This is a genomic window from Hamadaea sp. NPDC050747, assembly GCF_040654195.1.
In the GTDB taxonomy this organism is placed as follows: Bacteria; Actinomycetota; Actinomycetes; order Mycobacteriales; family Micromonosporaceae; genus Hamadaea.
The window spans coordinates 109,299-163,681 of sequence record NZ_JBFAHM010000016.1 but is presented as its reverse complement, the minus strand read 5'-3'; the positions used below and the strand labels follow the sequence as shown (position 1 = coordinate 163,681).

The 54,383-nt window shown below is 70.0% G+C and carries 55 protein-coding genes (2 of these 55 cut by a window edge); 24 read left to right on the top strand and 31 right to left on the bottom strand.

From position 1 onward, the window contains the following. Positions 1-89, bottom strand: the start of a protein-coding gene (locus AB0H43_RS33370) for an NIPSNAP family protein (RefSeq protein WP_360006001.1). 256 nt of this gene lie to the left of the window's left edge; only the first 89 of its 345 coding nucleotides appear in the window; it begins with the start codon at positions 87-89; the stop codon falls past the left edge of the window. A 10-nt stretch (positions 90-99) separates the two neighbouring features. Then, positions 100-534 (bottom strand): DUF4180 domain-containing protein, encoded by a 435-nt coding sequence (locus AB0H43_RS33365; protein WP_360006000.1) that lies wholly within the window; start codon positions 532-534, stop codon positions 100-102. 58 nt (positions 535-592) lie between these two features. Here AB0H43_RS33365 and AB0H43_RS33360 point away from each other — a divergent pair, with 58 nt between their 5' ends. Further along, the gene (locus AB0H43_RS33360; RefSeq protein WP_360005998.1) at positions 593-1,252 is read left to right on the top strand and encodes a GNAT family N-acetyltransferase; all 660 of its coding nucleotides are present in this window, start codon (positions 593-595) and stop codon (positions 1,250-1,252) included. Positions 1,253-1,423: 171 nt separating this feature from the next. Here the strand turns inward: AB0H43_RS33360 and AB0H43_RS33355 are convergent, their stop codons facing one another. Together AB0H43_RS33355 and AB0H43_RS33350 are read right to left on the bottom strand one after the other, a co-directional pair. After that, on the bottom strand, positions 1,424-1,732 hold the full coding sequence (locus AB0H43_RS33355; protein ID WP_360005996.1) for an STAS domain-containing protein: 309 nt from the start codon (positions 1,730-1,732) through the stop codon (positions 1,424-1,426). A 51-nt stretch (positions 1,733-1,783) separates the two neighbouring features. Beyond that, the gene (locus AB0H43_RS33350; RefSeq protein ID WP_360005994.1) at positions 1,784-3,349 is read right to left on the bottom strand and encodes a SpoIIE family protein phosphatase; all 1,566 of its coding nucleotides are present in this window, start codon (positions 3,347-3,349) and stop codon (positions 1,784-1,786) included. 136 nt (positions 3,350-3,485) lie between these two features. Between AB0H43_RS33350 and AB0H43_RS33345 the strand changes: the two genes are divergently transcribed. The 3 genes from AB0H43_RS33345 to AB0H43_RS33335 are packed head-to-tail and all read left to right on the top strand — an operon-like array spanning position 3,486 to position 8,903. Beyond that, positions 3,486-7,871: a HAMP domain-containing protein gene (locus AB0H43_RS33345; protein WP_360005992.1), complete on the top strand. Its 4,386-nt coding sequence runs from the start codon at positions 3,486-3,488 to the stop codon at positions 7,869-7,871. Further along, on the top strand, positions 7,868-8,413 hold the full coding sequence (locus AB0H43_RS33340) for a response regulator (RefSeq protein ID WP_360005990.1): 546 nt from the start codon (positions 7,868-7,870) through the stop codon (positions 8,411-8,413). The genes AB0H43_RS33345 and AB0H43_RS33340 overlap by 4 nt, the downstream gene beginning before the upstream one ends. Positions 8,414-8,453: 40 nt before the next feature. Beyond that, positions 8,454-8,903, top strand: coding sequence for a low affinity iron permease family protein (locus AB0H43_RS33335; RefSeq protein WP_360005988.1), 450 nt, complete (start codon positions 8,454-8,456; stop codon positions 8,901-8,903). An 18-nt stretch (positions 8,904-8,921) separates the two neighbouring features. On the opposite strand, the gene AB0H43_RS33330 is transcribed toward AB0H43_RS33335, so the two are convergent. Further along, on the bottom strand, positions 8,922-9,554 hold the full coding sequence (locus tag AB0H43_RS33330; RefSeq protein WP_360005986.1) for an FMN reductase: 633 nt from the start codon (positions 9,552-9,554) through the stop codon (positions 8,922-8,924). Next, positions 9,551-10,681, bottom strand: coding sequence for an LLM class flavin-dependent oxidoreductase (locus AB0H43_RS33325; RefSeq protein ID WP_360006046.1), 1,131 nt, complete (start codon positions 10,679-10,681; stop codon positions 9,551-9,553). Before AB0H43_RS33325 ends, AB0H43_RS33330 begins: the two co-directional genes overlap by 4 nt. Positions 10,682-10,887: 206 nt before the next feature. Between AB0H43_RS33325 and AB0H43_RS33320 the strand changes: the two genes are divergently transcribed. Further along, a complete protein-coding gene (locus AB0H43_RS33320) occupies positions 10,888-11,718 on the top strand; it encodes an alpha/beta hydrolase (RefSeq protein WP_360005985.1) in 831 nt (276 codons plus the stop codon). Beyond that, positions 11,711-12,277: a WHG domain-containing protein gene (locus AB0H43_RS33315; RefSeq protein WP_360005983.1), complete on the top strand. Its 567-nt coding sequence runs from the start codon at positions 11,711-11,713 to the stop codon at positions 12,275-12,277. Before AB0H43_RS33320 ends, AB0H43_RS33315 begins: the two co-directional genes overlap by 8 nt. Before the next feature lie 9 nt (positions 12,278-12,286). Here the strand turns inward: AB0H43_RS33315 and AB0H43_RS33310 are convergent, their stop codons facing one another. Further along, positions 12,287-12,847, bottom strand: a complete 561-nt coding sequence (locus AB0H43_RS33310; RefSeq protein ID WP_360005981.1) for a CGNR zinc finger domain-containing protein — start codon at positions 12,845-12,847, stop codon at positions 12,287-12,289. A 62-nt stretch (positions 12,848-12,909) separates the two neighbouring features. Between AB0H43_RS33310 and AB0H43_RS33305 the strand changes: the two genes are divergently transcribed. Genes AB0H43_RS33305 through AB0H43_RS33295 form a run of 3 tightly spaced genes read left to right on the top strand, consistent with a single transcriptional unit; the run spans position 12,910 to position 15,195 of the window. Beyond that, a complete protein-coding gene (locus AB0H43_RS33305) occupies positions 12,910-13,647 on the top strand; it encodes a metallophosphoesterase (RefSeq protein ID WP_360005979.1) in 738 nt (245 codons plus the stop codon). Beyond that, positions 13,647-14,222 carry a LysE family translocator gene (locus AB0H43_RS33300; protein ID WP_360005977.1) on the top strand — a complete coding sequence of 192 codons (576 nt, stop codon included), beginning with the start codon at positions 13,647-13,649 and terminating at the stop codon, positions 14,220-14,222. The genes AB0H43_RS33305 and AB0H43_RS33300 overlap by 1 nt, the downstream gene beginning before the upstream one ends. Positions 14,223-14,274: 52 nt before the next feature. After that, positions 14,275-15,195 (top strand): phosphatase PAP2 family protein, encoded by a 921-nt coding sequence (locus tag AB0H43_RS33295; protein WP_360005975.1) that lies wholly within the window; start codon positions 14,275-14,277, stop codon positions 15,193-15,195. Between the two features lie 75 nt (positions 15,196-15,270). Here AB0H43_RS33295 and AB0H43_RS33290 read toward each other — a convergent pair whose 3' ends face one another. Continuing rightward, positions 15,271-16,710: an MFS transporter gene (locus AB0H43_RS33290; protein ID WP_360005973.1), complete on the bottom strand. Its 1,440-nt coding sequence runs from the start codon at positions 16,708-16,710 to the stop codon at positions 15,271-15,273. A gap of 126 nt (positions 16,711-16,836) precedes the next feature. On the opposite strand from AB0H43_RS33290, the gene AB0H43_RS33285 reads away from it, so the two are divergent. After that, positions 16,837-17,376: a helix-turn-helix domain-containing protein gene (locus AB0H43_RS33285; protein ID WP_360005971.1), complete on the top strand. Its 540-nt coding sequence runs from the start codon at positions 16,837-16,839 to the stop codon at positions 17,374-17,376. Here AB0H43_RS33285 and AB0H43_RS33280 read toward each other — a convergent pair. Next, positions 17,362-18,447, bottom strand: coding sequence for an ATP-dependent DNA ligase (locus AB0H43_RS33280; RefSeq protein ID WP_360005969.1), 1,086 nt, complete (start codon positions 18,445-18,447; stop codon positions 17,362-17,364). The two genes, AB0H43_RS33285 and AB0H43_RS33280, sit on opposite strands and share 15 nt — an antisense overlap. Before the next feature lie 75 nt (positions 18,448-18,522). Here AB0H43_RS33280 and AB0H43_RS33275 point away from each other — a divergent pair, with 75 nt between their 5' ends. Beyond that, a complete protein-coding gene (locus tag AB0H43_RS33275; RefSeq protein ID WP_360005967.1) occupies positions 18,523-19,095 on the top strand; it encodes a LemA family protein in 573 nt (190 codons plus the stop codon). Then, the gene (locus AB0H43_RS33270) at positions 19,095-20,447 is read left to right on the top strand and encodes a hypothetical protein (protein WP_360005965.1); all 1,353 of its coding nucleotides are present in this window, start codon (positions 19,095-19,097) and stop codon (positions 20,445-20,447) included. Before AB0H43_RS33275 ends, AB0H43_RS33270 begins: the two co-directional genes overlap by 1 nt. An 85-nt stretch (positions 20,448-20,532) precedes the next feature. Here AB0H43_RS33270 and AB0H43_RS33265 read toward each other — a convergent pair whose 3' ends face one another. Together AB0H43_RS33265 and AB0H43_RS33260 are read right to left on the bottom strand one after the other, a co-directional pair. Then, positions 20,533-22,848 carry a UvrD-helicase domain-containing protein gene (locus AB0H43_RS33265; RefSeq protein ID WP_360006044.1) on the bottom strand — a complete coding sequence of 772 codons (2,316 nt, stop codon included), beginning with the start codon at positions 22,846-22,848 and terminating at the stop codon, positions 20,533-20,535. A gap of 231 nt (positions 22,849-23,079) precedes the next feature. Next, positions 23,080-23,694, bottom strand: coding sequence for a TetR family transcriptional regulator (locus tag AB0H43_RS33260; RefSeq protein WP_360005963.1), 615 nt, complete (start codon positions 23,692-23,694; stop codon positions 23,080-23,082). 95 nt (positions 23,695-23,789) lie between these two features. Between AB0H43_RS33260 and AB0H43_RS33255 the strand changes: the two genes are divergently transcribed. Continuing rightward, a complete protein-coding gene (locus tag AB0H43_RS33255) occupies positions 23,790-25,067 on the top strand; it encodes an NAD(P)/FAD-dependent oxidoreductase (protein ID WP_360005962.1) in 1,278 nt (425 codons plus the stop codon). Positions 25,068-25,118: 51 nt separating this feature from the next. Here AB0H43_RS33255 and AB0H43_RS33250 read toward each other — a convergent pair whose 3' ends face one another. After that, the gene (locus tag AB0H43_RS33250; protein WP_360006042.1) at positions 25,119-27,131 is read right to left on the bottom strand and encodes a M4 family metallopeptidase; all 2,013 of its coding nucleotides are present in this window, start codon (positions 27,129-27,131) and stop codon (positions 25,119-25,121) included. Positions 27,132-27,504: 373 nt separating this feature from the next. On the opposite strand from AB0H43_RS33250, the gene AB0H43_RS33245 reads away from it, so the two are divergent. Both AB0H43_RS33245 and AB0H43_RS33240 read left to right on the top strand, forming a co-directional pair. Then, entirely contained in the window at positions 27,505-27,774 is a 270-nt protein-coding gene (locus AB0H43_RS33245; protein ID WP_360005960.1) for a PspC domain-containing protein, read from the top strand. 149 nt (positions 27,775-27,923) lie between these two features. After that, positions 27,924-28,856 (top strand): zinc metalloprotease, encoded by a 933-nt coding sequence (locus AB0H43_RS33240; protein WP_360005958.1) that lies wholly within the window; start codon positions 27,924-27,926, stop codon positions 28,854-28,856. A gap of 63 nt (positions 28,857-28,919) precedes the next feature. On the opposite strand, the gene AB0H43_RS33235 is transcribed toward AB0H43_RS33240, so the two are convergent. Continuing rightward, positions 28,920-29,492 carry a hypothetical protein gene (locus AB0H43_RS33235; protein ID WP_360005956.1) on the bottom strand — a complete coding sequence of 191 codons (573 nt, stop codon included), beginning with the start codon at positions 29,490-29,492 and terminating at the stop codon, positions 28,920-28,922. Positions 29,493-29,497: 5 nt separating this feature from the next. Next, the gene (locus AB0H43_RS33230) at positions 29,498-30,103 is read right to left on the bottom strand and encodes a DUF4396 domain-containing protein (protein WP_360005954.1); all 606 of its coding nucleotides are present in this window, start codon (positions 30,101-30,103) and stop codon (positions 29,498-29,500) included. 80 nt (positions 30,104-30,183) lie between these two features. Between AB0H43_RS33230 and AB0H43_RS33225 the strand changes: the two genes are divergently transcribed. Continuing rightward, on the top strand, positions 30,184-30,792 hold the full coding sequence (locus AB0H43_RS33225) for a class I SAM-dependent methyltransferase (protein WP_360005952.1): 609 nt from the start codon (positions 30,184-30,186) through the stop codon (positions 30,790-30,792). Here the strand turns inward: AB0H43_RS33225 and AB0H43_RS33220 are convergent, their stop codons facing one another. The 5 genes from AB0H43_RS33220 to AB0H43_RS33200 all read right to left on the bottom strand — a co-directional run bounded on the left by AB0H43_RS33220 (position 30,793) and on the right by AB0H43_RS33200 (position 35,289). Next, entirely contained in the window at positions 30,793-31,821 is a 1,029-nt protein-coding gene (locus AB0H43_RS33220) for a suppressor of fused domain protein (protein ID WP_360005951.1), read from the bottom strand. Positions 31,822-31,915: 94 nt separating this feature from the next. After that, positions 31,916-32,659: a DUF3152 domain-containing protein gene (locus AB0H43_RS33215; protein WP_360005949.1), complete on the bottom strand. Its 744-nt coding sequence runs from the start codon at positions 32,657-32,659 to the stop codon at positions 31,916-31,918. A 61-nt stretch (positions 32,660-32,720) separates the two neighbouring features. Further along, complete coding sequence (locus AB0H43_RS33210; RefSeq protein ID WP_360005947.1) at positions 32,721-33,524, bottom strand: DUF4097 family beta strand repeat-containing protein; 804 nt, start codon at positions 33,522-33,524, stop codon at positions 32,721-32,723. Continuing rightward, on the bottom strand, positions 33,521-34,168 hold the full coding sequence (locus AB0H43_RS33205; protein ID WP_360005945.1) for a response regulator transcription factor: 648 nt from the start codon (positions 34,166-34,168) through the stop codon (positions 33,521-33,523). The genes AB0H43_RS33210 and AB0H43_RS33205 overlap by 4 nt, the downstream gene beginning before the upstream one ends. Then, positions 34,156-35,289 carry a sensor histidine kinase gene (locus AB0H43_RS33200; RefSeq protein ID WP_360005944.1) on the bottom strand — a complete coding sequence of 378 codons (1,134 nt, stop codon included), beginning with the start codon at positions 35,287-35,289 and terminating at the stop codon, positions 34,156-34,158. Before AB0H43_RS33200 ends, AB0H43_RS33205 begins: the two co-directional genes overlap by 13 nt. Positions 35,290-35,412: 123 nt before the next feature. Between AB0H43_RS33200 and AB0H43_RS33195 the strand changes: the two genes are divergently transcribed. The 3 genes from AB0H43_RS33195 to AB0H43_RS33185 all read left to right on the top strand — a co-directional run bounded on the left by AB0H43_RS33195 (position 35,413) and on the right by AB0H43_RS33185 (position 38,209). Continuing rightward, positions 35,413-35,862: a GNAT family N-acetyltransferase gene (locus AB0H43_RS33195; protein ID WP_360005942.1), complete on the top strand. Its 450-nt coding sequence runs from the start codon at positions 35,413-35,415 to the stop codon at positions 35,860-35,862. A gap of 45 nt (positions 35,863-35,907) precedes the next feature. Continuing rightward, a complete protein-coding gene (locus tag AB0H43_RS33190; RefSeq protein WP_360005940.1) occupies positions 35,908-36,591 on the top strand; it encodes a DUF998 domain-containing protein in 684 nt (227 codons plus the stop codon). 124 nt (positions 36,592-36,715) lie between these two features. Continuing rightward, on the top strand, positions 36,716-38,209 hold the full coding sequence (locus AB0H43_RS33185; protein ID WP_360005938.1) for a hypothetical protein: 1,494 nt from the start codon (positions 36,716-36,718) through the stop codon (positions 38,207-38,209). 70 nt (positions 38,210-38,279) lie between these two features. On the opposite strand, the gene AB0H43_RS33180 is transcribed toward AB0H43_RS33185, so the two are convergent. The 4 genes from AB0H43_RS33180 to AB0H43_RS33165 all read right to left on the bottom strand — a co-directional run bounded on the left by AB0H43_RS33180 (position 38,280) and on the right by AB0H43_RS33165 (position 43,662). After that, positions 38,280-39,245, bottom strand: coding sequence for a serine hydrolase domain-containing protein (locus AB0H43_RS33180; protein WP_360005936.1), 966 nt, complete (start codon positions 39,243-39,245; stop codon positions 38,280-38,282). Continuing rightward, positions 39,245-41,764, bottom strand: a complete 2,520-nt coding sequence (locus AB0H43_RS33175) for a DUF4132 domain-containing protein (protein WP_360005934.1) — start codon at positions 41,762-41,764, stop codon at positions 39,245-39,247. Before AB0H43_RS33175 ends, AB0H43_RS33180 begins: the two co-directional genes overlap by 1 nt. After that, positions 41,764-42,156 (bottom strand): hypothetical protein, encoded by a 393-nt coding sequence (locus tag AB0H43_RS33170; RefSeq protein ID WP_360005932.1) that lies wholly within the window; start codon positions 42,154-42,156, stop codon positions 41,764-41,766. Before AB0H43_RS33170 ends, AB0H43_RS33175 begins: the two co-directional genes overlap by 1 nt. Positions 42,157-42,237: 81 nt before the next feature. Beyond that, entirely contained in the window at positions 42,238-43,662 is a 1,425-nt protein-coding gene (locus tag AB0H43_RS33165; RefSeq protein ID WP_360005930.1) for a glycosyl hydrolase family 18 protein, read from the bottom strand. 91 nt (positions 43,663-43,753) lie between these two features. Between AB0H43_RS33165 and AB0H43_RS33160 the strand changes: the two genes are divergently transcribed. Beyond that, entirely contained in the window at positions 43,754-44,392 is a 639-nt protein-coding gene (locus tag AB0H43_RS33160) for a class I SAM-dependent methyltransferase (RefSeq protein WP_360005928.1), read from the top strand. Here AB0H43_RS33160 and AB0H43_RS33155 read toward each other — a convergent pair. Beyond that, positions 44,389-44,910, bottom strand: coding sequence for a MarR family transcriptional regulator (locus tag AB0H43_RS33155; protein WP_360005926.1), 522 nt, complete (start codon positions 44,908-44,910; stop codon positions 44,389-44,391). The two genes, AB0H43_RS33160 and AB0H43_RS33155, sit on opposite strands and share 4 nt — an antisense overlap. Positions 44,911-45,004: 94 nt before the next feature. On the opposite strand from AB0H43_RS33155, the gene AB0H43_RS33150 reads away from it, so the two are divergent. Together AB0H43_RS33150 and AB0H43_RS33145 are read left to right on the top strand one after the other, a co-directional pair. Then, positions 45,005-45,856, top strand: coding sequence for an NAD-dependent epimerase/dehydratase family protein (locus AB0H43_RS33150; RefSeq protein ID WP_360005924.1), 852 nt, complete (start codon positions 45,005-45,007; stop codon positions 45,854-45,856). 67 nt (positions 45,857-45,923) lie between these two features. Beyond that, positions 45,924-46,271 carry an ATP-binding cassette domain-containing protein gene (locus AB0H43_RS33145; RefSeq protein ID WP_360005922.1) on the top strand — a complete coding sequence of 116 codons (348 nt, stop codon included), beginning with the start codon at positions 45,924-45,926 and terminating at the stop codon, positions 46,269-46,271. An 89-nt stretch (positions 46,272-46,360) separates the two neighbouring features. On the opposite strand, the gene AB0H43_RS33140 is transcribed toward AB0H43_RS33145, so the two are convergent. From AB0H43_RS33140 to AB0H43_RS33130, 3 genes are all read right to left on the bottom strand, one after another. After that, positions 46,361-47,410 carry a LacI family DNA-binding transcriptional regulator gene (locus AB0H43_RS33140; RefSeq protein WP_360005921.1) on the bottom strand — a complete coding sequence of 350 codons (1,050 nt, stop codon included), beginning with the start codon at positions 47,408-47,410 and terminating at the stop codon, positions 46,361-46,363. A gap of 74 nt (positions 47,411-47,484) precedes the next feature. After that, positions 47,485-48,597, bottom strand: coding sequence for an arabinogalactan endo-1,4-beta-galactosidase (locus AB0H43_RS33135; protein WP_360005919.1), 1,113 nt, complete (start codon positions 48,595-48,597; stop codon positions 47,485-47,487). 261 nt (positions 48,598-48,858) lie between these two features. Next, entirely contained in the window at positions 48,859-50,115 is a 1,257-nt protein-coding gene (locus AB0H43_RS33130; RefSeq protein WP_360005917.1) for an MFS transporter, read from the bottom strand. Positions 50,116-50,195: 80 nt separating this feature from the next. Here AB0H43_RS33130 and AB0H43_RS33125 point away from each other — a divergent pair, with 80 nt between their 5' ends. Beyond that, positions 50,196-50,741 (top strand): hypothetical protein, encoded by a 546-nt coding sequence (locus AB0H43_RS33125; RefSeq protein WP_360005915.1) that lies wholly within the window; start codon positions 50,196-50,198, stop codon positions 50,739-50,741. A gap of 100 nt (positions 50,742-50,841) precedes the next feature. On the opposite strand, the gene AB0H43_RS33120 is transcribed toward AB0H43_RS33125, so the two are convergent. The 3 genes from AB0H43_RS33120 to AB0H43_RS33110 form a co-directional block, all read right to left on the bottom strand. Then, complete coding sequence (locus AB0H43_RS33120; RefSeq protein ID WP_360005913.1) at positions 50,842-51,285, bottom strand: SRPBCC domain-containing protein; 444 nt, start codon at positions 51,283-51,285, stop codon at positions 50,842-50,844. Positions 51,286-51,372: 87 nt separating this feature from the next. Continuing rightward, positions 51,373-51,702, bottom strand: a complete 330-nt coding sequence (locus AB0H43_RS33115) for a metalloregulator ArsR/SmtB family transcription factor (RefSeq protein WP_360005911.1) — start codon at positions 51,700-51,702, stop codon at positions 51,373-51,375. After that, positions 51,689-52,123: an SRPBCC family protein gene (locus AB0H43_RS33110; RefSeq protein ID WP_360005909.1), complete on the bottom strand. Its 435-nt coding sequence runs from the start codon at positions 52,121-52,123 to the stop codon at positions 51,689-51,691. Before AB0H43_RS33110 ends, AB0H43_RS33115 begins: the two co-directional genes overlap by 14 nt. Positions 52,124-52,360: 237 nt before the next feature. On the opposite strand from AB0H43_RS33110, the gene AB0H43_RS33105 reads away from it, so the two are divergent. Next, on the top strand, positions 52,361-53,602 hold the full coding sequence (locus AB0H43_RS33105) for a glycosyltransferase (RefSeq protein ID WP_360005907.1): 1,242 nt from the start codon (positions 52,361-52,363) through the stop codon (positions 53,600-53,602). A 1-nt stretch (position 53,603) separates the two neighbouring features. Here the strand turns inward: AB0H43_RS33105 and AB0H43_RS33100 are convergent, their stop codons facing one another. Continuing rightward, positions 53,604-54,383: the final stretch of an ABC transporter ATP-binding protein gene (locus AB0H43_RS33100; protein ID WP_360005905.1), read on the bottom strand. 1,005 nt of this gene lie beyond the right edge of the window; the window shows 780 of its 1,785 coding nt (coding positions 1,006-1,785); the start codon falls outside the window, past its right edge; the stop codon is at positions 53,604-53,606.

Sequence of the window (54,383 nt, the reverse complement as noted above, 5' to 3'; positions counted from 1 at the left end):
AACGGGGCCGACTCCTCCCGCATCACGCGGACGAACTCGTCCCGCGTACCGGGCTTGAGGCGGTAGGTGCGGATCTCCAGCACGGGCATGCCGGGGAGCCTACCCGCGGTCGGCGCTGTCCTCCGGGCCGTCGGCCGGGCGCGCGGCGAGGCCGTTGGCCGGGCGCGCGCCGTGTGCCCCGGCGGCCAGGCGCGTCTGAAGGTCGGCCAAGGTCGGCACGAACCAGAGCTGGCGACCGCGGTTGGTCTCGACGACGAAGTCCCGCAGCGCGGTGCTGCGCTCGACGTGCTCGGTGATGTCGCCGACGACCGCGAGGCGGATGTGGTAGTTCACGAACTTCTGGGCGATCGCGCCCGCGATCCCGGTCCGCAGCGAGAAGAACTCGGCCGGAAGCCGATCGGCCGGAAGAACCACCAGCTCAGCGCCCGTCCCGAAGGCGTCACCGATGAGGTCGGTCACATCGGCCTCCCCGGTGAAGGGCGGCCCCTCGGGCGAAACGATCATAGTTGGTACGCCGTGCAGGTCGGTGGTCACGACGACCGATCCTAAAGCACTACGCCGGGCGTGATCGGGGAATATCGGTGAGGTGATGATGAACGGCACGAGTGGGCTGGAGAAGTTCCTCACCGAGTGGCTGGGCGGCTGGCCCGGCACCCCGGGACTGACGGTCGTCGGCAGCGCGCTGCGTACGCAGCCCAGCTGGGACGGGTCCGTCCGCGAGGTGGTCGGCGTGCGTACGCCCGACGGCGGGGTGCTTTCCGTTCCGCCCGAGCTGGCCGAAGCCGTGCGGTCCGGCGTACGCGACTGGGCCGAAGTGGACGGCCGCCTCCCGGCGGCGCTCGGGCGGCCCGCCGCTCGCGTGTTCGCGGGGGTGTTCCGGTGGTCCACCGAGCCGGCCGGCTTGCCGGATGCCGGCGAATGGGTGCCGATCACCGACCCGCGAGTCCCGCCGTGGCTGCACCCGTTCGGCGGGGACGCCTTGATCGCGTTCGCCGAGGACGGCACGTACGCCGCCGGCGTCGGGATCAAGCGGCACAACGCGGCCGGCATGGAGATCTCGGTCGGCACCGAGGAGGCGTACCGGGGGCAGGGGCTGGCCGCGCGCCTGGTCGCGCAGGCGGCGCGCTGGATTCTGGCCGCCGGGGCCGTCCCGATCTACCTGCACGACCCCGCGAACATCGCCTCCGACCGGACGGCACTCCGAGCCGGCTTCCCCGACGAGGGCTGGAAGATCATCGGCGTCTTCGGCTGACTTCTCCCCTTCGGCTGACTTCGCCGCGGGACGGTCGACCGAAGTCGATCACCCGTTGACGGAGTCGATCAGGGCTCCCCGGACACGACACGCCGGTCGATCACGACCGAAAGTTCATGATCGCGCAAAAAGGCGGCACCGGCGCGGAAAGGGCTCCGGCGCGGACAGGGGTTACCAGGTGGTGAGGTGCTCGTACAGGCCAAGCGTTCGCAGGATCCGTTCGACCAGCGCGTTGGGGTTCGTCAGCCGATAAGCCACCCCGGCGGCGTCCGCCCGTTCCCGCCCGCGTAACAGCGCGCGTATCCCGAAGGAGTCGAGGAAGTCCAACGGGCCGAGGTCGACTTCGAGCCGGCTGCAGCCGTTGTGTTCGATCGCCTCGCTCAGCCAGGTCTCGACTTCGCTGGAGTTCGACATGTCGATCTCCCCGGACAGGGTGACGACACAGTCGTCGCCCACCACGCGCGCGGTGTGCGTCGCCAACCACGCACCTCCCGATCAAGGCCACCCGATTCCCACTGACACTTGAGTGTGTCAGCCGTCGTTGCGGATCGCTACGACCGTGATGTCGTCGCGTACGGGTTCGGCGGAGAAATTGAGCGCCATCGTCGCCAGCCCGTCGGCGATGACGTCGGCTGGATTGCCGGCGAGCTGCGCGGCGGCGTCCAGCATACGGTGCAGGCCGAAGAATTCGCGGCCGTTGCGGCGTTCGGTGACGCCGTCGGTGAAGAAGACCAGCGCGTCGCCCGGGTGCAGGGTGAGCCGTTCCGGTGGGCAGTGGACGCGGGCCACCACGCCGAGCGCGGTTCCCCATTTTCCGGCCGGCGTGACCGCGCCGTCCGCGCGTACCAGGATGGGCTGGTCGTGCCCGGCGAGGTAGACCGTGACCGCGCGATCGCCGTGGGCGTCCCCGGCGGGGGCGATCTCCGCCAGCGCGAGGGTGCAGTGGCGGTCCGAGCGGGCGTGCATGGTGGTGTTGAGCCCGGCGAGCGCCTCGCTGACGGGCTTGCCGTCGGCGATCAGCGCCCGCAGCACCTCACGGACGATGCCGGTCGCGCTGGCCGCCTGGATGCCCTTGCCTGCCACGTCGCAGACGAGCGCGAGGCAGCCGCCGCCGGGCAGCGGGATGACGTCGTACATGTCGCCGCCGACCTCGGCGTAGTGCCCGGTGGGCAGGTAGCGGGCGCCGATGTCCACGCCGGGCAGGTCGGGAAGGTCGCCGGGCAGCAGGGCTTCCTGGAGGATCCGGGCGACCTGGCTGCGTTCGTCGTGCACGTGCGCGTTGTCCAGCGCGGTGGCCGCGCGCCGGGCGACCTCTTCGGCGATGGTGACGGTCTCGGCGTCGGGCGTGGTGGCGTGCCCGACGGTCAGCGCGCCGAGCAGGCGGCCGTGGGCGAGCAGCGGCACGACCAGGCAGGCCGGCGGGTCGGACAGCGCCGTCGTGGTGCCGCTCTCGACCGCCTCCATCAGCTCGTCCGAGGTCAGCCGCTTGCCGAGGTCGTGGTGGGGCGACAGCATGTTCGAGGCGGCCGCCTCCTCGATGTGCGCGACCGAGGCGACCTGCGGACGCCCGCCGGAGATGGTCAGCAACGCGCACCAGTCACCCAGCCGGGGGACGATCAGCCGGGGGATCAGCGCCTCGGTGAGCGCGGTGTCGATCGAGTGGGCGAGCAGGTCGCCGACCTCGACCAGGTAGGTGAGCCACTCGCGGCGGCGCAGGTCGTTCTCCCGCAGGCGCTCGTGCTCCAGCACCATGCCCAGCCGCTGCGCGGCCAGGCGGCACAGGGTCCGCGTCTCCGCCGGCTCGTTGTGCGCGATCAGGATGTCGCCGGTCCAGGGCGGAGTCAGTTCCAGTGGTACGCGGAGAGCAGCGCCCGGCTCTCCGGGCGGCCGCCCGGCCGCCGCTAACGTGACGGCGCCACGCCCGTCCGCCCGGTCGACCTCCACGCTCACCCCGGAGGTGGCGAGCCGGGGCAGCAGGAGCCGGAGGAGCTGCTGCGCGAAGTGGCGGGCGCTGCGGCCCGACCCCTCCGGGCGCTGAACCGCCAGCAGATCTTCGACCGATCGCAGCGCGTCCGACTGCGTTTCCACACCTGGCACGGTTGTAGTGTCGCGTGAATGAGCAGCGTCGGCCAGCCAAGGACTTGGCTCGGCGCCGACAAATGCACGAGGATTGACATTGGGGGCATCGGTTGCGATGCATCCGCCGGGTTGGACACCGGGGAGGGACGAAGCCATGACCGTGCAGGAAGAGGCGTCGGTCGTCGCAGGATTCGACGACGAGGCCGCCTGGGCGCAGTTCGCCGCCGCCCTTCGTGAGCTGCAGCAGGGCGGTTTCGAGGCCCGGCTGCCCCGGCTGCCCGGCAAGGCGGGTGAGGCGGCCGACGCCTTCAACGACGTCGCCGGTCTGCTCGTTCGGCAGAATAGGGAGCTTCTTCGCATCTCGCGTGTTGTCGGACGTGAAGGACGAGTCACCGAGCGCCTCGACGAGGAGACCTTCGAGGGCGACTGGGCCGAGGGCATCACGGCGATCAACAACCTGATCGACGACCTCGGTCGGCCGACCGCCGAGATCGCGCGCGTGATCGTGGCCGTCGCCGAGGGCGACCTCTCGCAGAACATGGCCCTTGACATCGACGGGCGTCCGCTGCGAGGCGAGTTCGCGACCATCGGCCGCACGGTGAACAAGATGGTGAGCCAGCTGTCCAGCTTCGCCGCCGAGGTCACCCGGGTCGCCCGGGAGGTCGGGACCGAGGGCAAGCTGGGCGGCCAGGCCGACGTCCGGGGGGTCTCGGGCACCTGGCGCGACCTGACCGACAACGTGAACCTCATGGCGTCCAACCTGACCAACCAGGTGCGGTCGATCTCCTCCGTGACCACGGCGATCGCCCAGGGCGACCTCTCGCAGAAGATCACGATCGCGGCCGGCGGCGAGGTCGCCGACCTGGCCGACACGATCAACTCGCTGATCATCACGCTGCGGGTCTTCGCCGAGCAGGTGACCCGGGTGGCCCGGGAGGTCGGCACCGAGGGCATTCTCGGCGGTCAGGCCGAGGTGCCCAACGTCGCGGGGACGTGGAAGGACCTTACCGACGCCGTGAACAACATGGCGTCCAACCTGACCGCGCAGGTGCGCAACATCTCCCAGGTCTCGACGGCGGTGGCGCAGGGCGACCTGTCGCAGAAGATCACGGTGGTGGCCCAGGGCGAGATCCTGGAGCTGAAGAACACCGTGAACACGATGGTGGATCAATTGTCGAGTTTCGCCGACGAGGTGACCCGCGTTGCTCGTGAGGTGGGTTCGGAGGGCAAGCTCGGTGGCCAAGCCCAGGTACGCGGCGTGTCTGGGACGTGGCGGGACCTGACGGAGAACGTGAACGAGCTGGCGGGGAACCTGACCGCGCAGGTGCGGAACATCGCGCAGGTGACGACGGCGGTGGCGCAGGGCGACCTGTCGCAGAAGATCACGGTCGATGCGCGCGGCGAGATCCTGGAGCTGAAGAACACCGTGAACACGATGGTGGATCAGCTGTCGAGTTTCGCCGACGAGGTGACCCGGGTGGCCCGTGAGGTGGGTTCGGAGGGCAAGCTCGGCGGTCAGGCGCAGGTACGGGGGGTTTCCGGGACGTGGCGGGACCTGACGGAGAACGTGAACCAGCTCGCCGGGAACCTGACCGCCCAGGTGCGGAACATCGCGCAGGTGACGACCGCGGTGGCGCAGGGCGACCTGTCGCAGAAGATCACAGTGGACGCCCGAGGTGAGATCCTCGAGCTCAAGAGCACGGTGAACACGATGGTGGATCAGCTGTCGAGCTTCGCCGACGAGGTCACCCGCGTTGCCCGTGAGGTGGGTTCGGAGGGCAAGCTCGGCGGCCAAGCCCAGGTACGCGGAGTCGCCGGCACCTGGCGCGACCTGACCGACAACGTGAACTTCATGGCGTCCAACCTGACCGCTCAGGTCCGCAACATCGCGCAGGTGACGACCGCCGTCGCCAAGGGTGACCTGTCGCAGAAGATCACCGTCGTCGCCCAGGGCGAGATCCTGGAGCTCAAGGACACGGTGAACACGATGGTGGATCAGCTGTCGAGTTTCGCCGACGAGGTGACCCGGGTGGCCCGTGAGGTGGGTTCGGAGGGCAAGCTCGGCGGTCAGGCGCAGGTACGCGGCGTGTCCGGGACGTGGCGGGACCTGACGGAGAACGTGAACCAGCTTGCGGGGAACCTCACCGCGCAGGTGCGGAACATCGCGCAGGTGACCACCGCAGTCGCGAACGGCGACCTGAAGCAGAAGATCACGGTGGACGCCCGAGGCGAGATCCTCGAACTCAAGAGCACCGTGAACACGATGGTGGATCAGCTGTCGAGCTTCGCCGACGAGGTGACGCGAGTCGCCCGGGAGGTCGGCACCGAGGGCAAGCTCGGCGGCCAGGCCCAGGTGCTCGGCGTCTCCGGGACGTGGAAGGACCTGACGGAGAACGTCAACCAGCTCGCCTCGACGCTGACCACGCAGCTGCGCGCGATCGCCCAGGTGTCCACGGCGGTGACGACGGGCGACCTGACCCAGCGGATCGCCGTCCAGGCGCAGGGCGAGGTCGCCGAGCTGAAGGACAACATCAACCAGATGATCATCACGCTCGGCGAGACCACCAAGGAGAACGCCGAGCAGGGCTGGCTCGACTCCAACCTCGCCCGCACCAGCGGGCTGCTCCAGGGGCAGCGGGACCTGACCGAGGTCTGCCGGATGCTGATGCGTGAGGTCACGCCGCTCGTCGAAGCCCAGCTGGGGGCGTTCTTCCTCTTCGAGCCGGACGGCGCTCCGCCGCTGCGCCGGGCGTCGGCGTACGGGTTGGGGCCGAACAGTGAGGACCTCACGTTCGACCTCGGCGAGGGCCTCATCGGGCAGTCCGCCGCCGATCTGCGGACGATCCGGGTCACGAGCGCGTCGGGTGCGGACGGTCAGGCGATCGCCTCCGGCACCGCCTCCATCCCCGTACGCGATCTCGTCATCGTCCCGGTGCTGTTCGAGGGCTCGCTGCTCGGAGTGATCGAGTTCGGCAGCGCGACCTCGTTCTCCGCGTTGCATCTGGAGTTCCTGGAGCGGCTGGTCGCCACCATCGGCGTCGCCCTCAACACGATCCGGGCCAACCGGCGTACGGAGGAGCTGCTGGACCAGTCGCAGCGGCTGGCGCACGAGCTGCGCGAGCAGTCGGCCGAACTGCAGCGGACCAACGCCGAGCTGGAGGAGAAGGCGGCTCAGCTATCCGAGCAGAACCGCAACATCGAGATCAAGAACCGGGAGATCGAGCTCGCCCGGCTCGGCCTGGAGGAGAAAGCCCAGCAGCTGGCGGCCGCCTCGCAGTACAAGTCGGAGTTCCTGGCGAACATGAGCCACGAGCTGCGTACGCCGCTGAACTCGTTGTTGCTGCTGGCCCGGTTGCTGGCGGACAACTCCGAGGACAACCTGACCGACAAGCAGATCGAGTTCGCCCGCACCATCCACAACGCCGGGTCGGACCTGATGGCGTTGATCGACGACATCCTCGACCTGTCCAAGATCGAGGCCGGCCGGATGGACGTCGACTTCGGCGAGGTCGCGTTCTCCGAGGTCTGCGCCTACGTCGAGCAGGCGTTCCGGCCGCAGACCGAGGAGAAGGCGCTTCAGCTCGAGGTCGAGGTCGCCCCGGAGCTGCCGCCGAGCATGGTGACCGACGCCCAGCGGCTGCAGCAGATCCTGCGCAATCTCATGTCGAACGCGGTCAAGTTCACCGACAGCGGCATCGTCCGGCTGGAGATCGGGCTGGCCGACGACACCGAGTACGAGGAGCCGACGCTGGCCGCCGCGCCCTCGGTGGTCGCCTTCCGGGTCACCGACACCGGCATCGGCATCGCGTCGGACAAGGTCGCCGTCATCTTCGACGAGTTCAAACAGGCCGACGGCACGACGAGCCGGCGCTACGGGGGCACCGGCCTGGGGCTGTCGATCAGCCGGGAACTGGCCCGGTTGCTCGGCGGGGTGATCACCGTGTCGTCCACGCCGGGCGAGGGATCGGTGTTCACGTTGCTGCTGCCCGGCTCGTTCGTCACGGACCGGGTGGAGCGGGTGGCGGTGGCCCCGTCCCGGCCGGTGATCACGATGCCGTCGCGGCCGGTGATCACGCCGTTGCCCGAGCCGCTGCCGTCCAGCCGGTTCCTCCTGAAGCGACCGTCCGGTGGCGAGCGCGGCACGGTCCGGCTCGACGGCACGACGGTGCTCATCGTGGACGACGACGTGCGTAACGTGTTCGCCCTGACCAGTGCCCTGGAGCTGCACGGCATGCGGGTCCTGTACGCCGACAACGGCTCCGACGGCGTACGCCTGCTGGCCGGGCACCCCGAGATCGACATCGTCCTGATGGACGCGATGATGCCGGGGCAGGACGGCTACGAGACGACCCGGATCATCCGGCGTAACCCGAGACTCGCCGATCTGCCCGTGGTCTTCCTGACCGCCAAGGCGATGCCGGGGGACCGGGAGGCGGCCGTGGCGGCGGGCGCGAGCGATTACATCACCAAGCCGGTCGACCTCGATGAGCTGCTCGAGCTCATGGGCACCTGGGTCGGCCCGCGGAAGGAGAGCGAATGAGCCGGACGACTGCGCGGCCGCCGGGCGATCAGCCGGCGAAGGTGCTGCTCGTCGACGACCGCAACGACAACCTGATCGCCTTGCAGGCCATCCTGCAGGGCATGCCGCTGATCACCGTCGCGGTGGACAGCGGCGAGGCGGCGCTCAAGCAGCTGCTCCTGGACGACTTCGCCTTGATTCTGCTGGACGCGCACATGCCGGGCATGGACGGGTTCGAGACCGCGACGCATGTGAAGAGTCGTGATCGGACTCGCCAGATCCCGATCATCTTCCTCACCGCCGCCGACCGTGACGCCCGGCTGGCCCTGCGGGGGTACGCGGCCGGCGCGGTCGACTACCTGACGAAGCCGTTCGATCCGTGGATCCTTCGGGCGAAGGTGTCGGTGTTCGTCGAGATGTGGGCGAAGAACGTGCAGCTGCAGCAGCAGGCCGAGCGGATGGACCAGCTGGAGGCGGCGGCTCGCAAGGCGTTGTCGGCGTTGCGGGACGGCGACTCGGAGAGCGCGGCGGAGGCGCTGGAGGCGATCGATCCGTTGGCGTAGCCGGGTTTGCCCGGCTCGGCGATCGGGGTAGAGCACGGTCATGTCCGTCGAGAGCCGGAAGTCCGATCAGCACGACGATCAGCATGATCACGAACCGACCATGCCGAGCGATGTCACGTCCTATGTGAGCCCGTTCGACCGGTTCGCGACCGCTGCCGAGAAGTTCGTGTCCCGAGCCTGGTTCTTCGCCATCTGTGTGCTGCTCGTGGTCATCTGGGCGCCTTCGTACTTCCTCTTCCAGAACGTCGACACCTGGCAGCTGGTGATCAACACGGCGACCACGATCATCACCTTCCTTCTGGTCGCGCTGCTCCAGAACACGCAGTCCCGGGAGAACAACGCGGTCCAGCACAAGCTGAACGCCATCGCCGACGGCCTCGCCGACCTGATGACCCACATGGCCTCGGACGACCCGACCGTGCGGCCGTTGAAGAAGGACGTGATCGAGCTGCGCGACGCGGTCGGCCTGGAGCAGAAGGAGAGTTCCTGAGCGCGGTGGCCGTCGCGGTCACTCCGGCGGGTTGCCCAGCAGCTCCTCGAAGGTCGTGGTGAGGGCGAACGGATCGGCCGCCTTCGTCGGCTCGTGCCGTTCGATCAGCTCGGCGAGTTCGGCCGCCGCCCGGCGGATGCGGTCGGCGAGCGCGCCGCTCGCCTGGGCGTCGCCGGGCGCACCCGCCCAGTCCTCCGGGGCGGCGTACACCGACGTGGGGACGGATTGCGCCCGCAGGTAGCTGAACATCGGGCGGACCGCGTGCTCCAGGGCCAGCGAGTGCCGGGCCGAGCCGCCGGTGGCGGCGAGCAGCACCGGCCGCCCGATGAGCGCGGAGTCGTCGAGCACGTCGAAGAACGACTTGAACAGCCCGCTGTATGAGGCGTTGAAGATCGGCGTCACAACGATCAGGCCGTCGGCGTTGCTCACCGTGTCGATCGCCTGACGCAGTCCGGCGGCGGGGAATCCGGTCAGCAGGTTGTTCATGACGTCGTGGGCGTGGTCGCGGACCTCCACGAAGGTCGTCTCCACAGTGACGCCCAGTCGTTCCAGCTCGCCGCGCGTGGCGGCGGCGAGCCGGTCGGCCAGCAGCCGGGTCGACGAGGGCTGGCTCAGCCCCGCCGACACGACCGCGAGGGTGCGCTGCTTCACAGGGCGTCCTTTCCCGCCGGTACCGCCTCAGCGTCTTCCACAATGGATTCCTTGGCGGCCGCCGCGGCCAGCAGGGAGGCGTGCGTCGGGGCGTCCGGCACCCCGGGCTTGCGGATCGCGGCGAACTCCTTGCGCAGCACCGGGACGACCTCCTCGCCGAGGATGTCGAGCTGCTCCAGGACGGTCTTCAGCGGCAGGCCGGCGTGGTCCATCAGGAACAGCTGGCGCTGGTAGTCGCCGACGTACTCACGGAAGCTCAGCGTCCGGTCGATGACCTGCTGCGGGCTGCCGACGGTCAGCGGCGTCTCGGCGGTGAACTCCTCCAGCGACGGGCCGTGCCCGTAGACGGGCGCGTTGTCGAAGTAGGGCCGGAACTCCTTGACCGCGTCCTGCGAGTTCTTCCGCATGAAGACCTGCCCGCCGAGGCCGACGATGGCCTGGTCGGCCGAGCCGTGGCCGTAGTGCTCGAAGCGCTGCCGATAGAGGCCGACCATCCGCTGCGTGTGCTCCTTCGGCCAGAAGATGTGGTTGGCGAAGAACCCGTCCCCGTAGTACGCGGCCTGCTCGGCGATCTCGGGGCTGCGGATCGAGCCGTGCCACACGAACGGCGGCACCCCGTCCAGCGGAGCCGGCGTCGCGGTGAACGACTGCAACGGCGTACGGAACTTGCCCTTCCAGTCGACGACCTCCTCCCGCCACAGCCGGTGCAGCAGGGAGTAGTTCTCGACGGCGAGCGCGATGCCGTTGCGGATGTCCTGGCCGAACCACGGGTAGACCGGGCCGGTGTTGCCGCGGCCGAGCATCAGGTCGACGCGGCCGTCCGCGAGATGCTGGAGCATCGCGTAGTCCTCGGCGATCTTCACCGGGTCGTTGGTGGTGATCAGCGTCGTCGCGGTCGAGAGCAGCAGCCGGGAGGTCCTGGCCGCGATCCAGCCGAGCATCGTGGTCGGCGACGACGGGACGAACGGCGGGTTGTGGTGCTCCCCGGTGGCGAAGACGTCGAGCCCGACCTCCTCGGCCTTGAGCGCGATGGTCGTCATCGCCTTGATGCGCTCGTGTTCGGTCGGCGTCCTCCCGGTGGTCGGATCCGGCGTCACATCACCGACGGTGAAGATCCCGAACTGCATCCCCATGGCCTTCTCCTCAGTCGTAGCGGTCACGCTGAAGCCAACAGTAATTGACGGTTCAACTATTCCATCCCATGGGGGTAGGCGGGACTTCCGTCATGGTCTCCAACCTACGGCACGGTGGGACTTGCGCTCCGCGGTTAAAGGCATTAACCTTTTAGCTATAGGGGCTAACGAGCCCCGGAAGTTCCCAAGGGGAGGGTCTGATGACCGAGTTTCTGGCGGTAGATGGCGGCACGATCGCGTACGACGTGGTGGGTGAGGGGCCGTTGGTGGTCCTCGGCCACGGGCTGGGCGACAACCGCGAGGCTTTCCGGTTCCTCGTCCCGATTCTGGTCGACGCCGGTTACCGGGTGGTCAACGCCGACCTGCGTGGCCACGGCGAGTCGAGCACCGGCTGGGCCTCCTACACGCGGACCGACTCCGCTCAGGATTTCCTCGCGCTGCTGCGCCACCTCGGTGAGCCGGCGATCTTCATCGGGCACTCGTTCGCCGGTGGGGTGGCCAACATCATCGCCGCCGACGCGCCGGAGCTCGTCCGGGCGATCGTCGAGATCGACCCCGGGACGCGCAAGCCGGTGATGAAGTTCGGCGACGTCAACGGGCGCTTCGTCAAGGGCATCTCGCTGATCCTGCTCTCGATGATGTTCAAGAGCACCGGGCTGTGGAAGTCGTACCAGCGGCACGCGTACCCGGGCACGAGCGGGCCTGCCTTCGAGGCGCAGCTGGCGAAGCTGGAGAGCAACCTGCGCGAGCCCGGTCGCATGACGGCCGCGGCCAAGATGGCCTTCGCGTCCGGTGCCGACGCCGGGGCGAAGCTGCCGCACGTCCAGTGTCCGGCGCTGGTCGTCATGGGAACTCTGGACCCCGACTTCCCGAGCCCGGCGGCCGAGGCCCAGGGCATCGTCGCCGAGATGCCGGCCGGACTGGGCTCGGTGGCGCTGATCGAGGGCGCCGGCCACTACCCGCACACCCAGATGCCTCAGCAGGTCGCCGACGTGATCCTGGCCTTCCTCGGCAAGTACGCCGATGCCTAGGGTGGGCCTCACGCCCGGCGCGATCGTGGACCTGGCGCTGGGCGTGCTCGACGACGACGGGCTGACCGGGCTCACCCTGACCGCGGTCGCGAAACGGGCCGGCGTCGCGGTCCCCGCCCTCTACAAGCACATTCGGAACCTGGACGAGCTGGTCGGGCTGCTCCGCGTACGCATCATCGGCGACCTGACCGAGCGGCTGGCCGCCGACTGCGTCGGCCGGTCGGGGCCGGACGCGTTGCGCGCGCTGGCCGGCACCTTCCGGGCGTACGCGATCGCCAATCCGCATCGGTACGCCCTGACGGTGCAGGCCGCCCCGCCGAATACCCGGGAGTCCGAAGCGGCCGTCCGGATGCTGGCGGTGTTCCTCGCCGTCCTGCGTGGTTTCGAGCTGGAGGGTTCGGCCGCCATCCACGCCGCCCGGGCGCTGCGGGCGGCCTGCCACGGATTCGCCTCGATCCAGGTCGCGGGCGGTTTCGGGCTGGCCGAGAACGTGGATGAGAGCTATGAGCTGCTGGTCCGCATGGTCATCGAGGGCCTGCCGCTGGCCCGGGGACACTGAGTCGCAGACTCAGGCCGCGTGCGTACGCGAGTAGTGGCGGGCGGCCCGTGCCCGGTTGCTGCACGAGGGCTTGCAGAACTCCTGCCGCCCGTGGCCCTTCACGAAGTAGCGCACACAGCGAGGCGCGGTGCACGCCCGCAGATCGGCCGCGGCCGGGCTGGTCAGGAACTCGATGGTGGCGCGGGCGAGCGTGGCGAGCACGGCGTCGTCCGGCGACACCCCGGCGACGGTGTGCATTGTGGACGAAGGCGGCCACGCGAGGACCGGCGTCACCGGGGCCAGCGCCGCAGAGCGGTTGATCACCGCCACGGCGTCGTCCAGCGGCATCAGGCGATTCGCGTCCGCCCGGCTCGGCGGCCCCGGCTCGACCGCACGGGCGAACAGCGCCCGGGTCGCGGCGCGTACTTCGACGACCCGGACGAGCAGCGCATCCGAGGCCGCGACATCGACGCAACCGACGTCGGCGAGGAAGAGGCGCAGTCCGTCGACCGAGGTCAGGGTGTCGAGGACGCCACCGTCGCCGTCGTGCCGGATCGTGCTCGCGAGGTCGAGCGCCAGCGAGTTGACCATGCGTCGTAGCCTACGCTAGCGTGCCTAACGGCAAAAGGAAGTTTTACCGTTAGGGAGATCTCATGCTGCTGCTCGCTCAGATCAGCGACCTCCACCTCGACGGCACCGAGCGGGCCACCGCACGGGCCGCGAAGACCGTGGCATACCTGCGGAATCTGCCGCAGCCGGTGGACGCCCTGCTCGTCACCGGCGACATTGCCGACACCGCGGCCCCGGCCGAGTACGCCGAAGCCGCCGAGCTGCTCGCGGACTTCCCGGCGCCGGTTCTCTGGTGCCCGGGCAATCACGACGCGCGACCGGCGTACCGGGAGTTCCTGCTCGGCGAGCCGCCGTCGGCCGGGCCGATCAACGAAGTGCACAAGATCAAGGACGCCGTCGTGCTCATGTGCGACTCCAGCGTGCCGGGCAGCGACGACGGCCTTCTCGACGACGAGACGACCGCGTGGATCGAGACCACGCTCGCCCAGCACGGCGACGCTCCGGCCTTCCTCGCCTTCCACCACCCGCCCGCCACGATGCACCACCCGTTGCCGGACGCATACCGGCTCCAGCGAGCGAGCGAGCTGGCCGAGCTGCTCTCGGCGTACCCCTCCGTCGTAGCCCTGATCACCGGGCACGCGCACACCGCCGCGGCCGCGACGTTCGCGGGCCGGCCGGTGCTCGTCGGCCCGGCGGTGACGTGGACGCTGCGGCTGCCCTGGGAGGGCGACGCGCTCGCGGACCTCGACGCGCCCCCGGGGCTGGCCTATCACGTGCTGAGCGACGACGGGCTGACCACGCACTACCGCGTCGTCGTCTGATGGTCGCGGGGTTCCTGCTCGCGATCCTGCCGCTGATCGCGACGCCCGGTGCGAGTCTCGCGCTGCTGATGGCGCGAGGTCCGCGCCGGGCCGGGCCGGTCGTCGCGGGCACGGTCACCGGCATCTACACGCACGCGCTGCTCGCGGTGCTGGGCCTGTCCGCGGTGGTCCTGCAGTCGAGCCAAGCCTTCCTTCTGGTACGCGTGGCGGGGGCGGTCTATCTCGTCGGTCTCGGGCTGTGGACCTGGCGGGCGCCGCGACCGCCGGCCGAGCCGTCGTCACCGGAGCGCCCGGCGTTCCGGCAGGCGCTTCTGGGCAACGTGCTCAACCCGAAGGCGGCCTCGATCTATCTGACCCTGGTGCCGCAGTTCGTCGACCCGCGGCACGCGCTCGCCCCGCAGATCCTGGTGCTCGCGACCGCGCACGCGCTGTTGATCACCGCCTGGCTCGGCGGCTGGACGGCGATTCTGGCCCGGGCCGGCCGAGCGATCCGATCCGGTCGCTGGGCGTCGGCCATCCGACGAAGCGCCGCCGCCGTGCTGGTCTACCTGGGCGTACGCACCCTGGCCGCGTGAGGGCGGTCACGCGTGCCCCCACGGGCTTGATCCACGGGTGCATGATCTGTTCATGTCCCGGCTCATGGAACGCCCCAGCGTCGTTCACCGGGCCGCCCCCGCCGACCCCCGGCCCCACCCGATCCGGGAACTGATCCTGGTGACGGTGCTGTTCCTGGCGTACAAGGCGGGGCGGCTGATCGCGAGCGGCCACGTCGACGAGGCGTACGCCAACGCGGGGCGAATCTGGAACGCCGAACGCTGGCTGCGACTGCCGTCCGAAGTGTCCATCCAAGCCGCGATGCTGCACAGTCCGGCCTTCGTCCAGGCGGTGAACACCTACTACGCCTGGGTGCACTTCCCGGCGACGGCCGCGTTCCTGCTCTGGACCTACCTGCGGCGACCGGCGTACTACCTGTGGATCCGGCGGGTGCTGACCGGGCTGACCGCGGCGGCCCTCGCCGTCCACGTCCTGTTCCCGCTCGCGCCGCCGAGACTCGTGGGCGCCTTCGGCATGATCGACACGGCCGCGCGCTACGGGCCGTCGGTCTACTCCGAGCCCGACACCGACACCCTGGCCAACCAGTACGCCGCGATGCCCTCCCTGCACATCGGCTGGGCCGTGGTCATCGCCCTGGGCCTGATCGTGATGACCCGGTCGCGGTGGCGGTGGCTGTGGCTCGCCCACCCGGTCATCACCACGTTCGTCGTGGTGGGCACCGCCAACCACTACTGGCTGGACGGGATCGTCGTCTGCGCCTTCCTGGCGCTGATGCTGCTCATCATCCGCCGCCCGGGCACCGCACCGGCGTCTCCGCCCGCCGCGCCCTTGGTCGCCGCTGCGATCGCCGCACCGGCGGCGCCAACGCCTTCGGCGCCCGCGCCTTTGGCGCCCGCTCCGCCCGCGCCTTTGGCGCCCGCCCCGGGCGCGCCCTTGGCGCTGGATCAGGGTTCCGGGTCGAATCTTGACCCAAGATTCGACCGAGAACCCTGATCCAGCGCTTACGCGGGCGGCGGCAGCGCGAGCGGCGGCGCCAACGCAGGGGCGGCAGCGCTCGCAGGAAAGCGGTCAGCGCTTGCGGAAGGTGGTGGCGACGAGCAGGGCCACCACCGCGAATCCGGTCGCGACGCCGAACGCCGTGGTCATGCCGTGCATCGTGGCGTCGACCGTCGCCGAGCCGCCCGAGGCGGCGTTCCGGTAGGCCGTGCCGAAGACCGTGACGAGCACGGCGATGCCGAGCGAGGCGCCGGTCTGCTGCATCGTCTGCATCGCGCCGCCGGCCGCCCCCGCGTCCTGCGGCGGCACGTTCGCCATGATCGTCGGCGTCAGCGGGACGAAGCCGAAGCCCATGCCCAGGCCCATGAGGAGCATCGGCCCGAACACCCCCGGGAAGTACGCCGTGTCCGGTGTGAGCCGGGTGAACCAGAGCAACGCCAGGATCATCAGCGGGATGCCGGTGAGCGCCATCCGCCGCATCCCGACCCGGGGCAGCAGCCGGGGGACCAACCGGGTCAGGACGAACATCGCTCCGGCCATCGGCAGGAACGCCAACCCCGTACGCAGGGCGTCGAATCCGCGTAGGTCCTGCAGGAATTGCGTCAGGAAGAAGAACGTCGACATGCCCGCGGCCGGGCCGAGCAGGAAGACCGCGTACGCCGAGGCGCGGTTCCGGTCGCGGAACAGGCGCAGCGGCAGCATCGGCTGACGGGTGCGCGCCTCGATGGCGAGGAATCCCGCCACCAGCAGTACGCCGCCGCCGAGCAGCGCTGCCGTCCAGCGATCGGACCAGCCTTCTTCAGCGGCCCGGGTGAATCCGCCGACCAGCGCGGCGACGCCGGCCGTCGCGGTCACCGCGCCCGGGATGTCGAGCCGGGCCGGGTGCCGCTCGGGTTCCCGGACGAACCGGGGCGCTAGCAGAACGGCGGCGAGACCGAACGGAACGTTGATGAAGAGCACCCAGCGCCAGGAGACGGCCTGGGTCAGGATGCCGCCGACGATCAGCCCGATCGCGAATCCGGCGCTCGCCATGCCGGAGAGCAGGGACAGCGCGCGCAGGCGGGCCCGGGTCTCGGTGAACGTGGTGGTGATGAGCGCGACAGTGCTGGGCCCGGCGAGTGCCGCGCCGACGCCCTGGGCCAGCCGGGCGACGATCAGCCAGGCCGCCGAGGTGGCGAACCCGCCGAGCAGGGAGGCGACGGTGAACAGCGCGACGCCGATGACGAAGATCCGGCGGCGGCCGTAGATGTCGCCGATCCGGCCGCCGAGCAGGAGCAGGCCGCCGAAGGTCAGCGAGTACGCGGTCATCACCCAGGACAGGCCGGCCGGGCTGAACCCGAGGTCGGCCTGGATGCGCGGCAGCGCGACGTTCATGACGGTCGCGTCCACGATCAGCATCAGCTGGCAGGTGAGCACGATCGCGAGGGCGAGGCCGGCCCGCTGCGGCGGGGCCTCGCGAGCCGGCGCGTCCGTCGGCGGCAGCGCACGGGTGGGCAGGGTCTGCTGTGACATGAGGGACTCCTCGGAGAACGCAATAAACGGAGACTATCTCCGGTTACGTCCGTGAGTTAGCATATGGAGGAGTCCTCCGGTTCGCAAGTCTATCCGGAGAATCTCTCCGGATAAAGGGAGTGAGCCTTGCGGGCCGATGCGCGGCGTAATCAGGAGCGGCTGATGGCGGCCGCCCGTGACGCGTTCACCGAGCACGGGGAGAAGGCTTCGCTGGACGACATCGTCAAGCGGGCCGGCGTCGGGCCGGGCACCCTCTACCGGCACTTCCCCAATCGCGAGGCGTTGCTCGGAGCGGTCTACCAGGAGGGCGTCGAAGGGCTGGCGGCCCAGGCCAACGAGTTCGCGGCGACGCTGCCCCCGATGGAGGCGCTCATCGCCTTCCTCCGGGTCCAGGTGGACTATGCCAAGAGCAAGCGCGGCCTGGGTGTGGCGGTCAAGGCGACGCTGGACAGCGAGGGCGAGGTCCTGACCTTCTGCCGCGACACGCTGCGCGGTGCGCTCGGCGACCTGCTCCGGGCGGCTCAGGAGACCGGCGAGGTCCGCGAGGACGTCGACCCGGCGCTGCTGCTGCGGCTGACCCACAGCGTCGCGATGGGCAGCGAGAACGCGCCCGACCTGGCCGAACCGATGTTGCGGGTGGTCGTGGACGGGCTACGTGCCCGGTAGCCCCAGCACGTCGGCGAGGTCGAACTTCACCGGCTCGTCGAGCTGGGCGTACGTGCAGGACCGGGGTTCGCGGTCGGGCCGCCAGCGCACGAACTGGGCCGTATGCCGGAAGCGCGGCCCTTCCATGTGGTCGTATCGCACCTCCACCACACGCTCGGGTCGCAGTGGGGTGAACGACAGGTCCTTGCCGGCGTTCCAGCGGCTGAACTCCGAGCCCCGGGGCGTACGCGCGCCTTCGGGCACGAGCTTGGCCCAGTTCCACGGATGCTCGTCGAAGGTGGTCACGAGCGGCTGCAGTTCCTCGAAGAGCGCGATGCGCCGGGCCATCGGGAAGGCGCCGATCACTCCGACGCTCGCCAGGTCGCCGTCGTCGTTGTAGAGCCCCAGGAGTAGCGAGCCGATGCGATCCGGGCCGCTGGCGTGCAGCCGGTAGCCGGCCACGACGCAGTCGGCGGTGCGCTCGTGCTTGATCTTGAACATCGTCCGCTTGTCCGGCTCGTACGCGCCGCTGAGCGGTTTGGCGATGAGCCCGTCGAGCCCGGCTCCCTCGAACTGGTGGAACCACTCCTCGGCCAGTACGCGGTCCGTCGTCGCCGGCGTCAGGTGGATCGGCGGCTGCGCGCCTGACAACGCCTGCTCCAGCAGGCCCCGCCGCTGTTCGAAGGGCAGCCGCGTGCAGTCCTGGTCGCCCAGCGCCAGCAGGTCGAAGGCGACGAACGACGCCGGGGTCTGCCCGGCGAGCAGCCTGACCCGGCTGGCCGCCGGATGCAGCCGGAGTTGCAGCGCCTCGAAGTCCAGGCGATCGCCGGAGACGAGGATGATCTCGCCGTCGACCACGCACCGCGGCGGCAGGCTTTCCCGGAACGCCTCGACCAGTTCTGGGAAGTAGCGCGTCATCGGCCGTTCGTTGCGGCTGCCGATCTCGACCTCGTCGCCGTCGCGGAACACGATCGACCGGAAACCGTCCCACTTCGGCTCGTAACTCATCGCCGCGGCCGAATCCAGGGCGTCAATGCCCTTCACGGGCTTGGCCAGCATCGGCGCGACCGGAGGCATCACCGGCAACTGCATACCCCGCATTCTGCCCCGAACGGCGCGTCCGCGAGGACGAACGGACCCTTGCGGGGACTGTCTACAACAGGCTTCATGAAAGCCATGTCCCCCGGTGTGATCATCGGCGTCGTCGCCGCGCTGCTCGTCGTCCTGCTCGTCGTCTGGTTCGTCTCGGCGTTCAACCGGCTCGTCCGGCTGCGCAACCAGGTCCGCGCCTCCTGGGCGCAGACCGACGTGCAGCTCAAGCGCCGGCACGACCTCATCCCGAACCTCGTCGAGACGGTCCGCGGCTACGCCGATCACGAGCGCGGCACGTTGGAGGCGGTCGCGCAGGCTCGGACGGCCGCGATGGCGGCGCAGGGGGTGGCCGGGGCATCGGCGGCCGAGGGCGCGCTGACCGCGGCGCTGGGCCGAGTCTTCGCGGTGGCGGAGGCTTATCCGCAGCTTAAGGCGGATCAGAACTTCCTGGCGCTGCAGCGGGAACTTTCCTCCACAGAGGACAAGATCGCCTACGCCCGGCAGTTCTACAATACCGCCGTGCAATCGCTGAACAACGCCGTCGAGTCGCTGCCGACCAACCTCGTCGCCGGCGCCACCGGGTTCCGGACAGCCGAATTCTTCGAGGCCGCGGGGGCGGAGCGGGGTCCGGTCCAGGTCCGGTTCTGATGAACGTCCACCTCCTCGACGCCGGGTTCGCGGCGGCGGCGACCGCTGCCTGGTACGGCGCGTTCGCGCTGGCCCGGCTGATCACGCGGCCGCGTGGCGTCCACGCCGCACCGTCCACACCAGACCTCGGCACCGAACCCCCGGCGGTCGTCAGCCTCCTCGCCGCCGGGTGGGAGATCACCGAGGACGCGGGCGAGGCCACGCTCGTCGACCTCGCGGCCCGCGGCCACCTCGAGCTGCGCCAGCCCGGCGACGATCCACTTCAGACAACCATTCATGTACGCGAAGAGCCGGACACCGGATTACTGCCGTTCGAGCGGCAGATCCTCGATCGCGTCAAGCAGCTCGCGCACGGGGGCGTCCTGCCGGTGTCCGCGTTGACCTTCCGCGACCAGGGTCAGGCCCAGTCGTGGGACAAGCGGCTGCGGGGCGCGATCGTCGCGGAGGCGCGCCGCCTCGGGCTGTCCCAGCGGCGTTTCCCGCCCGCCCTCGTGACCGGGCTGATGGTGCTGGCGGCCGGAGCGTCCGTGGTGATCGCCTGGGCGGTCTTCCATTGGCTGTCCTTGCAACCCGCCGAGGGCGGGGGAGACAACACCGGTGGTGCGGTCGGGGCGGCGATCGCGGCCTTCCTGATCTCGCTCGGCGTCTTCAGCTCGGCCGCCGCCGCCGACCAGGGCGAACGGGACACCCCGGCCGGTCGTGAGGTGGCCGCCCGGTGGCTCGGCGTACGCGGATGGCTGCGCGGTCATGAGGCCTTCGCGGATCTGCCGCCGTCGGCGGTGGCGGTGTGGGATCGGTATCTGTCCTACGGGGCGGCGCTCGGCGTGAACCGGGTCGTCACCGGCGTCCTGCACCTCGGCCTCGGCGACCGCAAACGCGTCTGGTCCTCGTTCGGCGGCGAATGGCATCGCGTCCGCGTCCGCTATCCACGGCTGTGGCCCCGGTACGGCAAGCCCACCGCCCGGCTCGTCCGGCAGGGCGTCGTCACGCTCGGGATCGGCGTACTGCTGATCTGGGCGCGGGACCGCGTCGACGTGCCCTATGCGGACGACGTCCTCGTGGCGGTGGGGATACCGCTGGCGCTGCTGGGTGCGTACAAGCTGATTCGCACGATGCTGGACCTGGCGATCACCCGGACCTTCGACGCGCAGGTCTTGTGGGTGGAGCGATGGACCGGGACCGTCCTGGGCAAGGACGACCCCGACCGGTCCTACCTGGCTGTGGACGACGGCTCGGGGGACCGGACGGTGGCCTGGGCGCGGCCGTCGGGGCTGGGCGGGCGGCCCGGCGACACGGTACGCGTCACCGTCCGCCCGTGGAGCCGCCGCGTCGTCGCCCTCACCGTGCTGTGAGCTCGCCCTCGCGCGTGATCATTGCGCCAGCCATGCTGCTTCACGCGACGAAATGTCCGTTGATACAGCATGGCTGACGCGATGATCACTGCAGTTCGGCCGGGAGGGCGCCGGGCGCGAGTACGCCGAGGCGGTTCGTCGACCGGGTGAGCGCGACGTAGAGGTCGCTGAGCCCGCGCGGCGACTCGGCGACGAGGCCGCCGGGGTCGGCGACGATCACGGTGTCGAACTCCAGGCCCTTGGCCTGCCGGACGGAGAGCACGACAACGTCGGCGTCCAAATCGGACTTATCGCCGACGGCCACGCCCCGCACCGCTTCGGCGATCGCGTGACCCCAGGTGGACAGGCGCGTCGCCGGGACGAGGACGCCGACGCGCCCGCCGTCGACCAGCTTGGCCTCGGTCTCGACCGCGCGGGTCAGCTCGCCGACGAGGGCATCGTCGTCCACAGTGGTCAGCCATGGCTGCTCGCCGCTGTCGCGCACCGAACGCGGCACCGGCATGGTGGGGTCGATGGCCGCGAGCACCCGGCTGGCCAGCGTCATGATCTCCGACGGCGTCCGGTAGTTCACCGTCAGCTCGGTCAGCCGCCAGCGGTCGGCGACGTACGCGCCCAGCACGTCCTGCCAGGAGGTCGCGCCACCGATGACGCCGGTCTGCGCGACGTCCCCGACGACCGTCATGGACCGGCTCGGGCAGCGGCGCATGAGCAGCCGCCACGCCATCGGCGACAACTCCTGGGCCTCGTCCACGATGATGTGCCCGTACGCCCAGCGCCGATCCGCCGCGGCGCGCTCGGCCGCCGTACGCCGATCGATCTCCTCCTGGCGTTCGCCGAGGCGGGACGCGTTGAGCAGGTCGGCCGCGGTCAGCAGTTCCGGATCGATCTCGTCCTCGAGGTCGATGGAGCGGGAGCCGTGCAGGATCTGCAGCGCGCCCGCGGCGTATGCGTCGAGCTGCCGGCGGGTCCGTTCGGCGAGCGCGCGGGCGTCCCGGTCGTCCTCGCCCAGCAGTTCGGCCGCCTCGTCCAGCAGCGGCACGTCGGCCGGCGTCCAGGCGTCGCCCTGCGACCGGTAGAGCTTGGCCCGGTCCTCGACGGGGAGACTCGTGGCGGCCGTCGCCAGCCGCTCCGCTGAGCCGAGCAGGTCCGCGACCAGCCGCTGCGGGCTCAGGATCGGCCAGCACCAGTCCAACGCCGCCTGTACGCCGGGCTCCTCGCGCAACTCGCGGCGGAACTCCGCCAGATCGGCCTCCTCCAGCAGCAGCGGATCGCCGGGCGCGTCGTTGCCGCCGAGCGGGTCGTCGGCGTACGGGTCGGTGCCGATGTCCTCGGCGAGCTGCATGGACAGCGCGTGGATGACCTCGGTGTCGAAGGTGTCCCGGGCCAGGTTGTGCGGCTTGCCGGTCGCCCGGGCGGCCGCCCGCGCGTCCTCGGCCACCGCCCGATCGAGCCGCAGCACGGTCCGGCGCAGCGAATCCTGGTCGATCACGATCTCCAGGTAGTCGTCCGGCACTCGCTGCCGATCGCGGACCGCCTGGGTCAGCACCTCGGCCAGCTGCGGCCGGCCCTTGATCTCGGCGACGGCGTCGGTCTCCTCGTGCCCGGCGTGGACGCCGGGGAACAGGTCGGCCTGCGTACGCAGGAGGACCCCCGTCTCCGCCAGCGACGGCAGCACGTGGGCGATGTAGCGCAGGAACGTCGCGTTCGGGCCGACGACGAGCACGCCCCGGCTCGACAGCTCCCGTCGGTGCGTGTAGAGCAGGTACGCCGCCCGGTGCAACGCGACGGCGGTCTTACCGGTGCCGGGACCGCCCTGGACGACGAGGACGCCGTTGAGATCGGCCCGGATGATGCGGTCCTGCTCGGCCTGGATCGTCTCGACGATGTCCCGCATCCGGCCCGTACGCTTCGCGCCCAGTGCGGCCAGCAGCACCGCCTCGCCGGTCAGCGACTCGTGCGGGTGCTGGTCGCCGTGGGCCGCCTCGGTCAGGTCGAGCACTTCGTCGTCGACGGCGATGACGTCCCGGTCGTGCGTCCGGATGTGCCGGCGACGGCGTACGCCGTCCGGCGCGGCCGCGGTGGCCAGGTAGAAGGGCCGGGCCGCCGGGGCGCGCCAGTCCAGCAGCAGCGGCTCGAAGTCGTTCTCCTCGTCGAAGATCCCGATGCGGCCGATGTGCCGGGTGGTGCCGGCCGGGTCGGCGTCGTCCGGTGCGGCCAGGTCCAGCCGGCCGAAGACCAGTCCACTCTCGACGGCGGCGTACTGGGCCTGCTGCTCGGTGTGCATTCCGACGACGCTTTCGCGCTGCGAGCGCTCCTGTTGCGTGCCGCCGGTCTGCCGCAACGCCGCCGCCAGCCGCTCATCGGCCTGTTCGCGCAGCTCGTCGAGGTGGCCGTAAAGCATCGTGACGACCGCCTGCTCCTCGGCGACCGGGTCCGTCTCCGGGGTGATCTGAGTCGCAGTGGCGGCCTTTTCGGGCGATGGGCTTGACAAGTGGCGCTCCCGTGGCTCTAATGGCATAGGCGGCGTTGACGGATGCCTTGCTTTGCTGTGCCGTGACGCACGGCCTCAAGGTGTAGAGCCTAGCGATCCGCTGGCCTGCTCAGCAACTCATCACTCAAGATGCTCGACTCATCACTCAAGATGCTCGACGATGCGTCGCAGTTGCTCCGTGTAAGCGGCCAGGAATTCGGGCGTGCCGGCGTCCAGGCCGGTCAGCTGCCGGGCGATCTGCGGCAGGAGGATCGGCGCCATCGTCGCCGAGAAGAGCACGAGTAACACATACGCCGGGTCGAGGTCGGCCGCGAGCTCCCCGTCGCGTTGCCGTCGCCGGACATCGTCGACGATCGCCTGGAAGTAGGGATCCGGCCCGGATCCGTCGTCGGCTCCGGTCTCGCCTCCGCTGGTCAGCCCTTGCCAGGCGAGCAGCCGAGCCCAGGCGCGGTTGTCCAGGTTCATCCGCACGAAATTGCCGACCACCTCGTGGATCGGCATGTCGGGCTGGTTGCCGGGGCCCGACTGCTCCGGCCAGCGACCGACGACCGCCCGATAGAGGCCCTCCTTGCCCTCGAAGTAGTACGAGATGAGCTGCTGGTTCACCCCGGCTCGGCTCGCGATGGCGCTGATCCGGGCGCCGGCGTACCCGTGTTCGCCGAACTCCACGAGGGCGGCGTCGAGGATGCGCTCCCGGGTGCGCTCGGGGTCGCGCTTGCGCTCTTCGGCGCGAGGTGATCGGCGTGGCTGGCTCATGGGGGGAGGGTAACCGATGTGACTGTGTCATATGACTGTCTGATCTAATCAAACAAACACTTGAAACTGCCATGCGTTCGGTCAATACTGGCCGCATGAACAAGACGGTCATGATCATCGGCGGCGGCATCGGCGGATTGGCTCTGGCGCACGGCCTGCGTCGAGCGGGCATCCCGGTCGCGGTCTACGAGCGGTCCCGCACGCGTACCGAATGGCTGCAGGGCTACCGCATCCACATCAACCCCCACGGCTCCCGGGCGCTGCACGACTGCCTGGAGCCGCCCGCCTGGCAGGCCTTCCTCGACACCGTCTCGACCGGCGACGGCGGTTTCGGCTTCACCACGGAGCGGTTCCAAAACCTGCTGCACATCTCGCACGACGACATCGCGGTTTCGCCCGACCCGGCAGAGCAGCACTACGGCGTCAGCCGCATCTCACTGCGCCAGGTGCTGCTGTCCGGGCTCGACGACGTCCTGCACCTCGGCAAGACCTTCACCCACTACGAGACCACGGCGGACGGGCGGGTCACGGCGTACTTCGAAGACGGCTCCAGCGCGACCGCGGACCTGCTCGTCGGGGCCGACGGCGCCAATTCACGCGTACGCAAGCAGTTGCTGCCGCACGCCGACCGGATCGACACCGGCGTGACCGCCGTCGCGGGCAAGCATCGGCTCACCGAGGCCGCGCTGGCCCGGCTGCCGCAGCAGCTGACCAGGGACGCCAATCTGGTCATCCCGGCCGGCCGGGGGAACCTCTTCACCGCCGTCTGGCGGCACGATCGCCGGACCGTCGCGCCCGACGTGAGCCTGCCCGAGGGTTTCCTGCTCGACAACACCGCCGACTACACCTTCTGGGCGTACGCCGACGCCTCGGCGCAATTTCCGTCCGATATGGAGGATTACACCGGCGAGGCGCTGACGAAGCTGATCCTCGACCGGACCCGAGACTGGTCGCCTGAGCTTCGGGAGCTGATCGGCGGCTCCGACCCGGAGACGGTGAACGTCGTCCGCATCCGGTCGGCGACGCCGGTGGACCCGTGGCCGACCGGTCCGGTGACGTTGCTGGGCGACGCGATCCACAACATGACGCCGATGGCGGGCATCGGGGCGAACACCGCGCTGCGGGACGCCGATCTGTTGCGGCGTCGGCTCATCGCCGCTCAGCGGGGACGGGTGACGCAGCACGACGCGGTCGCGGAGTACGAGCGCCAGATGCGCGATTACGGCTTCGCCGCGGTCAAGCAGTCGCTGCGCAACGCCCGGCAGGCCGCCAGTGCCCATCGGTTGGGGCGCACGATGTTCCGGACCGTGCTGCGGGCGGTGAGCGCGGTACCGCCCTGGAAACGGCGATTCGCCCGCTCGTTCGGCAGCTGAGCCGGACATGAGGATGGCCCGGCCGAACCCGGCCGGGCCATCCTCACCTGGTCAGGACAGGGTGATCGCCGTGTCGTCGATGACGAACGACGTCTGCAGCGAGGAGTCCTCGGTGCCGGTGAACTTCAGGGTCGCGGTCCCGCCGGCGTACGCCGAGATGTTGACGGTGCGCAGGACGTAACCGGCCGCCTTGTTGAGGTTGGAGTAGGTCGCCACGCTGGCGCCGTTGACGGTGACCGTGAGCTTGTCGTACTGCGTCGACGTGGTCGTCTCGGCCGTGTCGATGTGCAGGTAGAAGGTCAGCGTCGCCGTGCAGCCGGCCGGAATCGAGACGGCCTGCTGCAACGTGTCGGTGTGCGTGGTGCCATAACCGTCCAGCCAGGCCTTGTAGGTGCCGGAGTGCGACGGCTGGCTGGTGCTGCTGTCGATGACGCCCGAGGTGGCCGTCCAGTTCGCCGAGCCGGACTCGAAGCCGGGGTTGAGCAGCTTCTGGCCCGAGCAGGTGCCGCCGGTCGGGGTCGGCGACGGGCTGCCGGTGGCGGTCGGGGACGGCGACGGGGTGCCGCCGGTGCAGGTCGGGTCGGCCGACTGGGCCGGCACGCTCACCGCGTCCCACGCGGCCTTGGTCTTGTTGAACAGACCGCAGGTCGCGTCGAGCGCCTTGGCCGCCGTCAGCGTCCAGGTGCGGTACTTCAGGTACGAGCTGGTGGACGTCTTCATCAGCATCGCGTTGTACATGATCTTCGTGGCGGTCTGGATGCCGACGCCGACCAGGCCGGACGAGCCGTTGCAGGTGCTGCTCGTGGGCTGGCCGTTGGTCGGGTTCGTGCCCTCGGCGAGCAGGTAGAACCAGTGGTTGCCGGGGCCGGCCGCCGCGTGCACCTCCTCGCCCGGGATGCTGCTGGAGTAGCAGTTGTCGTCACCGGCGAGCGACGGGTTGTACATGTATCGGATCGGGCCGCTGCCGACGAGGTTGATCTCCTCGCCGACCTGGTAGTCCCGCGGGTCGTTCGGGTTGTTGGCGTACGCCTCGGTGGCCGCGCCGAAGACGTCGGCGACGAACTCCTGGGTGTTGCCGTTGGAGATGCCACCGGGGGTGGTGTCGTCGATGCCGTGACCCAGCTCGTGGCCCACGACGTCCGCCGAGCTGATCCAGTTTCCGGCGGTGTTCTTGCCGATCTGGACCTGGGTGCCGTCGTAGTACGCGTTCTGGTCGTTGAGGCCGACGCGGATCGGCCAGGCGCCGCCCGAGCCGTTGAAGCCGTTGCGGCCCAGCCAGCTGCTCAGCATGGCCTTCTCCTGCTGCGCGACGTAGAGCGCGTCGACGCAGCCGGTCTCCTTGTTGGTGCCGACGCCATTGCCCCAGACATCGTCCGAGCCGCTGAACGTCGTGTTGGTCGACGCGTCCTGGCACTTCAGAGTGGTCATGGAGGGATCGGTCATCGAGTAGGTGCTGCCGGACAGCGTGGTGTTGATCGTCACCGAGCCGTTGATCCAGCCGGTGCCGGAGCCGTTCATGACCCGCTCGCGGGTCTTCAGCACGGCGCCGGTGAGCGCGTCCACGTCGACGGTGAGGCGGCTGACGCCCTCGGCACTCGTGCCGCGGACGGTCGACTCGTACGCCAGGCGCGGCGCGCCGTCGAGCGCGTAGACCACCAGGTCCGTGGACTCGACGCCGGAGACCGTCTTGAGCTGGCCCTTGGCCACCTTCTCCGCCTGCGCCTTGGTCAGCTTCGGGGTCGTGGACAGGCCGTTGATGGCCTGCTCCTGAGCCACCGAGGTGGCGGTGACCTGGCCGTTGGCGTCGGTCACGATGACGAAGTCGCCGCCGAGGACGCGCAGGTCGCGGTAAGTCCGCTCGTAGGGCACGAACTGAAGGCCGGCCGAGGAGACGACCGACCGCTGAACGAACTTGTCCTCGCTGCCCGCGTGCAGGAAGGCCGGCTTGCCGGCCACGAGGCTCGCCGCCGAGTTGGCGGCCAGTGCGGAGGCGGCGGCCGGGGTTACGGGCGCCGGGGTTGCGGGCGGGCTGACGGCGGTTGCCGCGGTTGCCGCGACCACCATGCCTCCGACCGCGATCGCCGCGCTTATGGCGAGGCGTTGGGTGTTCTTCACGGATTCCCTCTCGAAAGCGTCGGGGTGGGGGTAGACATCCGTTCGGCCGATGTCCTGTCCACCGATCGCCAACAAATGGCAGATTCCTATCAATGAATCTGATGCGGCGTCAAGAGGGTGGTCAGTAACTTTCGATCAATCGCCGACCGACATCGGCGTACCGCTGGGCCGACGTCGAGCAGATGACAGGATTGTCATCTGGCGGATGTCCTCCGGGCCAACCCTGATGTCGCGAATCGGGGCCTGACCAGGGGCGAGCCCCGATGTCCGCCGCGCCGCCGGGCGAGATGCTGGTGATACCACGAAGACAAGGGGGATCACCATGGAGACCGTCCACGCGTCCATGCGCCAGGAGGGACTCGTTCGCCCACGCCAGGGTCGCCTGCTCGGCGGCGTCTGTGCCGGCCTCGGCCGCCGTTTCGGCCTCGACCCGTGGCCCGCGCGGCTGCTGTTCGTCCTGATCCTGCTCGTCATCCCGGGCAGCCAGATCCTGATCTACCCGATCCTGTGGATCCTGATGCCGTCGGAGCAGACCGCGACGGTCACCGTCACTCCGGCCGGCCCGGTCCCGCCGGCGGCCCCGACCGTCTGAGTGGGTTCCCGGCCCGTTCCCAGCCAGCCGCAATAGACACTTAACAGTGTCTGATATTTCAATGTGTCAACTTTCGTCTTACGCTCCTCCTCATCGATGGACGTGGCTCCGCTCACCCCGCGGAGCCACAGGGGAGGAAGAGGTAAGGCATGCACATCCGGCGAATGATCAGTGCGGCCGGGCTCACCGCGATGGCCGCCGCGGCCGTGCTGACCGGCGCGCCCGCGGCCCTCGTGGCGGCCGCACCCGGCGCCAGCTGCTACGACCCGGCGGCTGCCGGCACCGCCGACGCGCGGTCCCGCAACGGTTCCGCGGCTCGCCACGACCCGAACGACCTGACCGCGGCCCAGGTGGCCGAGCGCGAGAAGGACTTCGCCGCCCGCGTGTCGGCCCGCCGCGCGACGGCCGACGCCGGCCTCCAGGCCGTCATCACGATCCCCGTGGTGTTCCACGTGATCAGCGAAGACGGCACCCAGGCCAACGGCAACATCCCGGACAGCTGGATCACCAACCAGATCGCCGTCCTCAACGCCGCGTACGCCGCGAACACGTCGTTCCAGTTCTCGCTGCAGTCGATCGACCGCCGGACCAACGCGTCCTGGTACCCGATCGTGTACGGATCGTCCACCGAGAGCGCGATGAAGGCCGCGCTGCGGACCGGCGGCGACGGTACGCTCAACATCTACACCGGAGCCCTCTCCGACGACCTGCTGGGCTGGGCGACCTTCCCGACGGGCAGCATCGGCACCTACGACGGCGTGGTCATCCTCGACCAGTCGCTGCCGGGCGGCAACGCGACCAACTACAACCTCGGCGACACCGCGACGCACGAGATCGGCCACTGGCTGAACCTGTACCACACGTTCCAGGGCGGTTGCAGCACGACCGGGGACAGCGTCTCGGACACCCCACGCGAGAAGTCGGCGGCCTACGCCTGCCCGACCGGACGGGACACCTGCTCGCAGTCGGGCGTCGACCCGATCCACAACTTCATGGATTACACCTACGATTCGTGCATGTACGAGTTCACGGCCGGGCAGGCGACCCGCATGCTGAACGCCTGGAACGCGTACCGCGCCTGAGGTGAACCACCCCTCGCTCGAACGCCGGCCCCGGCCCGCACCGCCGGGGCCGGCCCTCTGCCGTCACCTTGACGGGCAGCCGCTGTAGGGGACGTCGCCGAGATCGCCGAACCCGCCGGCGAGGTCCTGCTTGGCGACGCCCGCGCCGTCCAGGTACGCCACCGTGAACCGAACCGGATACGGTGCCGGGCACTCGTCGAGCACGTCGAAGGTGGTCGACAGCCAGACGGTGGCGCCCGGCGCGACCCGAAGTTCGACGGCGGCGTCGGGGGCCGAAAGCTGCCCGCACGTGCCCCAGGTGGCGCCGACCTGGCGTAGCCCGCCCAGCGGCAGATCGACCTGAAGTCCTTGGAACACCGCCTCGCCGCCCGGATTCCGCACCTGTACGCCGACCTGCAGCCGGTTCCCGTTCTGTGCCGAGCAGCGAGCGCCCGTCGTCTCCAGCGAGCCGGCCGGCTCGGCGGACGGCTGTGGCTGTGTCGTCTTCCCCGTTCGATTGTGGAGCTGGTAGCCGAGTCCGATCCCGGCGGCGAAGGCGAGCACGGCGACGACGGCCGTCACCCCGAGTCGTCTCCGGGATGGCGGCCGTTCCGAGTCGATGACGTCCACGCGTTCACCGTCCACTCGATCGCCCATGATCGTCAATGGTACTGGTGCACCACCGCGTGCCCCTTGCCCCGCGAGATCAGCCAGCGGTTCACCGGCGTGGTCACGAGGAACGCCACCAGCAGCGAGAACGCGAGCGCACCCCAGAACAGCGCACTGGTCAGGCCGGCGTCCATCGCACCCGGCACGGTCACCATCACGGTGTTGTCGAGGATCTCCATGACGGCGATCGACACCGTGTCGGCCGCCAACGCGACCTTCAGCGCCGTACGCCAGTCGACCCCGGCCCGCAGTACGCCGCGCATCGTCAAGGCGTACCCGAAGACGAAGGCCAGGGCCACCGAGAGCGCCACGGTCGCCGCGTTGTGCAGGCCCAGCGCCGTACCGAGGATCATGCCCAGCACCTCGCCGATGGCGCAGCCGAGCAAGCAGTGCAGCGTCGCCTGGATCGCCATCGACCAGGGCACCCGCCCGCCGGATCCACCGTGCATCCCGTGCATCCCGTGCCCGCTCTGCGCGTCATGCATGCCGTGGGCGCTGTGATCCATCTGGTGGTGCTCGTGACCGGCGTGCTCCTGAGCGGCGGGCTCGTGACCGGTGTGCTCCTGAACAGCGTGGTGCTCGTGACTGCTGTGGTCCATGGTGTTCCTCCCTGTGTTCAGGAGGGAGCTTATACCCCCGGGGGGTATGTGGCCAGTGTGGCGACCGCCACCCTGGGATGATGGACACCGCACAGCACTGGCGGCGGACCTACGACACCAAGGGCGTCGACGAGGTCAGCTGGTACCAGACCGATCCGGCCGTCTCGCTCCGTCTGCTGACGGCTGCCGGGCTGAGCCCGGCCAGCCGGGTCCTCGACGTCGGCGGCGGCGCGTCCGTCCTCGCCGATCGGCTGCTCGACGCGGGGATCGGCGACGTCACCGTCCTCGACATCGCCGACAGCGCGCTCTCCGCTGCGCGTACCCGTCTGGGCGAGCGAGCCGGCGCGGTCACCTGGCTGGTGCGGGACGTGCTGGCCTGGAACCCCGAGCCGCGCTACGACCTCTGGCACGACCGCGCGGTCTTCCACTTCCTCACCGACCCGGCCGATCGTGACCGTTACCGGCGCGTGCTGGCCGCGGGCCTCGCCCCCGGTGGTCACGTCGTCATCGGCACGTTCGCGGCCGACGGGCCGCAGTCGTGTTCCGGCCTGCCGGTCGCCCGCTACGACGCCGACCAGCTCGCGGCGCAGTTCCCCGGCTTCGAGCCGATCGAGTCCGCGCGCGAGGAGCACCACACGCCGTGGGACTCGGTCCAGCCGTTCACCTGGCTCGTCCTGCGTCGTCGCTGATCAGCCGATCTCCTCGACGACCTCGCCCTCGGGGTTGCGGATGAACGACTTCTCGATCTCCACGAGCAGTCGCCCGAGCTGATACCGCCCGGCCTTCGGCTGAGCGATCCGGGCGAACTCCGCCGCTTCGCCCGGCGAGAGGAAGACCTCCAGCACGCCGTCGTTCTCCTGAGCCCGGAAGGCGTCGGCGGCCCGGAACCCCACGGCGCTCTCCGCCGACTGCACGAGCAGCCCACGCCCATGACTCACCCTCGCCGCCACCAGCCGGGCGATCCGCGGCGCGGCGTTCGCGCCCAGCCGGACGACGGTCACGTCACCCTCGTGCCGCCACGCCACGACGTCGGTGAAGATCCCGCCCGTCGACGACCCGTCTCGGCGTACACCTTCCTCGATCGCGGCGGCGACCTGCGCGTCATCGGTCAGGCTCGCGCGGCTCAGGTCCGTCACGAGATTCGGAAGATACGCCGAAAGCACGCTCAGCAGCCGGGCGGCGTCCCACAGCTCGACGGCGGCGTACTCGTCGAGGGTGATCCCGACGATCTGCAGAAACCGCACCGTCCCATGTGGAGTGTCGATGACGCCGAGCTCCCGATCGTCGGCGAAGGTCGCCGCCCGGATCAGCGTCGCCGGCCGGTCGACGGCGATCGGCCCGTTCAGATTGATGTGGTGACCGGGCTCGAAGACGTTGCCCGTCGTGAAGACGTATCGGGCCAGGTTCTGCAGGAAGTTCAGCGCCCACATCGGCGGCTCGTCCTCGTCGGCCGCCCGAGCCAGGCGGAACGTGAACTCGAAGCCCCAGCCGGAGACGGCCGGATCGTCGGACTCCTTGGCGTACAGCTCCGACATCCCGTAGGTCACGAAATGCCAGTGGTCCTCGCGGCGGTAGACGCTGACCCCGTCGAGCGGATCGTCACCGCCCAGCGACCACTTGAGCAGGGTCCCGTAGTGCAGCGGCTCGATCTCCGGGTAGAGCGGCGCCAGCGCGGCGTCGATCGCGTCCCAGCCCGGCGAGAGGTCGGTGTCGGTCATGAGCGGCCACTCTACCCGTGATGATCCACATCCCGGCGCGTGTCGAAATCGTGCCCGGAACCGACACGTTTCGGGATGTGGATCGCGATCCGTCCTATCTGGTCGTCGGATGGGGCCAGGGATTGGCGAGACAGCCACGAAGGCCCAGCGTCTGGGTCTGCATGACCGGCGCGGGGCGGCCGGCGCCAGGGCAGGGCAGGTGGCCGTGCCCGAGTTCGTGGCCCACCTCGTGGTTGATGACGTACGCCCGATAGACGGCGAGCGGCGTACCGGCCGAGGTGTAGTCGGGGACGGCGAGCCGCCAGCGGTCGTAGTTGATGACGACGGCTCCGCTGCGACGGCAGGATGTGTAGGGAACGCCGCCGACGCGGATGTTCACGCCGCCCGCCCGGCACAGCCGGTACGCGGTTTCCCGGGTCGCGAGGTAGATCGTGAAGTCGGCCGGAGCGGCACCGGGTACGCGCTGGAAACGGTGCTCGTGGTCGCCGATCCAGCTGCGCCGGTCGCCCAGCGTCTCGTCGATGGTGCGGCTGAAGTCGCCCAGCCCGTCGGCGACGGTGGTCTCGACGGCGACGTGGAAGCGGCGAAGTCGCCCCGCGTCGCCGAGCAGCGGCCCGGCCGACGCGTCGATCGTGAACGTGCCGCTGCCACTGGCGGGGATGGGCGCCGGGCGGTGCGGTTCGGTGGAATGGCGGATCGGGGCGAGGGGCGGCGTCGGGTGCGCCGAGGAGGGCGCGCTGACCGGCGCGGGCGCCGCTGCCGGCCGAGTGAGGAGGATGGCGGCAGCGGCGGCGATGACGGCGAGTATCAGTGCGGTGACGGTGGTACGAAGCCTCACGCGAAGACGATAGCCCGATGACGATCAAGAACCTGTGAAGGCGGACCGGCGCGGCCGGGTGTCAGGCGAGGCGTACGCGGACGTCCCCGGCGACCGTCTTCACGTGGATCTTCGCCGCCGCGCCCGATGTCGAGTGAACCTCGGTGTCGAGGTCGCCCGAGGTGCTCTCCAGACGCACCTCGTACGCCGTCGCGTCGCGGGGCACTGTCACGGTGACGTCCCCGGAGACGGCGGTGATGTCCACGGAGGTCGGCGGCTTCGTGTACGCCGCTCGCACGTCACCGGCGGTGGTCGCGGCGGTGAGCGTACCGATGGATGCGTCTTCGAGCGTGATGTCGCCCGACGTGGCCTGGACGTCGAGCTGGTCCGCCCGCATGCCGAAGACGCGGACGTCGCCCGAGCTCGTGCGGACGCGGGCCGGGGCGGTGAGCCCGTCGAGGCGCACGTCGCCCGAGCTGACCTGGATCTGCAGCTGGACCGCGGGCGGCACCTCGAGCATGTAGTCGACGCCGCAGCCGGACCCGAAACCCCAGCGCGGGCAGTCGAAATCGATGGTGAGCACGTCGCCGTCCCAGGTTTCGTGGATCGTCGGGCTCTGGGTGGTCCAGTGCAAGGTCCGCTGTACGCCGACCCCGGTCGCGCCGGTCTTGGCGCGGACGGTGACGTCGCCCGCTTCGACGTCGTCGAAGACGATGCGGGAGACGGCGCGGTCGTAGCGAGCGCTCTCGACGACCCGGTTGAGGCCGGTGCCGCCGACGACCGCCCACGCGATCCCGGCGCCGACGAGGACGACGAAGACGGTCACGAGGCCGCCGACCGCGAGCCAGCGACGCGACGGGCGAACGGTTTCTGGTGCGGTGGTCACGGGGAAACCTCCAGGAAGCGCAGAACGGCGAGGACTCGGCGGTGGTCGCCGTCGGCCGGCTGCAGGTCGAGTTTGGTGAAGATGCTGTTGACGTGCTTCTCGATCGCGCTGTCGCTGACGAACAGCGCGGCGGCGATCGCGGAGTTCGACCGGCCCTCGGCCATCAGGGCGAGCACCTCCCGTTCCCGGGGAGTGAGCCGTTCCATCGGGTCGCGGTGGCGGCGTACGAGGAGTTGGGCGACGACCTCGGGATCGAGCGCGGTGCCGCCCCCGGCGACCCGGCGGAGCGCGTCGAGGAAGTCGGCGACGTCGGCGATCCGGTCCTTGAGCAGGTAGCCGACCTTGCTCGGCGGGCCGGACAGCAGCTCCGTGGCGTACCGTTCCTCCACGTATTGGGAGAGCACCAGGACGGCGATCTCCGGGAACTGCCGACGAAGGACCAACGCCGCCCGCAGACCCTCGTCCGTGAACGAGGGCGGCATGCGTACGTCGAGGACGACGACGTCGGGCCGGTGCTCGCCCACCGCCTTCAAGAACGACTCGGCGTCCCCGGCGGTCGCCGCGACCTCTATGCCGCTCGCGGTCAGCAGGCGTACGAGGCCTTCGCGCAGCAGCACGGAATCCTCACCGATCACGACTCGCACGGCAGCTCCACCTCGATCACCGTCGGGCCGCCGGCCGGGCTGCTCAAACGCAGGGTGCCGTCGACCGAGCCGACTCGCTGGGCCAGGCCGCGTAGGCCGCTGCCATCGGCGGGGTCGGCGCCGCCCCGGCCGTCGTCGGCGATCACCACCGCCAGCCTGGAACCGGTTCGGCGGATCGTGACCGTGATCGCCGTCGCGCCGGCGTGCTTGGCGACGTTGGTCAACGCCTCGGCCACCACGAAGTACGCCACCGCCTCGATCGTCCGGGAAGGACGGTCCGGCACGTCCACGGTCAGGCGTACGGGAATGGGGGAGCGCGCGGCGATCCCGGACAGCGCAGCGTCGAGCCCACGATCGTCCAGCACCGCCGGATGCAGGCCGCGGACGAGCTGCCGCAGCTCGGACAATGCGAGCTTGGCCTCGTCGTGGGCGTCGGCCAGCGCCTGGGCGGCCCGGGGATCGGTGTCGGTCAGAGTGGCTCGGGCCAGACCGAGGTTCATCGCCAGCGACACGAGCCGCTGCTGTGCTCCATCGTGCAGATCCCGCTCGATCCGGCGGCGTTCGGCGTCGGCGGCGTCGACGACCTCCGCCCGGCTTTCGGCCAGCGCGTCGACGCGTACGGAGAGCGTCTCGGCCCGGCTGGGCTGGAGCATCGTCCGGGCGAGGAAGAGTTCCAGCCGGGCGAACTGGCCGGCCGCCACGAATCCGAGGATCAGCAGCAGCCCGGCGAGGACCGCCACGATCGTGGTGACCACCGAATCGGAGTACTGCAGCCAGCCGGTCGAATCGCGCGGCACCACCCAGCCGAAGCTGAGCCAGATCGCCCCGAGCATCGCCACCGACCAGCACACGATCACGGCCGCCGCCGAGATCAGCGACAACGGCGCGGCGAGCAGACCGAACGCCAGCTGCCGGCGTACGCCTTGACCCTGGGCCGGCGGAATCAGGCGTATGCCGAGCAGAGCGGCATAGCGCCGCCGATGCCACCCGGCGACGAACGGGCCGATGACTCGAGGCCAGAACGCGCCCGCCACTGCGATCACCGCGAAGCCGGCGAGGCCGATCGGGGGACCGGTGACGACGAGGACGGCCGACCGCCAAGCCCTCAGAAGTGCGCGCATGCGACCACGGTAGAGATCGGGCGGCCGGGGCGCGATGGCGTAGACCTCCCCAGCGGGGGTGAGGCTAACCCCACCCCTGTCTCGCGTTCTGTAGCACGGCGGGCGCTGCCTACCGTGACAGCCATGACCGACGTTGAGATCAGGACGGCTCAGGAAGACGACGTGCCCGCCGTCGTGGCGGCCTACGAATGGCTGTTCGCCCCGCCCGGATCGCCGCCGCCGAGCTGGGACCCCGAGGTCGCGGCCGACCGCGTACGCCACGCGATCGCTTCGGACGACAGCACCGTCCTGATCGCCGTCGACTCGGAGGTCGTCGGGCTCTGCACGGCGTACGTGGACATCCTGTCGGTCCGGTTCGGCCGGCGGTGCTGGGTCGAAGACCTCGCCACGCATCCGGACCGGCGATCGCAGGGGCTGGGGACGCTGTTGCTGGACGCCGCCTGCTCCTTTGCGCGTACCCGTGGGGCGACTCATATCGAGCTGGACTCCGGCGATGCGCGAGTGCGCGCGCACCGTTTCTACGAAGCGCGGACGCCGAGTTGGACGGCCCGGAGCTTCGGCTGGGTGCTGTAGTCAACTTTGGTTGACGGTCGAGTCCGCGTCAACTACGGTTGACACATGACGACGACCCTCACGCTCGTCGGCGCGGCCACCCCGGATCGCCCACCCGCCCCGCCGAACCGCCTGCTGACCTGCGGCCTGATCGCCGGGCCGCTGTTCGTCCTCGCGTTCGTCGTGGAAGGAGCGTTCCGCGACGGCTACGACCCGATGCGGCACCCGGTCAGCTCCCTCGCCCTCGGCCCGGGCGGCTGGCAGCAAGTCATGAACTTCCTGGTCTGCGGCGTGCTGACGATCCTGTTCGCGATCGGTCTCCGACGCAGCCTCCGTCCAGGCCCCGGCGCGCTGGCCGGCCCACTGCTCGTCGGCGTCTGGGGCCTCGGCCTCCTCGGCGCCGGGCTGTTCGCGACCGACCCGGTCGGCGGCTACCCCACGACCGCGACCGGCGACAGCTGGCACGGAACCCTCCACGACCTGCTCTCGGTCGCGGCCTTCGCCGGCCTCGCCGTGGCCATGCTCTTCTTCGGGTACGCCTTCGCCCGCCGACAGTCACCGGTGCGCGCGATCTACTCCGTGCTCAGCGGAATGACCCTCCTCGTGCTGTTCGTCCTATCCGGGCTGGGATTCGGCGAGAATCCGTCGCTTATGGAGACTGCCGGGCTGTGGCAGCGGCTGTCGATCGCAGTCGGCTGGCTCTGGGTGTTCCTGCTGGCAGTACGCCAACGCCGCCACCCGCGTACCTGATCGGGCCGGCGAATTCGGTGGACGCCCTTGCGACGATGTCCTGGTGAAGGGCGTACGCGATCGGTTGCTGGCCTGGGTGCGGCGAGGGCCGCTGTCTTCGCCGGTGTCCGACTACCCTCTCGCGGTGACGGACGGGGAAGCCGTTGCCAGAGACGTCCGCCAAGCCGGTGACGCCGTCCACCTCGGCCTGGCCCGGGACCTCATCGCGATCAGCCGCGACGGCACAGTACGCGATCGGACGGTCGTCGTCGCGGCACTGCGGGCGGCGTCGGCCCGCTTCTGGTCGCGGCTGGACGAAGAGCTACGCCGAGCGTGGCAGAGCGCACCGGTGTGGTCGCGGGCCTTGGCCGCCCGGCTGGTCGAGGGCGAGGACGATCTCCTGCGGTTGACGATGGCGGCGGGCCACCCGTCCGGCTACCTTCGCGAAGCGGCGACGACGCTGCTGGCCACCACTCCAGATCCGCTGGCGGTCACGGTGCTCGCTCTCCGGTCCGGCGACTGGGTTCCGGCCGTCCAGGCAGCCGCTCGCGCGGCGCTGGCCACCCGGCTTCCGGCGATGCCGGTCGCTGAGCTTTCGTCCCTGGTGGACGCGGCGTTCCAGCTGGACCGGCGGGCGCCCCACGAATGGCTCGCCGAGGCGACTCGGGCGCGACTCCGATCGCTCTCGGCGCTCGAAGTGCAGGCCGTCCTACCGGTACGCGCGCACCGGGCGCGGCGGGCCGCGTACCACCTGCTGATCGAAGCCGGTCAGCTCACGACCAGTCAGCTGATCGCGGCGGCAGCGGCCGACCCGGATCAGACCGTCCGGGCGATGTGCGCACGGGCGGCGATGGGCGGGACCATAAGCCTGACCGACCTGCGCCACCTGGCCGCTGGACGGACGGCGCTGGTCCGGGCGGAAGCGGTGCACGCCTTGGCCAAGCGAGGGGACCTCGCCGCAGCCGAAGCGCGGCTCGCCGACCGGAGCCTGATCGTTCGAACCGTGGCCCGAAACGTGCAGCGGAGTGCCGGTGTCGACGTGCCAGCCCGCTACCGCGAGCTGGTGGACACGGCAACCCCCACGGTCGGCGCGATCGCCGGGCTCGGTGAAGTCGGCGATCAACGAGACGCCGCCCACCTTCGCCAGTGGCTGGACCACCCGCAGGCGCGTATGCGATCGGCCGCGATCGCGGCGCTTCGCCGAATAGGCGTTGTCGACCCGGCGGAATTGCTGCCGATGCTGCGCGACTCTTCGCCCGCAGTGGTGGCGCAAGCTAGGACGAGCCTCCTCCGGATCGCTGCTCAGCTCGACGGCGACCACCTTCAGAAGCTGGTTCGGCCGGAGAATCCCGCGTTCACCCGGTTCGCCGCCTACCGCCTGCTGGCGACGGCCAACGTCTGGCAGCGGATTCTCCTGGACCTGCGGCTGTACGCCGACTCCGACGATCGCCTGCGCCGGACGGTCCAGGCAGATCTCGCCTCCTGGCTGAATCATGGGGCCAGCACGACCTACAGCATGCCCACACCGGCGCAGGCGCAGGAGATCGACCAGCTCATCGCGGATCTGTGGCCGGTGCTGGGGGAGCGGCTGGCGCTGCTGCTGCGCTTCCACGCGGGGATTCGACTCCAGTCGCCGTGATCATGGTCATTTCCATGCTGCTATGGCGACGTGGAAATGACCCTGATCATGAAGGTGGGCGTCGATGGCTTCAGCCGCGGGCGGCGGGACCGCTGAGGAAGGCGAGCACCTCGGCGCACCAGGCGTTGAACGCCGGCCGGGTGTCGCGATGCGGGTGGATCCGGTTGCTGAGGATCACCACGCCATACCCGTACGCGGGCTCGAACCAGATGCGGTGACCGACGAACCCGGAACAGCCGTAGGAGCCGGGGCCCGGACGCGGCCCGCCGAGTCCCCGCGTCGGGGGCAGCCACCAGCCGAGCCCGAACCGCTCGCCGTCGGCGTTGCCCGACCAGCGTTGGCGGGCGGCGTAGTGGAGTTCCGGGCTCACGACGCGATCGGCGAACCAGGCGCGGGCGGCCGCGGTGACGAGGTCCACCGTCCCGAAGGCCCCGGCGTGCCCGGCCACCCCGCCCATCGCGTACGCGTTTTCGTCGTGCACCTCGCCCACGATGATCCGCTGCCGCCACTCGCAGTGCTCGGTGGCCACCGCCGGTTCGGCCACCGGCCCGAATCGCAGTCCGGATCGCGCGGCGCCCAGCTCGGGCAGCTCCGGCCCGAGGGCCGCACCGAGCAGCAGGAAACCCAGGTCGCTGTAGACGGCCTCCGCCCCTGGTGGACGATCGAGCGGGGTCGTCAGCGCCCGCGCCACGATGTCGGGGTCGCCACGATAGAAGGGGACGGTGGCCGGCAACCCAGCCGTGTGGCACAGCAGCTGGCGTACGGTCGCCGAGGCGACGGGATGGCCTGCCGACGGAGGCCAGACTTCGGACAGCGGCGCGTCGAGGTCGAAGCGTGCGAGCACCTCGGGCAAGGTGACCAGCGTCTTGGTCAGGCTGGCCAGATCCCACCAGGTTTCCGTCGTGACGGGGCGGCCGGTGGTCAGGTCGGCCACCCCGCGCAGCCGCTGATAGCGGATGGTGTCGGCGTCGAAGACGGTCAGCGCGACGGCGGGCATCGGCGCCGCCGCCAGCAGACGATCGAGCTGCTCCTGCATCACCGCAACGCTAGCTGACGCGTGATGGTCGGGTCGGTGATCGTGGTGTCCTTGGCCAGCATCAACGCCTTGCTGAGGATGACGGCGAGCACCCGGTCGCCCTCGAACGGCAGGAACACGTCGGCTGGACCGCCTGCCGCCTGCTTCGGCACGATGCAGAGGTACTGGTCGTTCGGCGTCATCAGGATGTTGCCGGAGCCGAGGTGAATCTTGTAGCTGCGCAGCTCGCCGCGGACGACCAGGAACCGGCCCTCGATGTGCGCGCGGTCGGCGATGGCCAGCCGCGGCACGAGCCGCTCCAGCATCTCGCGGCGGGTCTGTGCGGTGCCGCTCAGCTCGCCGAAGCTGTAGGACTCCCAGTATTCCCGGAACCGGCCGTCCGGCCCGCCGTCGGACCAGGTCGGATCGTTGCCGACGCTGGCGACGCCGACGAACAGGTCGACGTCGCGCAGCACTTCGCTGAGCACGAGGGGCGGGATCTCGTTGAGCGGCAGCGGGTCGGTCGGCTGCGCCTCCTGACCGACCCACTGCTCGTAGCCGCCGCCGCCCGCGTGCGCGTGGTTCGCCGGCGCGCCGGTCGGATAGAACCGCACCTGGTCGGTGGCGAGGCGAAGGTAGGCGCCGGACTCGGTGGTGTCGGTCTCCCAGTTCTCCCCGGCGCCCTCGATCCAGAACTCGGCGCGCAACCCCCACTGCGGCAGGTCACGGCTCGCCGGCTCGTAAGTGTCGTCGACCATCATCCGCAGCTTGTTGCGCCAGCCCCGGGCGGCGGTCAGCGCGTGGAACTGGTGCTGCCGCAGAATGTGCGCGGCGAATCGGTTCGAGTAGACTCGCGTGTTCTCCTCGGCCGCCGTCAGGAGGTAAACCTCGCGGTGGGCCTGCTTGAACGGCTGGGTCACGCGCCGCGTCTCCAGCCACGCGCGCCACGCCAGCACCTCGTCCACGTCCCGGTCGATCGGGTGCCAGAGCCGCACCTGCTCGCCGGTGACCGGCTTTCCCTCGAGCGTACGCAGAGAGCCGTCCGCGAACGCGCAAGCCGTGTCGTCGACCAGCCAGATCAGGCGTCGCGCCAGCGTGCCGACCAAGGGATGGTCGAGATAACGCTCGCGCCAGGCGTCGAACGGCCACACCCGCCGGGCGAGGAACTGCCGATCGAGGCGCTCGGCTTGAGCCGACAGCATCTTGTCGACGTCTTTGACGGCCGCCTTGAATTCGGCCAGCTCTTCGGCGAACTCGGTCTTCACCGCGGCGGGCGGCGACTTCACCGCCTTCCCAGCGCTGTTGAGCCAGCTGACCGTCCCGCTCGCGGCGTCCAAAGTGGCCGTCGCATCGCCGAACCTCTCCACGCGTACGCCGACGCCGGTGAGGCCGTAGGTCGGCACGGCCAGTTCCTCGACCTCGTCGCGGGACAGGCCGAGCGCCTTCGCCCGGTTGTCGAGCGCGGCGTTGAGTTCCTTGAGCGTGCCCTTGTAGGTGACCCGGGAGGCCAGCCGGGCGATCTGGGCGAGCGCGCCGTCGGACGGGATGCGGGACAACGCGTAGACGGAGGCGTTGGCGACCTTGGGATTACGGGGGCCGATCCCGGGCGCCTTCTTCAACGCCGTCTCGACGAGGTAGCCCAGCACACGAGCCGTCTCCGGATGCTCGGCGGCGTCACCGACGGCCAGCAGCCAGATCAAGCCACGCAGCGTGGTCGCGTTGTACGGGTCGAAGGCCTCGTTGACATCCGGCTCCCACTGCGAACGGGCGAGCCGGATCGTCCGCGCCCGGCCGACCAGACCGAGCCACTCGCGCAGCCGCGGGCCGGGTTCGCCCACCGCGTCGAGCAGTACGCGCCCGGCCGTCTCCCACTTGGGCGACGGCTTGGCACTGGTGGCGGTGGTCGCGTGGCGAAACAGGGCGTACCAACGCTCCGCCTCGGCGGGCGGCAACGCGGCGACATCGGCCAGCGCGCGGTCGGCCCACGGTTCGCCCACGTTGAGCGCCGGGAGGTCGGTCAGCTTGTCGAGCAGGGGAGCCAGCTCCTGAGCCGAGTTCCAATAACCGTGAACCGTCGAGCGCCGGATGACCGCGAGCGCCTCCGGGGGCAGCGGCCGGCCCGCCGCGAGGACGCGTTCGGCGAGTTCCCGCAGCTGGTCGCCGCCGAAGTAGGTCACGTGCCGGGCGCCGAAGGCCAGCGCGATCTCGGCGTCGTCCGGATCCTGGCTGATGGTGTAGGGCTTGACCAGCTCGTGGAGCAGTGCGGCGAGAATGCCGCGCTGGCCGGCGTCAGACACCTCGACAGACCGATCGAGCAGCGTCATCAGCAGTGCGGGCATCTTCTCCGGGGTGAGCCGCCGCAACGACTGCCGGGCATCGGCTTGGCGCTGGGAACGGTGCTTGCCCCGGCGGTCGTCGTCGGCCTCGGCGAGGCGGGCCGACCAGGCCATCGTCTCGTCGGCCAGTGCGTCCACCTCGCCGGAGCGGGCGAGCGCCGCCAGATTCTTGACGTGGTCGGCCAGGTCAGTGGGCACAGCCATCAGCCACCGACCAGCGGCACGAGCTTGAGGAAGGTGATCTGCGTGCCCCGGGACAGCTCGACGACCGCCTCGGGGTCGTCCACCTGACGGTCGTCGATCAGGACGACGAAACCGTTGCGGGAGAAGGCCTCCAGCGCTTTGGTCGCCTGTTCCTCCGGGTCGACGCGGCGAGGCTCCTTGAGCTTGAAGCCGTTGAGCGTCCGCTCGGTGCCGGTCGGCTGCACGAGACCGCGGAAGACGTCGCCGCCCTTCGCGTTGTGCTCGGCCACCTCCTGGAACACCCGGCGGCGGATCACCTCGCGCAGCGGCAGGCGCTCCTCGAAGATCTCCAAGTGCCACGCGGTGCTGCGATCGCCCGCGGTCGTCTCGTCGACGAAACTCACCATCGCCATGGGGCCGAAGTCTAGAACGGCCCACCGACAAAGCCGGAAACCCTCCGAAGTGGAGGATTCCCGGCCGTGCGGTGACCTGGGTCAGCGCCCCTGCAGCGCCTTCACGTTGTCGCCGAAGGTCCAGCCCTTCGAACCGTCCCAGTTAATGGACCAGGTCATCAGGCCCTTCAGCCCGCTGACGCTGTTCCAGCACTGGGAGACCGACGACGGCGCCATGTAGCCGCCGCCCGCGCCGGACTGGGCCGGCAGACCGGGAACCTGCTTGTCGTAGGGGACCCGGATGGTGGTGCCCTGGATGACCAGGCCGGTGTTGAGGCACTGGGTCTGCACGGTGAAGCCCTGCACGGTCCCGGCCGAGTAGGAGTCGCCCGAGCAGCCGTACATGCTGCCGTTGTAGTACTGCATGTTCAGCCACCACAGCCGGCCGTTGTCGGCGTACTTCTTGATGATCGGCAGGTAGGCGCCCCAGATCGAGCCGTAGGTGACGCTGCCGCCGGTCACGTACGCCGTCTCGGGCGCCATCGTGAGCCCGAAGTTCGACGGCATCGCGGCGAGGACGCCGTCGATGATGCGGATGAGGTTCGCCTGGGACGCCGACAGCGTGGTGATGCTGCCGCTGCCGCTGAGGCCGGTCTCGATGTCGATGTCGATCCCGTCGAAGTTGTACGTCTTGAGGATCGGCACGATCGTCGCGATGAACCGGTCAGCGACCGTCGACGAGCTGAGGTCGATGCCGGCCGCCGCGCCGCCGATGGACAGCAGCAGCGTTGCGCCGGCCGCCTTGGCGGCACACATCTCGGCCGGGGTCGAGACCTTGACGCCGGCGTCCATGCCGTTCTCCCACAGCGCGGTGCCGTCCGATCGGATCACCGGGAACGCCGCGTTGATGACGTTGTAGCCGTGGGCGGCGATCCGCGAGTCGGTGATCGGGATCCAGCCCATCCCCGGGTGTACGCCGTTCGACGCGCCGTCCCAGTTCTCCCAGTACCCCTGGAGCACCTTGCCCGCCGGGCGGGACTTGACCGCACAGGTGGATCCCGTCGAGGTCGGACTCGGCGACGTGCTCGGTGAGGTGCTGGGGGACGCGCTCGGGGACGTGCTACGCGTCGGCGACGTCGACGGAGAAGGGGAAGTCGACCGGGTCGGCGACGTGGAGGGCGACGCCGACGGGCTGGACGTCGAACCCGAGCACGTGCCCAGGTCCTTCCAGAGCGACGGGGTCGCCGCCGGGTTCCACCCCGCCCCCACGTACGCGGTGTGCCCGACGAGCGCCTCGTAGAGGTGCCCGGTGTAGGTGACCTTGTCACCCGCCTTGTAGGTGGTGCCCTCGGCCCAGGCGGCGTAGCCGGAGCAGGAGACCGCGGTGGTCTCGGCGGCCTGGCCGGTGGGGGCGATGACGACGGCCGTGACCAGGGTGGTCGCCAGCGAGATGGCGAGGGCGAGCAACAGCCGCCCCCGGTGGGAGCGCACCGGTCCACGGCGCGCGGGAAGCGAGTCGTTCCACATCCCGCAATTATTAAGAAAGCTTACTTTAAATGTCTATCTCTTCGAGCGTGCCAATATCCGCGATCGGTCTTCGCGGACTATGGTCGTGATCATGGCGACCGACGGCTGGCTGGCCGAGACCCGGATCTCTTACGACACAGTGGCGGCCAGCTACGCCGATCAGGTCCGCGACGCCCTGGACGACAAGCCCTACCTGCGGAACGCGCTGACGCTGTTCGCGGATCTCGTCCGCGCCACCGGAGGCGGCCCGGTCGCCGACGTCGGCTGTGGACCGGGGCACATCACGGCGTACCTGCGGGATCTCGGGGTGGACGCGTTCGGCGTCGACCTGTCGCCGGGGATGATCGAGGTCGCCCGGCGAGAGCATCCGGGACTGCGGTTCGCCGTCGGGTCGATGACGGAGTTGCCGCTCGCCGACGCCTCGGTCGCGGGGCTGCTCGCGTTCTGGTCGGTGATTCACATCCCCGACGAGCTGATCCCGGCGGTGTTCACGCATTTCCGGCGGGCGCTGCGACCCGGCGGGCCCCTCCTGGTGGGGTTCCACGTCGGGGAGGGTTCGCGGCTGAAGACCGAGGGCTACGGCGGGCACCCGATGAAGGTCCACGTCCATCGGCGACGTCCGGACCAAGTGGCGGAACGGTTGCGGGAGGCGGGATTCACCGTCGAGGCGACGCTGACCCTCAGCCCGTACGCCGAGGTGCCCGGCGGCGTCGTCTTCGCCCGCCGCTAAGGCACGTCGCCGAAGGAGATCAGCAGCTTGCGCAGCGTCGCCTCCAGGTCGCGGCGTTCGCCGGGGCTGAGCGCGGCGAGCATCCGCTCCTCGTTCGCCATGTGCCCGACCAGGATGGCGTCCACCGTCTCGCGGCCCTGCGTCGTGAGCCGGATCAGCACCGTACGCCGATCGCCCGGATCGCTGCGGCGCTCGACCAGTCCTCTGCCTTCCAGGCGGTCGATGCGGTTCGTCATCGCGCCCGACGTCACGAGGGCCATCTTGAGCAGCGCCCCGGCGCTGAGTTCATACGGCTTGCCGGACCGGCGCAGCGTCGCCAGCACGTCGAACTCCCAGCGCTCGAGGTCGAAGCCGGCGAAGTGCGTCTTCAGGGCGCGCTCGAAGTGGCGTGACAACCGCGAGATGCGGCCGACGATCTGGATCGGCGACACGTCGACGTCCGGGCGTTCCGCCGCCCACTGACCGATGACCGCGTCCACGGCGTCGGGCTCGCCGGCGGCTTTATTCCGGGTGCTCACGAGACGAGTATCTCAACGTTGAACTACTTGACGTCAAGGGGTCTCCGGCGTTCGATTATCTCAACGTTAAGATTCTCAAGAAAGAGGAATCACGATGAAGGTCCTGGTGATCGGCGCGACCGGGTACATCGGCTCGGCCACCGCCCGGAAGTTGCGGCAGCGGGGTCACGAGGTGGTGGCGCTGGCTCGGGAAGACCGTGCCGAAAGCCCTTACGAGGTGCGCGTCGGCGACCTGACCCGGCCGGAAACGCTGGCAGCCGCGATCGGCGACGACATCGACGCGGTGGTCAACGTCGCCACCTCGAGCGGTGATCGGGCGGCCGACCAAGCCGCCACCGCGGCGCTCGTCGACGCACTGGCGGGACGCGTACTGGTGCAGACGAGTGGCATCTGGGTGCTCGGGCGGACCGGACGGGAGCCGGTCACCGAGGACGCGCCGGTGAATCCGCTGCCGATCGTCTCCTACCGGCCGCTGATCGAGCAGCAGGTGCTGGCGGCGGCGGAGCGCGGCGTACGGTCGGTCGTCATCCGGCCGGGCATCGTCTATGGCAACGGCGGCGGCATCCCGGCGCTGCTGCTCGACCTCGCCCGCAAGCACGGCGTCGGCCGCTACTTCGGCGATCCGGGGACGCGGTGGCCCATGGTGCACGTCGACGACCTCGCCGACCTGTACGCCCTCGCCGTCGAATCCGCTCCGGCGGGCACCCTGCTGCACGGCGTCGACGAGCCGGCGGTCTCCGTGGTCGCCTTGGCCGCCGCGACCGATCTGGCCGCCGGTGGGACTGGACGGGCGGAGCTGTGGCTGCGGCCGGACGCCTCGGCCACCCTCGGTGAGCCGTTCGCCGACGCGCTCGCCCTCGACCAGGCGGTCAGCGGCGTACGCGCCCGGGATCTGCTGGGCTGGCAGCCCACCGATCGGGACGCGGTCCGCGACCTGCACCGCTGACGACCACTGGGCGGGACCGGCGTCCGGGCAGTGACGCTGGTCCCGCCCGTCCCACTACCGTGCCGGGATGAGCACAGTGCTGTCGCTGCACGAGGTGACCTTCCGCCGGGACGGCAAGCAGATCCTCCACGGGATCACGCTGGGCGTCGGCCCGGGCGAGCACTGGGCGCTGCTCGGGCCGAACGGGGCGGGCAAGAGCACGGTGCTCGGCTTCTGCGGCGCGGTCACCCATCCCACCAGCGGTACGGTGCACGTGCTGGGAGAGCAGCTCGGCCGGGTGGAACTGCAGGCGTTGCGGCGCCGGATCGGCCACGTCAACCCCCGGCACCCGCTGCGGTCGCCGCTGACGGTCGCCGAGGTCGTGCTGACCGGAGTCACCGGCACGATCGAGGTGCCGTCCCGGACCGCTTCGTGATCATCGCGTCAGCCATGCTGTTTACTCGGGCATTTCGCCGCGCGAAACAGCATGGGTGACGCAATGATCACGCGAAAGAGGGAGGGGAGTTAGGCGGAGGCGCGGCGTACGAGGGAGACGGGCACTGTGACGGAGTCCGGCGTACGCCCGTCGAGCAGGTCGAACAGCACTCGCACGAGTTGCCGGCCGACTTCTTCGATCGGCTGGCGTACGGTCGTCAACGCGGGCACCGTGGACCTCGCGATCACCGAGTCGTCGAACCCGCCGAGCGCCACGTCGGCCGGCACACGCCGCCCGGCGTCCCGCAACGCGGCCAGCGCGCCCGCCGCGAGCAGGTCCGACGCCGCGAAGACGGCATCCACATCGGACGCCCCCGCCACCAGCGACCGCATCGCCGCCTCGCCGGCGGCCAGGCTGTACTCCGTCGCGGGCACGACGAGGCCCGGATCGAACCGGTCGCCGAGCACGTCCTGGTAGCCGAGGAGGCGCTCGGCCCCGCCCGAGGTGTCCTGCGGCCCGGTGATCATGCCGATCCGGCGGCGGCCCAGGTCGAGCAGGTGCCGGGTCAGGAGGCGACCGCCCTCGCGATCGTCGGCCGCCACGAAGCGGAAGTCGGCGGTGTGGTCCAGCGGCTTGCCGCACACCACCACCGGCAGCGCGCTGTGCGCGAGTTCGGTCACCAACGGGTCGCCCCGATGCGTCGACACCAGCAGTACGCCGTCCACGTGGCCGGAGCGTACGTAGGCCGAGATGCGGTTGCGTTCCTCGTGGTCGCCCGCGACCATCAGCACCAGCGACGCGCCCCGGGCGGCGGCCTGCTGTGCCGCCGCGCGGGCCAGCGTATTGAAGTTGGGGTCCTCGAAAAGCCGCTCATGCGGCTCCGACAGCACGAACGCGATGGCGTTGGTACGCCGTGTCACGAGACTGCGGGCGTGATGATTCACGACGTATCCGGTGGTCCGCATGGCCTCCCGGACGGCCGCCTCGGCGGCGTCGCTCACGTCGTGGCCCCCGTTGAGGACCCGGGACACCGTCCCGCGGGAGACCCCGGCGATCCGCGCCACATCCTCCATCGTCGGCCCGGTCCGTTGGGCCCGCCGGGCGGCGCCACGGGACTTCGGATGGGGAGGCTGGCTCACGAGACGAATCATATGCAGGCCGGCCCCCGGCAGTACGCCCAGCGCAGTGCGCTGCGCTGGGCGTACGAGTCGATCTAGGGTTTGAACTCGGACATGGCCGGGAGCGCGTGGCTGGAGAAGTCGAACAGGGTCATGTTCTCCCAGCTGTCGCCGGTGGCCGTGTTGTCGGGGTCCCAGCCGTTGCCGGTGACCGCGGTCCAGGTGGGTTCCCACCAGAACGCGCCGAGGCCCTTGCCCCCGGGCACGTTCCGGACCGCCTGGAGCACGTCGCGCAGGTTCTTCTGCTGGCCCGACTTCGAGGCGGGATAGCCCGCGAGCAGCATGTCGCGACTGCAGCAGACGTTGCCCTCGTTGTCGGCCCAGTCGAGGGTCCACGGGTACGCGGTTTCCGCGACCACGACGGGCTTGTCGTACCGGGCCGAGACGTCGTTCATGTTGGCCTGCAGGGCGGAGATCGGCCCGTGCCAGATGCCGTAGTAGGACAGGCCGATGACGTCGAACTTCACGCCCTGCGCCACGGCGCTGTCGAACCAGCTGCGGTAGAGCGCGTTGTCGCCGCCGTCGGCGAGGTGGAGCATCACCAGCGCGCTCGGGTCGCAGGCCTTGACCGCGTCATAGCCCTGCTTGAGCAGCGCGCCGAGCTGCGCCCAGTTGCCGGTGCCGCCCTCCGGCCACAGCATGCCGGCCTGGATCTCGTTGCCGATCGAGATCATCGAAGCCGGGGTGCCCTGGGCCTTCAGGCTCGCGCACATGTCGTACGTGTAGGTGTACACATCGGACTGCAGCTGGGTGAAGGTGTGCCCGGCCCAGGCCGCCGGCTTGGTCTGGTGGGCGCCGTCGGCCCAGCGGTCGGAGTAGTGCAGGTTCAGGTAGAGCTTCATGCCCTGCGCTTTCACCCGCTGCGCCATGGCCAGGATCTTGGCCTTGTTGTTGTAGTTGATCGACGGGTTCACCCAGGCACGCAGCCGGATGTAGTTCACCCCGTGACTCTTGAGGATCTGCAGGGCGTCCGCGCGGGCGCCGCTCTCGGTGTAGTACGTGCCGCCGAGATCCTCGGAACGCTGGAGGCTGGAGACGTCGGCGCCCAGCATGGACAGTGGCGTGCCGGCCGCGTGGGCAGCGGTGGCTGGGACGGCGGTGACGAGGAGCAGTACCGAGATCGCGCTGCTGAGCAGGGTTCTTCGCATCTTTACTCCCTCGGGCGGGGGACCGTGAGCGCTCACGGTACACCTGTGCTCGTCTGTGCCGGAAGCCCTCATTTCCCGCCGTGTTGCGCGCCTTCTTTGCGCTGGATCAGGGTTCTCGGTCGAATCATGGGGCAAGATTCGACCGAGAACCCTGATCCAGCGCCAACGCGCCAACGCGCCAACGCGCCAACGCGCCAACGCGCCAACGCGCCAACGCGCCAACGCGCCAACGCGCCAACGCGCCAAAGGCGGCTGGGTGCGTTACGCCGAGACGGTCTCCAGTGGACGCTCGGCGTGCGGCTCCTCGTCGTGCGCGATCCGGGCGAGCTGCCGCCACAGCGCGACCACGAAGACCGCCGACCCCGCGAAGGCGAACCAGAACGGCGCGGTCACCCCGAACCGGGTGGCGAGTCCACCGCCGATCGCCGAACCGACGACGAGGCCGCCGTACACGCAGATGGTGTAGACACCGCCGACGCGTCCTTGCAGCTCCCGGGGGACTGCGCGCTGGCGTACCGTGATCGAGGTGGTGCCCCAGATGAAGGCGTGCGCCCCGAAGAGGAAGAAGATGCCGGCCGCGACCCAGGGCGAGCGGGTCAGTGCCAGGCCCAGGTGGGTCAAGGTTTCGATGATCAACCCCACCCGCATGATGTCGCCCAGGCTCACGTGCCGGGTGATCCAGCCGTACAACCCCGTCCCCACCAGGCCGCCGACCGCGCCCACCGTGGTCATCAGGCCGAACCCGACCGACCCGAGGCCGAGGCGATCCTGCGCGTAGAGGACCAGCACCGACCAGGCCGCGCCGAAGGTCACGTTGAAGATCAAAATCGTCAAGCCAAGGGTACGCACAGCGGCGTGGGACAGCGTCCACCGGAACCCGGCCGCCAGGTCCTTCCGCAGATTCCGGGATTCCCCACCGTCGGCCGACTGTCCGTGCGGTGGCAGCACCACCCGGGAGACGAGGAGCGTACCGGCGATCACGAGCAGCGTCTGGCCGAGGAACGGCCACGCCATCCCAGCCGCGAACAGGGCCGCGCCGAGCGGGGGCCCGGCGAGCTGATTGAGCGTGATGAACCCCGTCTGGATCCGGGAATTGGCGAGGGCCAGATCGTCCCGGCTGACCAGCATCGGCGTCAGCGTCGCCGTCGTATTGTCGGCGAACACCTCCGCCGTCGCCAGCAGACCCAACCCGGCCAGCGCCACAGCCACCGTCGCCGTCCCGGTGGCGACCGCCGTCACCAACACCGCCAGGATCACCACGCGTACGGCGTTGGCGGTCAGCACGATCCGGCGCCGATTGTGCCGATCCGACAGCACCCCGGCGTACAAGCTGAACACGAGCGGCGGGGCCCACCCCAGCAGCGCGGCCACGGAGATGAGGAACGGCTCGTCGGTCAGCGAGGCGACCAACAGCGGACCGGCCGCCATCGCGATGCCGTCGCCGAAGTTGGTCGTCCACGACGACGCCAGCAGCCAGCGGTAACTTGTCCCCAGCCGGGCCGGCACGAGCTTATCCATCACAAGATCCGAACCTACGTGGCCCGCTGCGGCCCACCAAACCGGTTTCCCGGCGGGTGACGTCGGATAACCTGCCGATCATGCTCCGGAACAAGTGGGCGCTGTCGGCGCTGATCGTCGTCGGCCTGGTCGTGCTCTTCGGGTCGTTCATCGCCGTCCGCGACGACACCGCCCTGATCGGCGCCATGTCGGCGGCGGGAACGGTCGCCGCCGGGGTGTTCGCCGCGGTCGCCGCGTTCGGCTCGCTCCGTGCGGCCGCGGCCAGTAACGCCTCCGCCCAACGGGCGCGCGAGGCGATGGTCCGCGCCGTACGCCCGAACCTCGAACCGTCCGTGACGACGGCGGACATCACTCTGACCGGCAACGTCACCTGCACCGGGTACGCCGCGATCGACGTCACCGTCGTCTGGACGCTCGCCGACGGGGAGGCCATCACCGAGAGCGTGGCCCGGCTGGCGCCCGGCGAAGACCCGCTGACCTCGATGCTGCCGCAACCAGTCGACATGGTGTGGCTCGCCTTCGCCGACGAAGGCCGCGTCGGGAAGTGGCAGGACACCTGGCAAATGGGGAAGGATCCGCACAACCTGGGCCGCCTGACTCTGCTCGAGTCACGGCTCGTCGACTGACGCACCGCACCTTCAAGATCATCCTTCATGATCATGGTCAATTCCTTGTCGCCATGGCAACGTGGAAATGACCATGATCATGAAGGCGCGGTGTGTGGTGTCAGTGCCAGTTGCTGATCTGGACGTCGTCCGGCGCGGGCTCTCCCTTGCCGGTCTCGACGAACTTCTTGAGGCTCATCAGGAACGTGGCCCACTTGGTGGAGCAGTGGTTCATGAACTCCACCTCCTCTCGCCAGCCCTCGTGGCGGAAGAGGATGATCGTGAACTCGTCCTCCCGCTTGAGGTCGAAGCGGACGTGGGTGCCGATCCATTCGGCGGGGCCTTCGACGACCTCCCACAGGACCAGTTCGCCGGGGCGGGTGTCGAGGACCTTCATGTCGAATCCGCCCGGGATGAAGCGGAACTGCAGGATGCCGTCGTCGGTGGCCGAGGTGTCCCTCGTCCACCAGGCGGCCAGGCCGTCGATTGTGGTGAGGGCCGAGTAGACCTCGCTGGGCTCGGCGATGACGCCGACGCGGTGCAGGATGTCCATGGTGATGCTCATTTCTCGAGTGAGGTGTGCGCTGCTGGATGAAGGCGCGCGCCATCGGCGTCGCCCGCGGAGTGCGGAGACGCTTGCGGTCGCGGTCGGTCAGTCGAGCTGGCGTTGCAGGGCCGCCAGCGGCCCGTCCCAGTCGCGGGCGAGTGCCCCGAGGAACTGCTGAGCGATCTTCATCGGCGCGGAGTCCACCCGGTAGCGGACGCGGCGCCGTTCGCCGGGCTCGGCGACGACCAGGCCGGCCTCGGCGAGGAGGCCGAGGTGCTTGGCGATGGCCTGCCGGGTGATCGGCAGGCGCGCCGCCAGGTCGGTCGCGGTGGCCGGGCCGTGGGCCGCGAGCGTGGCGAGGATGCCTCGCCGGCTCGGGTCGGCCAGGGCGGTGAAGACCTCTTGCGCCACCGCCTCCAGGTCAGTGGTTTCCATCGAGGTACGCGACGAGCTCGCCGAGTTCGTTGGTCCACCCCTCGTTGTTGGCCGAGTACGCCTTCTTGTACTCGCCGTCGGGGAGTTGTGCGAATCCGGTCTCCACCATGGTCAGGGTAGTGCCGGAGCCGCTCGGCTCCAAGGTGAACTCGACGTAGGTGCGGCGCGGGTCGTCGGCGGGCAGGCCGTAGATCATCCAGGTGTAGCCGAAGACGTGCGGCGGCTCGACGCGCTCGATGGTGAGCGTGGCGACGTCGCCGCTGTCCCAGGTGAGCTTGGCCTGGCCGCCGACCCGGAGATCCACCTCGGCCTGCTGGCCGAACCAGGTGCCCAGGCCCTCGGCCGTGGTCAGCGCCTGCCAGACGCGTTCCGGGGCGTGCTTCAGCTCAAGGGTCCGCTCGATGCGGTCGGGAAATGCCATGACTGTTCTCCTTCGACGTCGCGAATAGTATCGCAACTACTCGGTTGCCTTCGACGTTATAGCAACCGACTGGTTGCGTCAAGCGAAGCGAGCGAGGCCGCAAGGCCGAAAACTATCGGCGTAAAAAGTGAGCACTTTCGATGCGACGTTCGGCAATCTTCCGGGAGATACTGGGTCGCATCTGGCAGACATGCGCGAGGACAACGGCGTCCTTGGCCACCTGACGAGGGGCTAGCCATGATCGACGCTATCGGAACGCCGAAGGTGTCCGTCGTCATTCCCACCTACAACCGAGCGGCGCTGCTGCGCCTCATGCTGGAGCAGCTGGCTCGGCAGACCCTCCCGAAGGCGGAGTTCGAGGTCGTCGTGGCCGACGACGGATCCGCCGACGACACCGCCGAGGTCGTGGCGGCGTTCCAGGACCGGCTCCGGCTGAAGTACTTCTTCCAGGAGGACGTCGGCGACCGGGTCAGCCGGGCGCGCAACGAGGGCGCGAAACTCGCCGATGCCGAGGTGCTCATCTTCCTCGACTCGGGGGTGATGATCTCCGCGGACCTTGTGGAACGGCACCTGGCGCTGCACCGGACGGGCGAACCGCTCTTCGTCTGCGGGTACGCCTGGGGCTACGACCCTCGGTTCCCGCCGATCGAGGATCTGCACAGGCGGTTGGCCGTCGAAACCCCCGAAGACGTGCTGGCACGCTATCGGGACGAGCCCGCCTTCCGCGACGTCCGCCATGAAGCCCTGGTGACCTGGGACTTCGAGATGAACGCCATGCCGCTGCCCTGGCAACTCGTCTTCGGCCTGAACATCTCGCTGCCGGCCGAGGTGTTCCGGCGGGTGGGCGGGTTCAACGAGGACATGACCGAATGGGGCTGCGAGGACCTGGAGATCGGGTTCAAGGCGCACCGGCTGGGCGTGCCCTTCCGGTTCGCGATGGACGCCTGGGTCATCGAGTGGCCGCACGAGCGGGACATGTCGGCCCGCTGGCCGCAGATGGTCGCCAACATGGCGAAGTTCCTGGTGGCGTACCCGGAACCGGTGATCGAGATCGGCTATGTCCTGTGCGCGGTGAACGAATACTGGCGCTGGGAGGAGACCTGGCTGGAACTCGGCCGGTGGACCGAGCAGGCGGGGACGATCGACGTGGCCGACGAGGTCGCTCGCGCGGTGGCCGACGTCGGCGCGGACGAGCGGATCGCCATCTTCGGCGCGGGTGGGACGTTGCCGCCGGGACTGCCCCCGGCGGTCATCGTCGACTTCGACGCCGAGCTGCTCGAGAAGGCGACCCGGGGTACGCCGCACACACCGTCGCACGCCGTCGGGGTGCGTACGGTGCTGCCGGATCAGTCGGTCGACCGGGTTCTCGTGACCTCCCGGCTGACCGGGTTGTGGCCGACCTGGTCCGACCACATCCTCACCGAGGCCGGGCGGATCGGCCGCCGGGTCGAGGTGCTGCACGCCCCGGCGGCCGGGTAGGTCAGCTGTAGGCCTGCGCCTGCAGGTCGAACAGCTCCGCGTAGAGACCCCGGTTCGCCATGAGGGTGTCGTGGTCGCCGACCTCGGCCACCTCGCCGTCCCGCACCACGATGATCAGGTCGGCCATGCGTACCGTGGAGAAGCGGTGCGACACGAACAACGTGATCGCCCCCGACTCCCGGGCCACCCGGCCGGCCTGATCGGCGAACCGCTCGAACAGCGCGTGCTCGGCCGCCGGGTCCAGCGCCGACGCCGGCTCGTCGAGCACCAGCAGCAGCGGCCGCGTACGCATCATCGCCCGGCCGAGCGCCAGCCGTTGCCACTGGCCGCCGGACAACTCGGCCCCGTCCGTCCAGCTGCGACCCAGTTGCGTCGCCAAGCCGTCAGGCAGATGATCGATCACCGGGATGGCCTGGGCGCGGTCCAGCGCGTCGAGCAGGTGCTCGTCCGAGCCGAGGTGCGGCAGGTCCCCGACGCCGACGGTATGCCGGGCGTCGAACTCGTAGCGGGCGAAGTCCTGGAAACCGACCGAGATCCGCTGCCGCCAGGTCTGGACCGGGACGTTCGCGAGATCGACGTCGTCCAGCAGCACCTGGCCGGAAGACAGCGGATAGAAGCCACACAGCAGTTTGACGAGAGTCGTCTTGCCCGCCCCGTTCTCCCCGACGATCGCGACCCGCGAGCCGGCCGGCAGCGTGAGGGTGACGTCGCGGAGCGCCGGCCGGTCCGCGCCCGGGTAGCGGAACGACACGTCGCGCAACGTGATGCCACGCGCGAACCG

Excerpts from the sequence above, each read along its gene's own strand:
- AB0H43_RS33275 (WP_360005967.1), top strand. The coding sequence starts at position 18,523 with ATGAAAGCCATGTCCCCCGGTGTGATCATCGGCGTCGTCGCCGCGCTG.
- AB0H43_RS33225 (WP_360005952.1), top strand. The coding sequence starts at position 30,184 with ATGGACACCGCACAGCACTGGCGGCGGACCTACGACACCAAGGGCGTC.
- AB0H43_RS33290 (WP_360005973.1), bottom strand. The coding sequence starts at position 16,710 with ATGTCACAGCAGACCCTGCCCACCCGTGCGCTGCCGCCGACGGACGCG.
- AB0H43_RS33145 (WP_360005922.1), top strand. The coding sequence starts at position 45,924 with ATGAGCACAGTGCTGTCGCTGCACGAGGTGACCTTCCGCCGGGACGGC.
- AB0H43_RS33295 (WP_360005975.1), top strand. The coding sequence starts at position 14,275 with ATGTCCCGGCTCATGGAACGCCCCAGCGTCGTTCACCGGGCCGCCCCC.
- AB0H43_RS33115 (WP_360005911.1), bottom strand. The coding sequence starts at position 51,702 with ATGGAAACCACTGACCTGGAGGCGGTGGCGCAAGAGGTCTTCACCGCC.
- AB0H43_RS33255 (WP_360005962.1), top strand. The coding sequence starts at position 23,790 with ATGAACAAGACGGTCATGATCATCGGCGGCGGCATCGGCGGATTGGCT.
- AB0H43_RS33200 (WP_360005944.1), bottom strand. The coding sequence starts at position 35,289 with ATGCGCGCACTTCTGAGGGCTTGGCGGTCGGCCGTCCTCGTCGTCACC.
- AB0H43_RS33250 (WP_360006042.1), bottom strand. The coding sequence starts at position 27,131 with ATGGTGGTCGCGGCAACCGCGGCAACCGCCGTCAGCCCGCCCGCAACC.
- AB0H43_RS33230 (WP_360005954.1), bottom strand. The coding sequence starts at position 30,103 with ATGGACCACAGCAGTCACGAGCACCACGCTGTTCAGGAGCACACCGGT.
- AB0H43_RS33240 (WP_360005958.1), top strand. The coding sequence starts at position 27,924 with ATGCACATCCGGCGAATGATCAGTGCGGCCGGGCTCACCGCGATGGCC.
- AB0H43_RS33280 (WP_360005969.1), bottom strand. The coding sequence starts at position 18,447 with ATGCAGTTGCCGGTGATGCCTCCGGTCGCGCCGATGCTGGCCAAGCCC.
- AB0H43_RS33120 (WP_360005913.1), bottom strand. The coding sequence starts at position 51,285 with ATGAGCATCACCATGGACATCCTGCACCGCGTCGGCGTCATCGCCGAG.
- AB0H43_RS33270 (WP_360005965.1), top strand. The coding sequence starts at position 19,095 with ATGAACGTCCACCTCCTCGACGCCGGGTTCGCGGCGGCGGCGACCGCT.
- AB0H43_RS33325 (WP_360006046.1), bottom strand. The coding sequence starts at position 10,681 with ATGCAGTTCGGGATCTTCACCGTCGGTGATGTGACGCCGGATCCGACC.
- AB0H43_RS33175 (WP_360005934.1), bottom strand. The coding sequence starts at position 41,764 with ATGGCTGTGCCCACTGACCTGGCCGACCACGTCAAGAATCTGGCGGCG.
- AB0H43_RS33105 (WP_360005907.1), top strand. The coding sequence starts at position 52,361 with ATGATCGACGCTATCGGAACGCCGAAGGTGTCCGTCGTCATTCCCACC.
- AB0H43_RS33160 (WP_360005928.1), top strand. The coding sequence starts at position 43,754 with ATGGCGACCGACGGCTGGCTGGCCGAGACCCGGATCTCTTACGACACA.
- AB0H43_RS33305 (WP_360005979.1), top strand. The coding sequence starts at position 12,910 with ATGCTGCTGCTCGCTCAGATCAGCGACCTCCACCTCGACGGCACCGAG.
- AB0H43_RS33195 (WP_360005942.1), top strand. The coding sequence starts at position 35,413 with ATGACCGACGTTGAGATCAGGACGGCTCAGGAAGACGACGTGCCCGCC.
- AB0H43_RS33130 (WP_360005917.1), bottom strand. The coding sequence starts at position 50,115 with ATGGATAAGCTCGTGCCGGCCCGGCTGGGGACAAGTTACCGCTGGCTG.
- AB0H43_RS33345 (WP_360005992.1), top strand. The coding sequence starts at position 3,486 with ATGACCGTGCAGGAAGAGGCGTCGGTCGTCGCAGGATTCGACGACGAG.
- AB0H43_RS33190 (WP_360005940.1), top strand. The coding sequence starts at position 35,908 with ATGACGACGACCCTCACGCTCGTCGGCGCGGCCACCCCGGATCGCCCA.
- AB0H43_RS33315 (WP_360005983.1), top strand. The coding sequence starts at position 11,711 with ATGCCTAGGGTGGGCCTCACGCCCGGCGCGATCGTGGACCTGGCGCTG.
- AB0H43_RS33220 (WP_360005951.1), bottom strand. The coding sequence starts at position 31,821 with ATGACCGACACCGACCTCTCGCCGGGCTGGGACGCGATCGACGCCGCG.
- AB0H43_RS33235 (WP_360005956.1), bottom strand. The coding sequence starts at position 29,492 with ATGGGCGATCGAGTGGACGGTGAACGCGTGGACGTCATCGACTCGGAA.
- AB0H43_RS33320 (WP_360005985.1), top strand. The coding sequence starts at position 10,888 with ATGACCGAGTTTCTGGCGGTAGATGGCGGCACGATCGCGTACGACGTG.
- AB0H43_RS33260 (WP_360005963.1), bottom strand. The coding sequence starts at position 23,694 with ATGAGCCAGCCACGCCGATCACCTCGCGCCGAAGAGCGCAAGCGCGAC.
- AB0H43_RS33245 (WP_360005960.1), top strand. The coding sequence starts at position 27,505 with ATGGAGACCGTCCACGCGTCCATGCGCCAGGAGGGACTCGTTCGCCCA.
- AB0H43_RS33110 (WP_360005909.1), bottom strand. The coding sequence starts at position 52,123 with ATGGCATTTCCCGACCGCATCGAGCGGACCCTTGAGCTGAAGCACGCC.
- AB0H43_RS33265 (WP_360006044.1), bottom strand. The coding sequence starts at position 22,848 with ATGCTTTACGGCCACCTCGACGAGCTGCGCGAACAGGCCGATGAGCGG.
- AB0H43_RS33170 (WP_360005932.1), bottom strand. The coding sequence starts at position 42,156 with ATGGCGATGGTGAGTTTCGTCGACGAGACGACCGCGGGCGATCGCAGC.
- AB0H43_RS33310 (WP_360005981.1), bottom strand. The coding sequence starts at position 12,847 with ATGGTCAACTCGCTGGCGCTCGACCTCGCGAGCACGATCCGGCACGAC.
- AB0H43_RS33300 (WP_360005977.1), top strand. The coding sequence starts at position 13,647 with ATGGTCGCGGGGTTCCTGCTCGCGATCCTGCCGCTGATCGCGACGCCC.
- AB0H43_RS33340 (WP_360005990.1), top strand. The coding sequence starts at position 7,868 with ATGAGCCGGACGACTGCGCGGCCGCCGGGCGATCAGCCGGCGAAGGTG.
- AB0H43_RS33360 (WP_360005998.1), top strand. The coding sequence starts at position 593 with ATGAACGGCACGAGTGGGCTGGAGAAGTTCCTCACCGAGTGGCTGGGC.
- AB0H43_RS33335 (WP_360005988.1), top strand. The coding sequence starts at position 8,454 with ATGTCCGTCGAGAGCCGGAAGTCCGATCAGCACGACGATCAGCATGAT.
- AB0H43_RS33180 (WP_360005936.1), bottom strand. The coding sequence starts at position 39,245 with ATGCAGGAGCAGCTCGATCGTCTGCTGGCGGCGGCGCCGATGCCCGCC.
- AB0H43_RS33125 (WP_360005915.1), top strand. The coding sequence starts at position 50,196 with ATGCTCCGGAACAAGTGGGCGCTGTCGGCGCTGATCGTCGTCGGCCTG.
- AB0H43_RS33135 (WP_360005919.1), bottom strand. The coding sequence starts at position 48,597 with ATGCGAAGAACCCTGCTCAGCAGCGCGATCTCGGTACTGCTCCTCGTC.
- AB0H43_RS33150 (WP_360005924.1), top strand. The coding sequence starts at position 45,005 with ATGAAGGTCCTGGTGATCGGCGCGACCGGGTACATCGGCTCGGCCACC.
- AB0H43_RS33165 (WP_360005930.1), bottom strand. The coding sequence starts at position 43,662 with ATGTGGAACGACTCGCTTCCCGCGCGCCGTGGACCGGTGCGCTCCCAC.